Origin of the sequence: Chryseobacterium sp. JJR-5R (genome assembly GCF_034047335.1) — a bacterium.
Taxonomy (GTDB): Bacteria; Bacteroidota; Bacteroidia; order Flavobacteriales; family Weeksellaceae; genus Chryseobacterium.
The window spans coordinates 3,113,411-3,171,081 of the sequence record NZ_CP139137.1; the positions used below are offsets into that span (position 1 = coordinate 3,113,411).

At 38.6% G+C, this 57,671-nt stretch carries 52 protein-coding genes, 4 tRNA genes and 3 rRNA genes (1 of these 59 cut by a window edge); 30 read left to right on the forward strand and 29 right to left on the reverse strand.

Annotation, left to right across the window (positions count from 1 at the left end):
• The 10 genes from SD427_RS13615 to SD427_RS13660 form a co-directional block, all read left to right on the forward strand.
• Positions 1–897, forward strand: partial view of an aspartate kinase gene (locus tag SD427_RS13615; protein ID WP_320558353.1) — the 3' portion only. It extends 342 nt beyond the left edge of the window; 897 of the gene's 1,239 nt are visible here — the last part of the coding sequence; its start codon lies beyond the left edge, outside the window; it ends in the stop codon at positions 895–897.
• Positions 898–919: 22 nt separating this feature from the next.
• Positions 920–2,761 carry a lysophospholipid acyltransferase family protein gene (locus SD427_RS13620; RefSeq protein WP_320558354.1) on the forward strand — a complete coding sequence of 614 codons (1,842 nt, stop codon included), beginning with the start codon at positions 920–922 and terminating at the stop codon, positions 2,759–2,761.
• Between the two features lie 95 nt (positions 2,762–2,856).
• Positions 2,857–2,929 (forward strand) — tRNA-Phe (locus tag SD427_RS13625).
• 117 nt (positions 2,930–3,046) lie between these two features.
• Positions 3,047–3,119: transfer RNA gene (locus SD427_RS13630), tRNA-Phe, on the forward strand.
• A gap of 718 nt (positions 3,120–3,837) precedes the next feature.
• On the forward strand, positions 3,838–5,319 hold the full coding sequence (locus tag SD427_RS13635) for a hypothetical protein (RefSeq protein WP_320558355.1): 1,482 nt from the start codon (positions 3,838–3,840) through the stop codon (positions 5,317–5,319).
• Complete coding sequence (locus SD427_RS13640; protein WP_320558356.1) at positions 5,316–6,422, forward strand: hypothetical protein; 1,107 nt, start codon at positions 5,316–5,318, stop codon at positions 6,420–6,422. Before SD427_RS13635 ends, SD427_RS13640 begins: the two co-directional genes overlap by 4 nt.
• A 4-nt stretch (positions 6,423–6,426) precedes the next feature.
• Positions 6,427–7,623 (forward strand): RHS repeat-associated core domain-containing protein, encoded by a 1,197-nt coding sequence (locus tag SD427_RS13645; protein ID WP_320558357.1) that lies wholly within the window; start codon positions 6,427–6,429, stop codon positions 7,621–7,623.
• A gap of 7 nt (positions 7,624–7,630) precedes the next feature.
• Positions 7,631–8,110, forward strand: a complete 480-nt coding sequence (locus SD427_RS13650; protein ID WP_320558358.1) for a hypothetical protein — start codon at positions 7,631–7,633, stop codon at positions 8,108–8,110.
• Positions 8,111–8,391: 281 nt separating this feature from the next.
• On the forward strand, positions 8,392–8,889 hold the full coding sequence (locus SD427_RS13655) for a hypothetical protein (RefSeq protein ID WP_320558359.1): 498 nt from the start codon (positions 8,392–8,394) through the stop codon (positions 8,887–8,889).
• A gap of 282 nt (positions 8,890–9,171) precedes the next feature.
• A complete protein-coding gene (locus SD427_RS13660; RefSeq protein WP_320558360.1) occupies positions 9,172–9,915 on the forward strand; it encodes a ThiF family adenylyltransferase in 744 nt (247 codons plus the stop codon).
• Here the strand turns inward: SD427_RS13660 and SD427_RS13665 are convergent.
• Entirely contained in the window at positions 9,910–10,668 is a 759-nt protein-coding gene (locus tag SD427_RS13665) for a helix-turn-helix transcriptional regulator (RefSeq protein ID WP_320558361.1), read from the reverse strand. The genes SD427_RS13660 and SD427_RS13665 overlap by 6 nt on opposite strands.
• Before the next feature lie 113 nt (positions 10,669–10,781).
• Here SD427_RS13665 and SD427_RS13670 point away from each other — a divergent pair, with 113 nt between their 5' ends.
• The 7 genes from SD427_RS13670 to SD427_RS13700 all read left to right on the forward strand — a co-directional run bounded on the left by SD427_RS13670 (position 10,782) and on the right by SD427_RS13700 (position 17,634).
• Positions 10,782–11,438 (forward strand): hypothetical protein, encoded by a 657-nt coding sequence (locus tag SD427_RS13670; protein ID WP_320558362.1) that lies wholly within the window; start codon positions 10,782–10,784, stop codon positions 11,436–11,438.
• Between the two features lie 237 nt (positions 11,439–11,675).
• Positions 11,676–11,837 (forward strand): hypothetical protein, encoded by a 162-nt coding sequence (locus SD427_RS13675; protein ID WP_320558363.1) that lies wholly within the window; start codon positions 11,676–11,678, stop codon positions 11,835–11,837.
• 67 nt (positions 11,838–11,904) lie between these two features.
• On the forward strand, positions 11,905–13,239 hold the full coding sequence (locus SD427_RS13680; RefSeq protein ID WP_320558364.1) for a hypothetical protein: 1,335 nt from the start codon (positions 11,905–11,907) through the stop codon (positions 13,237–13,239).
• On the forward strand, positions 13,239–15,440 hold the full coding sequence (locus tag SD427_RS13685) for a peptidase domain-containing ABC transporter (protein ID WP_320558365.1): 2,202 nt from the start codon (positions 13,239–13,241) through the stop codon (positions 15,438–15,440). Before SD427_RS13680 ends, SD427_RS13685 begins: the two co-directional genes overlap by 1 nt.
• Positions 15,441–15,611: 171 nt before the next feature.
• Entirely contained in the window at positions 15,612–16,787 is a 1,176-nt protein-coding gene (locus SD427_RS13690; RefSeq protein ID WP_320558366.1) for a thioredoxin family protein, read from the forward strand.
• A gap of 3 nt (positions 16,788–16,790) precedes the next feature.
• Entirely contained in the window at positions 16,791–17,423 is a 633-nt protein-coding gene (locus tag SD427_RS13695; RefSeq protein ID WP_320558367.1) for a DUF3575 domain-containing protein, read from the forward strand.
• Positions 17,424–17,427: 4 nt separating this feature from the next.
• Positions 17,428–17,634 (forward strand): hypothetical protein, encoded by a 207-nt coding sequence (locus tag SD427_RS13700; protein ID WP_320558368.1) that lies wholly within the window; start codon positions 17,428–17,430, stop codon positions 17,632–17,634.
• A gap of 90 nt (positions 17,635–17,724) precedes the next feature.
• On the opposite strand, the gene SD427_RS13705 is transcribed toward SD427_RS13700, so the two are convergent.
• Positions 17,725–18,921, reverse strand: coding sequence for a DUF1343 domain-containing protein (locus SD427_RS13705; RefSeq protein WP_320558369.1), 1,197 nt, complete (start codon positions 18,919–18,921; stop codon positions 17,725–17,727).
• Between the two features lie 4 nt (positions 18,922–18,925).
• Between SD427_RS13705 and SD427_RS13710 the strand changes: the two genes are divergently transcribed.
• Complete coding sequence (locus tag SD427_RS13710) at positions 18,926–20,155, forward strand: ABC transporter permease (RefSeq protein ID WP_320561046.1); 1,230 nt, start codon at positions 18,926–18,928, stop codon at positions 20,153–20,155.
• Positions 20,156–20,310: 155 nt separating this feature from the next.
• Positions 20,311–21,294: a PLP-dependent cysteine synthase family protein gene (locus SD427_RS13715; protein WP_320558370.1), complete on the forward strand. Its 984-nt coding sequence runs from the start codon at positions 20,311–20,313 to the stop codon at positions 21,292–21,294.
• Positions 21,295–21,358: 64 nt separating this feature from the next.
• Here SD427_RS13715 and SD427_RS13720 read toward each other — a convergent pair whose 3' ends face one another.
• From SD427_RS13720 to SD427_RS13730, 3 genes are read right to left on the reverse strand one after another with little or no spacing between them, the layout of a single operon-like run.
• Complete coding sequence (locus SD427_RS13720; RefSeq protein WP_320558371.1) at positions 21,359–21,883, reverse strand: hypothetical protein; 525 nt, start codon at positions 21,881–21,883, stop codon at positions 21,359–21,361.
• 46 nt (positions 21,884–21,929) lie between these two features.
• Positions 21,930–22,232 (reverse strand): chaperone modulator CbpM, encoded by a 303-nt coding sequence (locus tag SD427_RS13725; RefSeq protein ID WP_320558372.1) that lies wholly within the window; start codon positions 22,230–22,232, stop codon positions 21,930–21,932.
• A gap of 3 nt (positions 22,233–22,235) precedes the next feature.
• Entirely contained in the window at positions 22,236–23,147 is a 912-nt protein-coding gene (locus SD427_RS13730; protein ID WP_320558373.1) for a J domain-containing protein, read from the reverse strand.
• Between the two features lie 92 nt (positions 23,148–23,239).
• Between SD427_RS13730 and SD427_RS13735 the strand changes: the two genes are divergently transcribed.
• A complete protein-coding gene (locus SD427_RS13735; RefSeq protein ID WP_320558374.1) occupies positions 23,240–24,439 on the forward strand; it encodes a dicarboxylate/amino acid:cation symporter in 1,200 nt (399 codons plus the stop codon).
• Positions 24,440–24,509: 70 nt separating this feature from the next.
• Positions 24,510–24,968, forward strand: a complete 459-nt coding sequence (locus SD427_RS13740) for a hypothetical protein (RefSeq protein WP_320558375.1) — start codon at positions 24,510–24,512, stop codon at positions 24,966–24,968.
• A gap of 49 nt (positions 24,969–25,017) precedes the next feature.
• On the opposite strand, the gene SD427_RS13745 is transcribed toward SD427_RS13740, so the two are convergent.
• Positions 25,018–25,407, reverse strand: a complete 390-nt coding sequence (locus SD427_RS13745) for a DUF779 domain-containing protein (RefSeq protein ID WP_320558376.1) — start codon at positions 25,405–25,407, stop codon at positions 25,018–25,020.
• 360 nt (positions 25,408–25,767) lie between these two features.
• A complete protein-coding gene (locus tag SD427_RS13750) occupies positions 25,768–27,297 on the reverse strand; it encodes an aldehyde dehydrogenase family protein (RefSeq protein WP_320558377.1) in 1,530 nt (509 codons plus the stop codon).
• A gap of 176 nt (positions 27,298–27,473) precedes the next feature.
• On the opposite strand from SD427_RS13750, the gene SD427_RS13755 reads away from it, so the two are divergent.
• Positions 27,474–28,403, forward strand: a complete 930-nt coding sequence (locus tag SD427_RS13755; protein ID WP_320558378.1) for an AraC family transcriptional regulator — start codon at positions 27,474–27,476, stop codon at positions 28,401–28,403.
• A gap of 165 nt (positions 28,404–28,568) precedes the next feature.
• Here SD427_RS13755 and SD427_RS13760 read toward each other — a convergent pair whose 3' ends face one another.
• The 11 genes from SD427_RS13760 to SD427_RS13810 form a co-directional block, all read right to left on the reverse strand.
• The gene (locus tag SD427_RS13760) at positions 28,569–29,894 is read right to left on the reverse strand and encodes a hydroxymethylglutaryl-CoA synthase family protein (RefSeq protein WP_320558379.1); all 1,326 of its coding nucleotides are present in this window, start codon (positions 29,892–29,894) and stop codon (positions 28,569–28,571) included.
• A gap of 150 nt (positions 29,895–30,044) precedes the next feature.
• Entirely contained in the window at positions 30,045–32,558 is a 2,514-nt protein-coding gene (locus SD427_RS13765) for a M1 family metallopeptidase (protein WP_320558380.1), read from the reverse strand.
• The gene (locus tag SD427_RS13770) at positions 32,559–32,798 is read right to left on the reverse strand and encodes a hypothetical protein (protein ID WP_320558381.1); all 240 of its coding nucleotides are present in this window, start codon (positions 32,796–32,798) and stop codon (positions 32,559–32,561) included.
• 3 nt (positions 32,799–32,801) lie between these two features.
• Positions 32,802–34,121: a serine hydrolase domain-containing protein gene (locus SD427_RS13775; RefSeq protein ID WP_320558382.1), complete on the reverse strand. Its 1,320-nt coding sequence runs from the start codon at positions 34,119–34,121 to the stop codon at positions 32,802–32,804.
• 77 nt (positions 34,122–34,198) lie between these two features.
• Positions 34,199–34,513, reverse strand: coding sequence for a hypothetical protein (locus SD427_RS13780; RefSeq protein ID WP_320558383.1), 315 nt, complete (start codon positions 34,511–34,513; stop codon positions 34,199–34,201).
• 281 nt (positions 34,514–34,794) lie between these two features.
• Complete coding sequence (locus SD427_RS13785; RefSeq protein ID WP_320558384.1) at positions 34,795–35,589, reverse strand: thymidylate synthase; 795 nt, start codon at positions 35,587–35,589, stop codon at positions 34,795–34,797.
• 189 nt (positions 35,590–35,778) lie between these two features.
• Positions 35,779–36,219, reverse strand: coding sequence for a hypothetical protein (locus SD427_RS13790; RefSeq protein ID WP_320558385.1), 441 nt, complete (start codon positions 36,217–36,219; stop codon positions 35,779–35,781).
• 139 nt (positions 36,220–36,358) lie between these two features.
• Complete coding sequence (locus SD427_RS13795) at positions 36,359–37,708, reverse strand: alpha-amylase family glycosyl hydrolase (protein WP_320558386.1); 1,350 nt, start codon at positions 37,706–37,708, stop codon at positions 36,359–36,361.
• A gap of 183 nt (positions 37,709–37,891) precedes the next feature.
• Positions 37,892–38,485 (reverse strand): IS1096 element passenger TnpR family protein, encoded by a 594-nt coding sequence (locus SD427_RS13800; protein ID WP_320558387.1) that lies wholly within the window; start codon positions 38,483–38,485, stop codon positions 37,892–37,894.
• A gap of 131 nt (positions 38,486–38,616) precedes the next feature.
• Positions 38,617–39,648, reverse strand: a complete 1,032-nt coding sequence (locus SD427_RS13805) for a sensor histidine kinase (protein WP_320558388.1) — start codon at positions 39,646–39,648, stop codon at positions 38,617–38,619.
• Between the two features lie 55 nt (positions 39,649–39,703).
• Positions 39,704–40,381: a response regulator gene (locus tag SD427_RS13810; protein WP_056219113.1), complete on the reverse strand. Its 678-nt coding sequence runs from the start codon at positions 40,379–40,381 to the stop codon at positions 39,704–39,706.
• 191 nt (positions 40,382–40,572) lie between these two features.
• Between SD427_RS13810 and SD427_RS13815 the strand changes: the two genes are divergently transcribed.
• From SD427_RS13815 to SD427_RS13825, 3 genes are all read left to right on the forward strand, one after another.
• On the forward strand, positions 40,573–43,209 hold the full coding sequence (locus SD427_RS13815) for a TonB-dependent receptor plug domain-containing protein (protein WP_320558389.1): 2,637 nt from the start codon (positions 40,573–40,575) through the stop codon (positions 43,207–43,209).
• 34 nt (positions 43,210–43,243) lie between these two features.
• Positions 43,244–44,464, forward strand: coding sequence for a hypothetical protein (locus tag SD427_RS13820; RefSeq protein ID WP_320558390.1), 1,221 nt, complete (start codon positions 43,244–43,246; stop codon positions 44,462–44,464).
• Positions 44,465–44,641: 177 nt separating this feature from the next.
• Positions 44,642–45,805 (forward strand): hypothetical protein, encoded by a 1,164-nt coding sequence (locus tag SD427_RS13825; RefSeq protein ID WP_320558391.1) that lies wholly within the window; start codon positions 44,642–44,644, stop codon positions 45,803–45,805.
• A 214-nt stretch (positions 45,806–46,019) separates the two neighbouring features.
• Here SD427_RS13825 and SD427_RS13830 read toward each other — a convergent pair whose 3' ends face one another.
• A complete protein-coding gene (locus SD427_RS13830) occupies positions 46,020–46,304 on the reverse strand; it encodes a hypothetical protein (protein WP_320558392.1) in 285 nt (94 codons plus the stop codon).
• 112 nt (positions 46,305–46,416) lie between these two features.
• Between SD427_RS13830 and SD427_RS13835 the strand changes: the two genes are divergently transcribed.
• The 4 genes from SD427_RS13835 (at position 46,417) to SD427_RS13850 (ending at position 49,103) form a co-directional block, all read left to right on the forward strand.
• Entirely contained in the window at positions 46,417–46,563 is a 147-nt protein-coding gene (locus SD427_RS13835; protein ID WP_320558393.1) for a hypothetical protein, read from the forward strand.
• 849 nt (positions 46,564–47,412) lie between these two features.
• Positions 47,413–47,802 carry a hypothetical protein gene (locus SD427_RS13840; protein WP_320558394.1) on the forward strand — a complete coding sequence of 130 codons (390 nt, stop codon included), beginning with the start codon at positions 47,413–47,415 and terminating at the stop codon, positions 47,800–47,802.
• A 64-nt stretch (positions 47,803–47,866) separates the two neighbouring features.
• Entirely contained in the window at positions 47,867–48,880 is a 1,014-nt protein-coding gene (locus SD427_RS13845) for an IS1595 family transposase (protein WP_320558395.1), read from the forward strand.
• Positions 48,870–49,103 (forward strand): hypothetical protein, encoded by a 234-nt coding sequence (locus SD427_RS13850; RefSeq protein WP_320558396.1) that lies wholly within the window; start codon positions 48,870–48,872, stop codon positions 49,101–49,103. The genes SD427_RS13845 and SD427_RS13850 overlap by 11 nt, the downstream gene beginning before the upstream one ends.
• Before the next feature lie 105 nt (positions 49,104–49,208).
• On the opposite strand, the gene SD427_RS13855 is transcribed toward SD427_RS13850, so the two are convergent.
• Complete coding sequence (locus SD427_RS13855; protein WP_320558397.1) at positions 49,209–49,484, reverse strand: hypothetical protein; 276 nt, start codon at positions 49,482–49,484, stop codon at positions 49,209–49,211.
• Between the two features lie 62 nt (positions 49,485–49,546).
• On the opposite strand from SD427_RS13855, the gene SD427_RS13860 reads away from it, so the two are divergent.
• Entirely contained in the window at positions 49,547–49,789 is a 243-nt protein-coding gene (locus SD427_RS13860) for a DUF2158 domain-containing protein (RefSeq protein ID WP_320558398.1), read from the forward strand.
• Between the two features lie 99 nt (positions 49,790–49,888).
• Here SD427_RS13860 and SD427_RS13865 read toward each other — a convergent pair whose 3' ends face one another.
• From SD427_RS13865 to SD427_RS13905, 9 genes are all read right to left on the reverse strand, one after another.
• Positions 49,889–50,125 carry a hypothetical protein gene (locus tag SD427_RS13865; protein WP_320558399.1) on the reverse strand — a complete coding sequence of 79 codons (237 nt, stop codon included), beginning with the start codon at positions 50,123–50,125 and terminating at the stop codon, positions 49,889–49,891.
• Between the two features lie 6 nt (positions 50,126–50,131).
• Complete coding sequence (locus SD427_RS13870) at positions 50,132–50,593, reverse strand: hypothetical protein (protein ID WP_320558400.1); 462 nt, start codon at positions 50,591–50,593, stop codon at positions 50,132–50,134.
• Positions 50,565–50,753 carry a hypothetical protein gene (locus tag SD427_RS13875; protein ID WP_320558401.1) on the reverse strand — a complete coding sequence of 63 codons (189 nt, stop codon included), beginning with the start codon at positions 50,751–50,753 and terminating at the stop codon, positions 50,565–50,567. Before SD427_RS13875 ends, SD427_RS13870 begins: the two co-directional genes overlap by 29 nt.
• Before the next feature lie 45 nt (positions 50,754–50,798).
• On the reverse strand, positions 50,799–51,236 hold the full coding sequence (locus tag SD427_RS13880; protein WP_320558402.1) for a hypothetical protein: 438 nt from the start codon (positions 51,234–51,236) through the stop codon (positions 50,799–50,801).
• A 362-nt stretch (positions 51,237–51,598) separates the two neighbouring features.
• Positions 51,599–51,706, reverse strand: a 5S ribosomal RNA gene (rrf, locus tag SD427_RS13885).
• A 160-nt stretch (positions 51,707–51,866) separates the two neighbouring features.
• Positions 51,867–54,630 (reverse strand): 23S ribosomal RNA (locus tag SD427_RS13890).
• A gap of 207 nt (positions 54,631–54,837) precedes the next feature.
• Positions 54,838–54,911, reverse strand: a tRNA-Ala gene (locus SD427_RS13895).
• 99 nt (positions 54,912–55,010) lie between these two features.
• Positions 55,011–55,084: transfer RNA gene (locus tag SD427_RS13900), tRNA-Ile, on the reverse strand.
• Positions 55,085–55,310: 226 nt separating this feature from the next.
• A 16S ribosomal RNA gene (locus SD427_RS13905) occupies positions 55,311–56,827 on the reverse strand.
• Together the 16S, 23S and 5S rRNA genes with 2 tRNA genes alongside form the textbook arrangement of a ribosomal RNA operon.
• Positions 56,828–57,671 lie beyond the last annotated feature (844 nt).

Below are 57,671 nucleotides of genomic sequence, written 5' to 3' on the forward strand. Positions count from 1 at the left end.
GTGAGCTGCGGGGAAATGATTTCAACCAAGATCGTGAGCGAGTATTTGAATGAAATCCAGTTTACAAACCAGTGGCTGGACGCCAGGGATTATGTGAAGACCGATAATTCTTACCGGGAAGGTGCGGTAGACTGGATTCGGACGGAAGAGTTCATTTCAAATCTGAATAAGGAAATCTGTTATGTTACCCAGGGATTCATCGGTTCTGATGACAATAATTTTACGGTAACGTTGGGACGGGAGGGCTCTGACTACTCCGCTGCCATTTTTGCCTATTGTTTAAATGCAGAGGCAATGACCATCTGGAAAGATGTTCCAGGCGTAATGACCGGCGATCCGAGAAAATTCAAAGACGTAAGCCTGCTTTCCGATATTTCCTATGAAGAAGCAATAGAAATGGCTTATTACGGCGCTAGCGTAATCCATCCAAAAACACTGCAGCCGCTTCAGCAGAAAAATATTCCGTTTTATGTAAAATCTTTTGTGGATCCTACAGAACCGGGAACCAAAGTAGGCGCTTCCGATAAAAATCAGGATGAAGAGGTTTACATCTTAAAGGAAAACCAGACCCTGCTTAAAATTTCGACAAGGGATTTTTCATTTATTGCGGAAGATCACATGAGCTTAATTTTCGGGTACCTTTCCAAATATAAAATTAAAGTATCACTGATGCAGAATTCTGCCATTTCGCTGGCTTTATGCCTTGAGGACAAATTCAGTATGATTGATGAGCTTAATGACGAACTGCAGAAAGTATTTAAAACTGAAGTGGTAAAAAATGTATCTTTATTTACGGTAAGAAATGCCAAGATCGGGAACATTGACCAATTTTACCAGGAAAAAAGTGTATTATTGGAGCAGATTTCGAAGAATACACTTCAAATGGTAACACAATAAAACTAATTGCGACTAAACACACATGAGTTTAATTTCGAAAAACGATTTAATTAAAGCTTCCGGTTTGAGCAGGATAGGATTTCTGAAGAATCCTGTAGCTTCAGCGATCATGAGCATTGCCAAAATAAATGAAGTAAATAAATTATACAATAAACTGAAATACAAGGAAGGGAAAGACTTCTTCGACTCATTTGTGAGGGAACGCAACCTCAGCTATATCGCTTTTGAGGAAGACCTGGCAAAAATTCCTAAGACAGGTCCGTTTATTCTTGTATCCAACCATCCCCTCGGGGCCATCGACGGAATTTTAATGTGTAAAATACTGTCGGAAGTCCGTCCGGATTTCAAAGTTATGGGCAACTTCCTGCTGGAGAAAATAGAACCGATGGAGCCCTATGTTATTTCGGTTAACCCTTTTGAAAACAGAAAAGAAGCATACAGCAGCTCATCCGGGATGCGCGAAACCCTGAAGCACCTGCAAAACGGAGGCTGTATAGGAATTTTTCCGGCCGGAGAAGTGTCCAATAAAAACAATCCTTACAACGAAATCCTGGATAAAGAATGGGAGAAACCGGCTCTTAAGCTCATCAAAATGGCAAAAGTCCCGGTAGTACCGATGTATTTCCATGCCAAAAACAGCCGGATTTTTTACCAGGTAGCCAAGCTCCATCCCAATCTGCAGACCCTGATGCTTCCGGCAGAAATGATGAATGAAAGAGAAAAGCCGATCAGGATCAGAATCGGGAGATCCATCGCCGTCAAAGCAATGGATGACATGGAGACCACGGATGAACTGGGCGAGTTCCTGAAGCGTAAGGTTTATATGATGAAATCTTACTATGAAAAGAGGAAATCCCTTGCCCAAAGCATCAACCTTAAGAACCTGTCTTTAAAATTCCCTCTGTTAAAGGAAGAAAATATCGTCCAGAACATCATTGATGAAACTCCGAAAGAGGATATCCTCAATGACATCAGCAAGCTGAAAGGTACCGATAAAATGTTCTTCAGCAACGGGAATTATGAAGTCTATTTCACTTCTTATGAAGAAATTCCGTCCATTATGAGAGAAATCGGGCGGCAGAGGGAACTTACCTTCCGTGCCGTGGGTGAAGGCAGTAACCTTCCTTTTGACCTGGATGAATATGACAAACATTACCACCATCTTTTTCTCTGGGACAGTGCAGAAGAAAAACTGGTGGGTGCCTACAGAATGGCCTTGGGCAAGGAAGTCATGAAAAAATCCGGGATCAAAGGCTTTTATACCAGCTCATTATTTGAATTTGAACAGGACATCCATCCTTTTTTTAAGAAAGTGATCGAGATGGGTCGCGCCTACATCCGCCAGGAATACCAACAGAAACCGCTTCCCCTTTTTCTTTTGTGGAGAGGGATTGTCCATGTCTGCCTGAGAAATCCGGACCATAAGTTTTTAATGGGAGGCGTAAGTATTTCCAATAAATTTTCCGAATTCTCGAAATCCCTGATGATTGAGTTTATGCGGTCCAATTATTATGATTCTGCTGTGGCCCAATACATTACCCCGAGAAATGAGTACAAGATAAAACTCCGGGAAAGAGACAAAAACCTTTTCTTTGATGAAATGGAATCTGATCTGAATAAACTGGATAAAATCATTGATGATCTCGAGCCTGAATTAAGATTGCCGGTGCTCATCAAAAAATACATTAAACAAAATGCAAAGGTAATTGCCTTTAATGTGGACCCGAATTTTAATGATGCAATTGACGGACTGATGTATATCCGGATCAGCGACCTTCCTGAAAGTACGATAAAACCTGTACTGGAGGAAATGAGTGAACAAATCAGGAGAGAGCAGGAAAATAATTCCGCTGAAAATCAATAGGTTTTAATTTTTAATGAAAAAAGTACGGTTAATACTTGCTTCATATACCAAAACTTACTACTTTTGCATCACTTTAAAACAATGAAGTAAAGAATGGTTTCTTAGCTCAGTTGGTAGAGCAATGGATTGAAAATCCATGTGTCCCTGGTTCGATTCCTGGAGAAACCACAAAAACCACCTGTAAAAAGGTGGTTTTCTTTTCCAATTGTTCTTCAGTAAAGATTGTGAAGTTTGGTAATTATCATTAATTTACATCACACCGCTTCTGAAAAGAAGTACTTAAGCGGTTTCTTAGCTCAGTTGGTAGAGCAATGGATTGAAAATCCATGTGTCCCTGGTTCGATTCCTGGAGAAACCACAGAAGTTAAACACAATTTAACTTAATCAATCAAAAAATTCCTTTTAAACAATGTTTAGAAGGAATTTTTGTTTTAATGATGTTTACTATTGTTTCATCAAATTTAGTCCTTTTTTGTCCCTTTGTTGTCTCTGAGGACAATTTAAAAAGATTTTCAACTGTATCACAGTCTAAAAATATTCAAAAAAGTGTTCAGATTTTTATACCGTCCGAAAACTTTTGTCCAACTTTCCAAAGGTGGGGGTGCTATCAAAAACTCGCCTTACCTCTCCACCCTAAGACTATAGATGGGTACTCTTCCGAGACATATAAAAAAAATAATTTTTAATACGCCGAGTTTTGTCGTATTACTAAGAGAAATTTGAACTAAAGTTCAAAAAATCATGAAATATGTTGAAAACCCCATACTATGAATAGTTTTTTTACTATACTTACGCATTTATTAACAAAATTTTGATGATTGTTTCAATCCTTGTTTTGTACACAGGTTGTGCATACTATTTCATGCTTGGTTTTAAAATCACAATCAATACGTTAAAAAAACAGTTCAAAAAAAGAAAATTGCTAAAAACTTCAAAACCTGTTTTAATACGACAGGTTTTGTCGTTAACTCAAATTATCTTTGTCAAAAGAAGACTAATTATTTCAAAAAATAGGGAAAACCCGTAATTTATTTTAATCAATTTATTATAATTGTCACCTCAAAAACACCTATGCAATGCGAAAAATTTATTTTACCGCTATCTCATTATTTATCTATCAGTTAGGATTTTCACAAATTCCTGACCTTCCGACAGTTTCCAAACCACAAACAAGTGGTTTGGGCAACTATTCAGGTAATAATTTTGGAAGCTCTGTAAGTAGTAGAAACTCCCCAAGAAACTATGCTCCCAATATTCCGAATCGTTCAAACTCCGCACAACAAAATGACTATAGCCCACAGGTAAGGTCGCAGAATAATGCTGTCATGCAAGACATAGATAGGGATATGGCAGAAGTTCAGGAAGAGCAATTTCGTGGATGGGTAGAAAACGGTAGAAATATGCCGTATGATTTACCGTCATTATCAGGAAAAGCAGGAACACAATCTTATTATGATGCTTTTAGCACTCTTTCTGCAATGGATTCCGAAAATTACTCATTAGTAGATGCCAATTTCACCGTAGAAAATGCTTTTTACGACAACAAAAGAGCCTTAAAAGGCTTCAAATCTGGAATCCAGAAAACCGCTAAACAACTTTTGCAGAAAATGAAAGAACGCAAACAGGACACTGAAAGTAATGTTTCTAAAAACCTGATGCTGTTTGAATATTTCTCTAAAGACATGAATCTCGGAGGAGCAACCCATAAAGCATTTGAATATGACTTCAAAGATTATATGGGTGAAAAAGATTACTCGAAGATGTTCGTTTCCAAATTGTTAAAAACAGGTTCAGGACAATGCCACTCTATGCCGTTACTATATTTGATTATCGCAGAAGCAATGGGCGCGGAAGCGCATTTATCATTAGCACCGAATCATTCCTATATTCGGTTTATAGATGATGAAGGACAGTACAGAAATATTGAGCTTACCAACGGGATGTTTTCAACTGACACATCATTGCTTGAATCCGGTTACATTAAATCAGAAGCCTTACAGAATAAAATCTATATGGAGAATCTATCCAAAAAGGAACTGTTGGGAATGGCTTATTTTGATCTGGCAAGAGGTTATGTCAAAAAATTTGGATATGATGAATTTGTAGGAAAAGTTATTGAAAAAGCGTTAGAACTCTATCCGAGCGGACTTGCTCCGAACATGGAAAAAGCAAATGTGAGCCAAGCACGATTTGCCTATGTAATGAAGAATTTGGGAATCAATCCCGAAAACAGACAGGATTTACAGAGAATCGGATATTTCCCAAAGGCTGTTGAACAGCTAAATGATGTTAATCAGCAATTTAACAAGATTGATGAACTCGGTTATACCGAAATGCCTGCATACGCTTACGAATCATGGTTGGCAAGTCTGAAAACAGAAAAGAATAAACAGGAAAGTGAAGTACTCGAACAAAAAATATATTTGTACCAACTTCAAAAACAGAAAAATAAACAACAGCAGGAAGCTGTGAGAAAAGCACAGGAACAAAAGAAAAAAGAATCTGATAAATCAAAAGAAAAAGCACAGTATTTCCCAATAGACCCAAATAAATTATGATGAAAAAACTATTACACATTAAACTCTTTACAATACTGTTTATCAGCAGTATTACAAGCATAAAAGCACAAAACAATCAGTTTTACAATGATTCCTACCTGACTATTGATAATATGCTTAATAATAAACAGCCGTACAGCTTCAAAGAAGCCGTTTTTAGCGTGGAAAATGCTTATTATCAGGGAAAGTTAGATATTGACAAATTAAACGGAGAAATCGGCTTTTTAAAGAACTTCGCAAACTCTATTTTAAAGAGCAGGGATTTAACTTACAAAGAATCTGATAAGGACAAAGTAAGCAAATATGCAACGGTATATTCCATAATGTGCCAGACACTTCCAATTGCATATAAAGATACAGTAATACAGTACAAACCATTTACCTATGATTTTACAGATGTGTTCGGACATAATGATATTAGCAACCTGTTCGTTTCAAAACTATTAGCAACGAAAAAAGGTAATTGTAATTCAATGCCGTATCTGTATAAAATTTTAGCCGAAGAAATCGGAGTAGATGCAAATTTGGCGTTAGCACCGAATCACGTTTACATCAAGCATAACATCAAAGCAGGAGGTTGGTTTAATACAGAGCTTACAAGCGGTATATTTCCCATTGATGCGTGGCTGACGGCTTCTGGCTACATTCATTTGGATGCCATTAAAAATGGTGTGTTTATGAAAGCCTTGAACAATAAGGAAAGTTTGGCATTATGCTTATTTGATTTAGCACAGGCATACAACCGAAGTTCCCCGAATAATGACGGAGAATTTGTTTTGAAAACGGTCAACAGAGCCTTAGAGGTTTATCCGAATTTCGCCAAAGCATTGATATTAAGAGCTGAAACTCACAAAGAACAGTTTGAAAAACTTATGGATAGGCATAACCTGAAAACAGATAATGCTGAAAACTTGAAACTCGTACAACAACAAGACCCAAAAGCCAAAGAACTGTTTGAATTGATGAGCAAAGAATACGGACATATTTATGAAATAGGTTACAGGCAGATGCCCGAAGAAATGTATTTAGATTGGCTCGTGTCACTGAAAACTGAAAGAGAAAAATTTGAAAACAAAAAATTATTAGATAACTTTACAAAATAACCAAATGAGAAAAATTTTATTAATTGTCTTTGCCATATTTGTAGGATTTTTAAAGGCACAGACAAAGAAACAGACCACCACAAAACACAAAACAGAAAGGAAATGGGTAAATCCTGTTAAACTGTCAAAAGAAGAGCGTAGCCGTCCGTACATGGATGAAGTTTTGAAAACTCGAGATTCATTAACACCGCAGGAAGCAGAAAGACGTAGAAAAAATATTGCTGTCGGAAATCCTTTTGCAAAGTATGGAGTTCATCCGAAAATTGCAACCCTTAGCAAAGGAAAATATCTGGAATTTCACGATATGGATAGTGTTGTGAGCATCGGGTCAGTACGATATAACAGAAAATCAAAATCTATTACAGAATTTAGAGAGATTGATTTGAGTAGCCCCGATTCACAGCCGTATTTAGATACAGCAGGACGTTGGATAAGTCCTGACCCATTGAGTGAAGAATTTAGCAGTTGGTCACCATATAATTATGTGTTTAATAACCCTGTAAAAAATGTAGACCCTGATGGTAGAGCGCCATTTTCTGTAGTTCCACCTGATGACCATTTTAATCAATTTGGACAGTTTTTATATACAGATAATAAAACGACAAATAATATTGTCATAGATTTTCAAAATCCTATAACTGGAAAGCTAAATACAGCTCCATGGTTGTCTACTGAATTAAAAGACTACGCTTTTAATAAAGGAAATATGCAAACATTATTAAATATTGGAAATTATTATGCTGACCAAGCTGGAGTTGATGTTAGTGGTTTAAGAAATGAATCAGTTTCTGTTGCAATGTGGAATGACAAAGTTTATTCGGGAGGCAGTCCAGATAGAGACAAAGGAGACTATAAAACATTTAATGGTGGGCAATATTGTTATGATTGTTTGATGCAAAGTAATAAGGAAGAAAAAACAATTAGTATTCAAGTAAATGAACATAAAGTAGACTCTAAATTAAATAATAAGTATAATTTTATGAGTACTATGGAACACGAAGGAAGTGCCAAAACGCCAAGTCATTTTAGTGTCAATGTAAACCCGAGAGACACTTCAACCAAAGGACAACGTAATGAGCATCTAAAAATTTATAATTATCAAACAACTAAATCATCGTTCTTCAAAAAAACTACACCTGAATTTCAAAAATTGATAAACAATAACTATAAAGATGTAAAAAATGGAGCGACAGGAAACTAATATTATTATGAAAAATAAACTTTATGCATTAATTCTATTATTACTTACAATTTGTTGTAGTAATATTAAACACGAAAATGATTACTCAATAAATATTCATTACCAATATGTTATTTTTAAAGATAATAATTTGAAATCATACAATATTTACATTGAAAATTTTCTAAATATTAGAAACAATACTAAAGACACTTTAATAATCCCACATAAAGACATTGAGAAACATTTAAAAATGATATATAAAAGTGACTCTATATCATTGAATTTCATGTCAAATAATGATATTAAAATAGTTCCATCAGATTCCATTGATTTGAATTGTGCAACAAATTTAAACCAAACCGTAAAGGAGATTCCTCTTAAAGTTAACAAAGAAAACTACAAAATATACAATGAAGCCACTAAAAGTAATTTATCATATAGTGATGACTATGAAATAATTAGAAGTACTAAGTTTGGGGTTTTCAAAGAAAAGTATTTAAAATAGTAATACTATGATAAAGAATGAAAATTTCAACAAATCAGTCACGGCTATTCATGATTTGATAATACATATTAAGATAATGACAGTGAATAATATACAACATAGAGAAATGTATAATTTCATTGATGATGTAGAATATTTACCTCAATTAATTACAAGTGAAGAGGGGCAAACTAATTTGTTTGATTAAGAATTAAGAAAAATATGCGAAAAATATAATCTTATGCCTATTTTTAATAAATACAATGGAAAATAGTAAACCATAACTATAAAAAACTAATTATATGAAAATCAACGATTATATTGACTCATTAAGAGCCAAAGAAACTGAAGAGGAACAAAAAAAGAAAAGAGAAAGTATTGAAAGAAGTATGGCTCGTCAAAAGTTTGAAGAAATACTTCCTGATGTAAGAATCAAGGTTGAAAAAGCTCTTAGGGAAATTGAATCAAGCAATCTTAATCTTTTTACATTTAAAGATACTACTGATAATTATCCTTTTCCCGAGGATAACTTTCCAACGGTTGATAACTTTAAACATCCAAATGATGAGAAAAATTCATTTAGCTTCTTAATTAAATTTCACACTAAGACAGTTAAAACCTGTAGTCTTACAGTTACAACATTTCGAGATAATGAAAGCATATATGTAGATACAGAATTATATCAGGCATCTAATGAGAGAACAGTAGATACAAAAATTTCACTGGAAAAATTCCTTGAAGATGATTTTGAAGATACATTGGTTTATCTCTTACAAAAGATTGACGAAGAAATAAAATAATAAATAATTGATAACGATTGCGTTAAGTCTGTAATTAAGCAAAGCTGTTTTTTCACAATGAACATGAAGCATGGTATTGATCATACCGGATACGACAATCACTGCACCATTAGGTCAACTAAATTAAAAAAAACAATTCGAACTGACTTATATTACAATTGTATTACTCTTTTTTAAATATATTCTCATTATGTATTCAATCTCTTTCCAATAATTTCAGATTACTCCATTTTTCACTAAAATAATTATATATTTATTTAAGAACGATAAAACTAATAAACGATGGAAGGATTGTATCAGAGAAACAGGATTTACTTAACAAATGAAGAACAAAACTTTATTAAAACATACCCTTTATTAATTGCGGGCTGTGGAATCGGAAGCAATATTGCTGAATGCGCACTGAGGTTCGGTTTTGAAAATTTAACGCTTATTGACGGCGATACGGTAGAACAATCAAATCTCAACAGACAAAATTATACTTTAAATGATCTTTCGTTTTTTAAGTCTGAAAGATTATTTAAAAGACTGAAAGAAATCAATCCGGATGCAGATATAAAATTTCACACAGGATATATTGATCACAATAATATCAGTGCTTTAATAAAAGATCATAAAATTGCTGTTAACGCTTTGGATTTCGCTTCTGATATTCCTCTGTATTTTGATCAGCTTTGCCAGGAAAAAGATATCAGTGTCCTGCACCCGTATAACCTCGGCTGGGCTGCATCAGTGGCTGTCATCACCCCTGATTCTGAAAATTTGCAGTCAGTCAGCGGTAATTTCAATGAACTGGAAATGGTAAAGTTCATCATTGGGGATTTAAAGTCTAAAGACAAAAATTATAATTGGCTGGAAAGCATACTTGACACTTACATCAGTGAAGAGGAAAAACTTTCGCCTCCCCAGCTTTCCGTAGCCTCCTGGATTTTAGGTGGAATCTGTACGCAGCTGCTGTACCTGATTGCCACACAGCGGGAGATCAGAAAATTTCCAGACTATTATATCAAGTCTGTCCTTTTATAAAAGCTTATTATTGGTTACATAAGATAAAGCCTCGGAAATATTATTTACCTGCATTTTTTCAAACAGTTTCCTTCTGTGGAATTTTATGGTATCGGGAGAAATAAAAATCTTTTCTGCAATTTCATTAATGGTATAGCCCTGCGCGTGATATCTCAGAATATCAAGCTCACGTTCGTTAAGTTTTGCCTTTTCCTCATTTCTCCAGATATCCTGTTTGACGTCATAGCTCCAGAACTCATTGGTGCCCTGTTTGAAAACCGTGATATTTCCGGAATCGGCATGGGTGGAAAGAGATACAAGACACATGGCTTTCCAGATTTTTCCGGCTTCGGTAAGGAAAATCGGGGTCAGTTTATGGTTGATTAAAATGGCTTTTTCCTTATTTAAAAGGTGAAAATCATAAGAAATGGTGTATAGCTTTCTGTCTGAAACAGGAATTTTCTCATAAAAATCAAAACCTGCCTGATTTATTTTAAGCAGGAGGTCAAGATCATCTTTTCTGACATATTTAAAATAAAAGTTGTATCCCATCTTCCTCACCTCATCCGCAGAATGTCCGCATAAAAACAGGGGATTATCTGAAACGTACTCAAAATTCCTGTTTTGGTAATCAATAATATAAACGCTCATATAGCTTACCCTGGCAAAAGCTTCCGTTACCTGTAAATAATTGTTCAGCTGATCTTTTTCCTCAGCGGAAATATTTTCAACAGTATTTTTCGAGAAAAAGAAATCATTCACATGTTCACTCATAGACTTAAGTTTGGTTATTGTTTTTTATTAAATGCCGAGTTTTATAAAACTTCTACACTTAAGTGTAGTACAGGTGTAAATCAATCCCTATAAATTTATAAAAAATAATTCCCATGGGCAAGATAAATATCCTTACATCCGATTTTGATTACAGGAAATTGGCAGAATTCATTATTAAGGAAAATTATTCCCATCACAGCCAGACCCATGTATTTTCAGATCAAAAAGTAAAGGCTGTTTATGAAGAAGAGATATATTACAGAAAAAATTCACTGGTCTTTGCCCTCAAGGATTCACAGGATACTTTAATCGGAACCATCAGGGCCCTTAAATGGAACTATTTTGATCTGCTGCCTTTAGAAAAAATATTTTCAATACATCCTTTTCAGGTAACTGAAAAAAGTTTTGAGGGTGAAATCTGGCATATCGGAAGATTTGCAATCAGAAAAAATGAAGGGCTGCTTCCTTTAAAGAAATTAATGACCCTCGCCATAGGAAGTGTATGCGGAAAAGAAAAAAATGTAGCTTTTGCAGAATGTGACACCAAACTGTTAAAAATACTATATCTGATGGGGATAGAGCCTGAAATAATCGGTCCCGCCAAATATTATTTGGGCTCTGAAACCACTCCTGTCCTGATGGTTTATGATAATCTTATCAAGTTTTACCGTAAAAATGAACATTTGATCAAGAATCAGCCAGGCAATTACATCAAGCCTGTTCTCCATCCTGCTCTTGACCCAGGCACCGTAAATTATTCTTTTATGTAAATGAAAGCTAATGAAAGAATAACTCAAAATTTTTAATTATTAAAAAAATCAATTGACCGGGTTCACCACAATTATAATTCAGATGGAAATTAAAAAATATTGCTTCTGAAAGAAAGGCCGAAACCGGGAAGAAAATTGATCGGACTACAAAATAATTTCCTGCAGGAAGAGACCAGCGAAGGAGCGAATGTCGATAAACTTTGATCCGCAAACAAATCATTTTTAAATTTTATTATCATGAAAAAAGCAAAATTCAATGCAAAAGAGTTCTTAAATGTTAAAAATCTTTCTCCACTGGAACAAAATAAAGTAAGAGGCGGATTTGGAGCACAGGAAGCAGATAACGTAGTGGTAAGACAAGTACGTGTAGTACAACAGGTCGTTGTAGTAACTGCATAATCTAAAATTAAGACAGCAGAGAATCATTTCCTCCTCTGCTGTCTTTTCTTTAATTAAAACTTTATATATGAATACAAATTTTAATAAGGAGTTTTGGGAGAATTTTATCTCTGTTAATAAAAATTTTACACAAACCTGTGTAATTAAAAATGTAATACCGGAAGAACTGATCAAAAAATTAAAGGATGCTGTTGTGGACGGACTGATCAACAGATTCAAAACGAAAGATCTTGATGGCTTCAGACTGTATTTTCCCTCTCAGGGGAAAGGCAAGGAAAATGCAGACTTCATTGATGAACTGTACAAAAACCCGCCTTTTGAAAATGAGGAGATCATAGAATACTGCAACCGGGTCTTTAAAGAAAAGTTTGGACTGATTGTCAATTTTTTAGAAAAGCACTCTAACTTTATTTCCAAAGAGTTAAGGCTGATTGCTGAACCTCTGTTAGAGATTATCGGTATTCCTGCAACCGGTGTAGACGTTACCGTATTTATCGGAAATTACGGATGGACTCCGTTGGGCATTCATCAGGACCATAAAGGTGAAAATGTATTACACTTCCATTTAGGGCCGGGTGAAAAAACGATGTATATCTGGGATCAGGAAAAATACAAGGACCTGACAGGTACAAAACATAATAATTTCGAGATTGAACCTTTACTGGAGCATGCCGAAAAATATGATTTCGGAGCAGGCGACTTGTTTTTTATGCCATGGGATAAATTTCACATCGGGAAAAGCGATGACCTTTCGGTTGGTGTAACATTCTGGTTCAATAATCCTTCAAAGATTAAATTTTTTGACAGAGTGCTCAATACATTTTATACGGACTATATTGACCTCAACAAAGATGTGATTGCTCCACAACATAATTATCTGCAGAACAATGAAACCTTCGATGAATTTATATCTCTATTGAAATTAGATGAAGATATACTGAACGGCTCTACCCGTTCATTTTTCAAACATCTTTATGATGAATATAAACATGGCCTGTTAAGCAATGCAGGATGGCAGGCTCCCCCTCAGAGCAGAGAAAAAGAAGACAAATATAATATAGATGATTATGAGTTCTTATTAGAAAAAGAAATTCATACCAACGAGCCTTTTAAAATGATTTACAAAGTAGATGAGGCTAAAGAAACATTCTATCTTTTCGTAAGAGGCTCAAAAATAGAAATGAGGTACCACCCGGAATTAAAAAATATCGTAGATAACCTTAACACGCATAAAAACTGGAAAGTTTCTGACTTACTGGAAAATCTTAAGGCAGAATGGCCTGTTGAAGCAGGGCTCTATTTTCTCTCAATGATCTATGATAAAAAAGGAATCGAGGTTGTGGGCGAATCCAAAACGGTAATACAGGAAGCTGAAAATCTTCTATTGGAAGAAGAAAACTAATGAAATTTATTCCTCAACATGATAAGATGGACTGCGGCCCTTCATGTTTGGCCATGATAACATCATATTATGGAAAAGCATATGGCTTACAGTACCTGCGTGACCATTGTTTTATCTCAAGAGAAGGCGTATCCATACTCAGTATGAATGATGCAGCTACCAAAATTGGGTTTAAAACACTGGCAACGCAGCTTTCTATTGAGAATTTAAAAGGTGACTTATTACCGTGTATTTTACACTGGAATCAAAACCATTTTGTTGTTTTAACCAAAATTTCAAAAACTTATTTTAATAAAGAAAAAATATATACTATTGCTGATCCTGCTCATGGGATTATAAGATTAACAGAAACAGAATTTAGAAAGGCATGGCTAAAAAACAATGATAAAGGTGTTGTTCTCTTATTGGAGCCTACAGACATTTTTTTTGATAATGAAAACATTCCTGATGAAAAAGTATCCTTACGGTATATCTACAATTACCTTATTCCACATAAAAAGCAATTCCTGTGGCTTTCTTTCATTCTGCTACTCGGAACGCTTACCACTTTAGCATTTCCTATTCTGACGCAAAAATTAATTGATGACGGGGTAATCAAGAAAAACTTAAGTATTATTACTTATATACTTCTTGCCCAACTTGCATTTTTCTTCGGAAATATTATATTAGGTATATTTCGTAATTGGATTATGCTTAATATAGGAAGCAGGCTTAATATAAAAATCATTTCAGATTTTCTTAAAAAGCTTATGAGTTTGCCTATATCATTCTTTGATACGAAATTCATGGGAGATTTTAATCAAAGGATACAGGATCATGAAAGAATAGAGCTTTTCCTAACTTCTCAAAGTCTGGCCACCCTTTTTTCAACAATTACCTTCTCAGTATTTTTTGTAGTGCTTTGGACTTATGATTTTAAAATTCTGTCAGTTTATTTCATACTTACCGTAATATCAGTCATCTGGTCACTATATTGGCTGAAAAAAATAAAAATTTTAGATTATTTCCGTTTTCAGGAAAAAAGTGCCAATCAGGAATCTATTTATGAAATTATAAATGGAATTTCAGAAATGAAACTCAATCAATTTGAAGATTATAAACGCAATGAATGGGAAGGAATTCAACAAAAATTATTCAAAGTCAATATCAGAATTTTAAAGTTGGATCAGGTTCAGCTTTCTGGCTTCGAATTCATTAATCAGCTAAAAAATATCATTGTTACATTTCTTGCGGCTTCTTTTGTGGTAAAAGGATCTATGACTTTAGGAGCTTTATTAAGCGTATCTTACATTATCGGACAAATGAACTCTCCTGTAAATCAGTTAGTCAATTTTTTTAAATCATTACAGGAAGCTAAATTAAGCTTATCACGTCTACAGGAAGTTCAAAATCATTTGCAGGAAGAGCAGGAAGGTGATCTTTTATTGATGAACGAAAAATATACGACTCAAAACGGCATTGAAAGAGGTATATATTTTAAAAATGTTTCATTTCAATACGAAGGCCCGCAGTCTCCGTATGTACTAAAGGATATTGATCTTTTTATTCCTGAAGGCAAAGTTACTGCCATTGTCGGTGCCAGTGGCAGCGGTAAAACTACACTATTGAAATTATTACTGAAGTTTTATACCCCGACAGAAGGAGACATTTATTTTAATCATGCAAATTTAAAAGAAATCTCTCCAAAGGATTTACGAAAAAACTGCGGTGTTGTAATGCAGGACGGATATATTTTTTCAGATTCCATTGAGAGAAATATTGCAACCGGTGAAGAAATACCTGATGATGATGTACTTAGAGAATCTTTACGCATTGCTAATATACAATCATTTGTCGATGAACTCCCTTTAGGATTAAATACCAAAATCGGAGCTTCCGGAAATGGGATATCCGGCGGGCAGAAACAGAGAATACTGATTGCAAGAGCGGTTTATAAAGACCCTCATTTTATTCTGTTTGATGAAGCAACTTCTGCCTTGGATGCAGAAAACGAAAAAGTAATCCATGATAATTTACAGGAATTTTTTAAAGGAAAAACCGTTATTATCATTGCCCATCGCCTTTCAACGGTAAAAAATGCCGACCAGATCATTGTTTTAAAACACGGGAGAATTACAGAACAGGGAAACCATCAGTCATTAGTCGAAAAAAAATCTGATTATTTCAATCTGGTTAAAAATCAGCTGGAACTCGGAGCATAATATACATTTCAAATCTTTTCAATCATTTTTTGTAATGCCGGATAATTTATCCGGCTTTTTCATTACCGGAATAAGTGATAAAATTTCGTTAATATCCTAATCTTGCATTATAAAAAAGGCCATCTGTTTCAAGGAAATAAGTATCTTCGCTTTTTAAATTTTATCTGAAAAATGAAGAAGTTTGTCTCCGGATTATTTTTATTTTCTACCCTGGCGGTATTTGCCCAGGAAGCGATTCAGTTTCAGGAACTGCCATTTAAAGAACTTGTAGCCAAAGCAAAAAAAGATAACAAAATTGTGTTTATCGATGCCTATGCTTCATGGTGCGGACCCTGTAAAATGATGGAGCGGAATGTTTTTACGAAAAAATCCGTAGGAGACTATTACAACTCCAATTTTGTCAGTGCCCGGTTTGATATGGAAAAAGGCGAAGGGCGGGAAATTGCCGCAAAATACGGCGTACGTTCCTACCCTACCTATCTGTTTTTAAACGGAGACGGCGAGCTGGTTTCACAGAACTCCGGTTACATGGAAGAGGGCATGTTCCTTACCATGGCCCAGGACATTAATTCTCCCAACAATAAAAAAGGATCCTTAAAAGAACGTTTTGCGAAAGGTGAAAAGAACCCGGAATTCCTGATCAATATTATGAAGCTTAATTCTTCATCTGATTTTGATTTTGCCAAAAAGGCTTCGGAAAGGTATTTTGAAAACGGGAAAAAAACAGAGGAATTCACCAAAGACGATGTGGGACTTTTGTTGTTTTTCGTGAAATCAACTGACGATAAGAATTATAAGATTTTCACAGAAAGGAAGGCTGAAATCATTAAATTTTTACCGGAAGAAACCTATAAGGAATTTGACAACCAGATGAAGCTGGCCAAGGTTGTGGAACAGTCTGTTGATACACAGAATAAAACCATCAACAGCGAGTATTTCATGAAAACGGCAGAACCTCTGGTCGGAAAACATGATGCTGAGGTGAAACTCAATCAGACCAAGTTAAGTTACTATGAACAGAATGCCAATTTCCCGGAATATGAAAAAGCGGCACTTGCTTATTACAGGAATACGGAAGCCTTCGAACCTAATGAGCTGTTAAAAGCAGCCTGGATATTTTCGGAACATATAAAAACACAGTCTTCACTTAAGAAAGCCGCTGAATGGGCTGAAAAGTCCGTTATGCGGGGCGAGACATCGGAAAATACCTATATCCTGGCTAAAATTTACTCGCTGACCGGTAAAAAAGATATGGCAAAAACGTATGCCGAAATGTCCAGAAACCTGGCTGCCCAGAATCAGAAAGACGCCTCGTTAGCTGAGAAACTATTACAAGAAATACAATAACAAATGCCTAAAATCAAGTTTATTACAGGCTTCCTGACCTTATTTTTACTGGGAACCCTGAATGCTCAGGAACAGTTACAGGACAGTGAGACAGGAGTTTATATTAAAGGAAATGCACTGTTAATTCCCATCGGAATCATCAATGTAGCCTTGGAACATCAGTTAAATAAAAAATTTACCGTGCAGGGAGATGTTCTGGTCTCTCCCTGGAAATCTTTTTCAGGACATGAACTGCAGTATTATTCGGTTTCTTTGGAAGGCAGGTATTATTTTAATGAAGCTTTTAAGCATTGGTATGTCGGAGCCAATATTGCAGGATCCCGTTTCATCGCGCAAAAATGGAATTACTGGAATAACAATATTGTTACAGATGAACAGACGGGCATGACCTATATCAACTCAAACCTTTATCAGAAAGGATATTCCCTTATATTCGGTATTACGGGAGGGTATCAGTTCAGGCTTTCGGACAAATTGAATATGGACATCTATGCAGGCATAGGAAGCTCCCAGGATTTTTACAAAGGATACGACCGTACAACAGGACAGCGTTATGACTCTCCCAAAGGCTATAACAAAAGCGGAGAAATCCTTCCTTACCGGGGAGGTGTCATGATTTCCTATAAATTAAAATAAAACGATGAAGTTATTCGGAAAAAACCACATTATCATCTGCATCATTACTTTTGGTATTTTATTTCTTATGAATTATCTCGGAAACGACCAGCCGGACAAAATAGAAAGGGCATTAATGATCGCAGGGGCAGGCGTTATCGGCTTATCGATCGGATTGGTCATTATGAACAGAGGGAAAAACGACAAGAATCCGCCACCGGATTTTGACTGATCCATACATAATTCTGGATATAAACAAAATATTTCGCCTGTAAATTAATTATTTACAGGCGAATTTTATTGGCTTGTCGTGTCCTGTACATCAGTTTTCGTACATCACATATTTTTTCCTGGTTTTCTCAAACATTTCCAGCCCCGGCTTCCATGAGGCCTTAATCTCAGAAACTGATTTCCCTGCCATGATCTGTTTTCTCAGCTCATCGGTCCCGGATAAGGTATCAAACCATAAATTTTTCAGGAAGAAATCCGCCTGCGGGTTTTTATAGGCTTTATAGGCTTTGATTACCCATTCTAAATTGAGCTCTCGTAAATCAGTTCTGTAGGCCGAAAGATTTTCACCATAGCACAATTGGCCGTTTAAAAAAGGGTCTTTGGCTCCGGGATTGGGCTTTGGCGTAAACCGGTAAGGCAGGCTTGTGGTCCAGGGTGAGCCGTAAATCTGGAAAGGCAGATCCGTGCCCCTCCCTACTGAAACCTGAGTGCCCTCGAAAAAGCATAAACTCGGGTATAGATTAATTGACTGGTCATTCGGAAGGTTGGGCGAAGGTTTGCCTGAAATCCCGTAACGCTGTTTTTTATGATAGTTCTTCATCGGAATAACGGTATATTTTGCCTGTATTCCGTTTTTCAGCCATTTTTCTCCGTTCACCATTTTTCCGTATTCTCCTATGGTCAGGCCATACACAACCGGTACTTCGTGCAATCCTACAAAACTCGACCATTTTTTTCTCAGAACCGGGCCGTCGGTATAGCCGTCATGCGGATTGGGGCGGTCCAGCACCAAAACCTCGACTTTATTTTCTGCTCCGGCTTCCATCAGATAGCTTAACGTTGAAATATAAGTATAGAACCTGACCCCGACATCCTGAATATCAAAGACAACAATATCAATCCCTTTTAACTGGTCAGGCTTTGGTTTTTTGTTGTTTGCATATAAAGAAACAATTGGGATTCCTGTTTTTACATCTACCCCGTCCTTTACCTTTTCGCCGGCATCCGCATCACCTCGGAAACCGTGCTCGGGAGCAAAAATAGACTGGATTTTTATTCCGTTCTTCACTAAAAAGTCAACGACATGGCTTCTGTCCTTCATCAGGCCGGTCTGATTGGTCACCACGCCGATGGTTTTCCCCTTTAACAGCGGCAGATACAACTCAGGCTGGTCTGCACCGGTTTTAAATTCCGGGTGACTGCTAACCTGCGAATAATATTGATTGAATACTCCCAAAAAAATTAGGCAAATAGGAAGTAAATTTTTAATTTTGAAATCTAAATTCATGAGCTTGAAATTTCCTTTATATTTCTCCAGAAAAATAGCGTTTTCCAAAGATAACAAAAATAACCTCTCGCGGGTGATCATCTTCATCGGAAGGCTTTCTGTTGCATTGGGAATTATCGTTTCGCTGATTACCGTCTCCACCGGATTCGGTTCTAAAAAAGCAATCAAGGAGAGACTGGCAGATTTCAGTGGGCATATTACTGTAAAATCCACAAGGTCAAACTCTTCCTACAACACTTCTGTACTTGACAATCAGGGGCTTGACATAAAAAAGATTCGGGAAATGCCGGATGTGGAATCTGTGCAGACGTATGCAACGGTAACCGGAATTATGCGGAATGAACATAATTTTGCAGGCATCATTTTTAAAGGGGTCGGAAAAGATTTTGACAGCCTGAGATTTAAAAAATTCTTAGTGTCCGGGCACACGCCACAAATTACCGGAACCGGCTACAACAACGGAGTAACCATTTCCCAAAAGACGGCCAATGACCTGCACCTGAAACTGAAGGACAGCATTGTCACCGTATTTTCAAAAACAGACCAGCAGCCGGTCTACAGGAAATTTGAAGTGGTCGGCATCTATAAAACCGATATTAAAATGATCGATGACCAGTTTGTCATCGGCGATATCAGCCACGTACGGAAAATTCAGGACATGAAGCCTGATGAAGTAGGCGGCATTGATATTTTTTTTAAAAACATCAATGACGTCGACCGTGATTTTCCGGAAGTTGAAAAACTGATCGGCTATAAAAACTATGCGGAAAAAGCAACTGAAAAATTCCCTCAGATTACCGACTGGATCAGTATTTTTGACACCAATATCGCGCTGATTATCATTATCATGCTGATTGTTGTGGTCATCAATATCATCATGGTACTCCTGATTCTTATTATTGAAAGGACAAATTCCATCGGCCTGCTGAAAACATTAGGAGCCAGCAATGGCCAGATCAGGACAACATTCATCAATTATACGCTGATTATCATGATTCCAGGGCTTTTATGCGGAAACCTGATCGGATTAAGTTTAATCCTGATCCAGAAGTTCTTCGGCATTATCAAGCTGAATCCTGAAAACTATTATGTGAGCACCGTGCCGGTAGATTTAAATCCCATTGCCATTATTTCCATTTCGGCAGGAATCCTTCTGGTTTCCGGGCTTGCCCTTATTATCCCGAGTTACCTGATCAGCAAAATTTCTCCTGTAAAGGCAATCAAATACAATTAAGCCAGCAGATTACTTTGATTATTTTTAGGTTTAAATATTATCATCCATACAATTTATGGATTGGAAATTCCTCATGTCTGAGATTTATTTCATGATTATGATCCTAAACTCAATAAAATTTAAAGCCGTATCTTTGCCATGCTTATAAAACATTTATGAAATACGCAGAAAATATTCTTGAAACGATCGGAAATACGCCACTGGTAAAACTTAACAAAGTTTTAGGCGAGGATTTTCCGGCTTTGGTCCTGGCCAAGGTAGAAACGTTCAATCCGGGCAATTCTGTAAAAGACAGGATGGCTGTGAAAATGATTGAGGATGCTGAAAAGGACGGAAGGTTAAAACCGGGAGGAACCATCATTGAAGGAACTTCCGGGAATACAGGAATGGGCCTCGCGCTTGCCGCGATCATCAAAGGGTACAAATGTATTTTTGTAACCAATTCCAAACAGTCAAAAGAAAAATGTGATATCCTTCGTGCCGTAGGTGCAGAAGTCATTGTATGCCCTACCGATGTAAAACCTACCGACCCGCGTTCTTATTATTCAGTTTCCAAAAGACTGGCAAAAGAAACGGAAAACGGATGGTATGTCAACCAATATGACAATTTGTCCAACAGAGCAGCTCATTACGAATCAACAGCGCCTGAAATCTGGGAACAGACAGACGGAAAACTGACCCATTTCGTTGTGGGAGCCGGAACGGGAGGTACCATCACGGGCTGCGGGACATTCTTCAAGGAGAGAAATCCGGACATTAAAGTAATCGGTGTAGATACATACGGCTCTATTTTAAAAGAATACCACGAAACCGGCGAGCTTCACTACGACCATGCTTACACTTATGTTACGGAAGGAATCGGTGAAGATATTATTCCTGAAAATTACGATATGGCTGTCATTGACCATTTTGAAAAAGTTACGGATAAAGACGGAGCCATTTATGCGAGAAAATTAGCCAAAGAAGAAGGAATCTTCTGCGGTTATTCTGCAGGAAGCGCCATTGCCTCTTTAATCCAGATGAAAGATCAGTTTACGGAAAATGACGTAATTGTAGTCCTACTTCACGATCACGGCTCAAGATACGTAGGGAAAATCTACAATGACGATTGGATGAAAGAAATGGGCTGGCTGGATTAACCAGTCTAGTCTCTATTTGCTATAAATAAAAACTCAGAGGCAGCGGATGCTCTGAGTTTTTTTGTTATTTGATATTTTTCTTTACGGCCTGTTTGAGTACTTCATAATCTCCCGGATTCATTGATTTTTGCGGAAACATGTAATTGTATTTTCCTTCCAGCGCAATAAACTTTTCACCGGTTTCTGCAGAAGTAAACTCTGTCCACAGGCAGGTCTCTTTTTCATTATTTATATTTACGGTAAAGATCTTCTTATTGAATTTAATCTGGTAAATTTCCGCATTTTCCAAAGTCTTCAGGTAAGCTGTGACTTCCTTTTTCCATCGTGAGACTTTATTAATCGCTACGGAAAGGAAAATTACGCAAAGCAGGAATAAAAAGCTGACAAAATATAAAATCCCGAATTTTTCTTTGCTGAAGTCATCTTTAAAGATAAACAGAATAGCCAGAATTAAACCCACAATCAACGTGGTGACCGTTTTTCCTTTTGTGGCCGATGAAAAGAACAGGCTTCCTGAAGTACCGCTGAAGTAGACTTCTTCAAAATCTTTCCTGTTGATCTGTAAATTAATGATTTTATCGTCATTCATCCTGGAATTGTTTAATGGGCTTTAACTGTTCTTCTGCAAAACTAAATTAAATATCCTCATATCTCTCACTCATTGCAGAAATTTTGTTCATCAGTTCACGGTTTTTCTGTGTGAGGCCATCCATTTTCCTGAGCATTTCATGGATCACCTCCAGGCCGGGAAGGTTAATCTCAAGGTCATAATGCCAGTTGGCAAACCTTTCAAAAGACGGTAAATCCTCATACATCAGATACCGGATTTTATTTTCCGTATGGATATTCAGCAATCCGGAATCTACCAGCTCATCAAAAAAAGTAATTTCTATATTGTATATTTTTACGAGTTCTTCCCTCGATATTCTTTCGCTCATAGCCTAGGAATTTTTAAGTTGTTCAAAGAGTTCTTTCTGCTTTTGGGTAAGATTGGCAGGCAGCTTTACTTCATAGGTCACAAATAAATCCCCATGCTGCCCGTCCTTTTTGTAAACCGGGAACCCCTTGCCCTTCAATCTTACGGTCGTGCCGTTCTGTGTGCCGGGCTTTACTTTGAGGTTGACGTTTCCGCTAAGGGTATTTACCGTGACATCTCCGCCCAATACGGCAGTATACAGGTCGATGGTTACCTTTGTTTTCAGGTCATCGCCGGATCTTTCAAAATCAGGGTCTGCAGGAATGTTGAATGTGATGTATAAATCCCCGGCCGGACCGCCGTTATGTCCCGGGCCGCCGTGGCCTTTCAGCCTGATCTGCTGGCCGTCATGTATGCCTGCCGGAATGGTAATCCTTACTTTTTTACCGTTGATTTCAAAAGTCTGAGGATGCGTAACGGCTGCGTCCCTTAAATCCAATGTCAGTTCTGCCTGCACATCCTGACCTTTGAATTTTCCTGAAGCACTTCCTCTTGCACTTCTTCCGGAACCTCCGAACATGCTCTGGAAAAAATCTGAAAAGTCTTCGCCCTCCCCGAAATCCGTTCCGGAAAACCCGCCGCCGAAGTTTCCGCCGTCATCCTGATATGACCTTTGCCTTTGCTGCTGCTGTGCTTTTTCGTATTCTTCGCCATGCTTCCAGTGTTCTCCGTATTTATCATACTTCGCACGGTTTTCCGGATTGCTGAGCACTTCATTTGCCTCGTTCAGCTCCTTGAACTGCCTTTCCGCTTCCTTATCATCAGGATTAAGATCGGGGTGTAACTTTCTTGCCTGTTTCCGGTATGCTTTTTTAACATCGTCCTGGGTTGCGTTTTTGTCTACGCCTAAAATTTTATAGTAATCTATATAAGCCATAGAAACCTTTTTACTCAAATTTAAGAATTTTAAGCCTGAAAAATATATAACGGAATGTTAAAAATAAACCTATCTTTGGGTAAAAGCGGTGTATGAAAGAGGTCATCAGAAACTACTCGGGTATTTTACTTTTGCTGTTGGGCATCATTGCCGGAAGCATACTCGGTATTGCAGCACCCGGTGTTGTTGATTATGTAAAACCTGTAGGGGATATTTTTCTTAATCTCCTTTTTGTAAGTGTGGTTCCACTGGTATTTTTCGCGGTTTCCAATTCTATTGCCTCACTGGAACAGCAGTCGAAATTCGGTAAAATTATGGTGACTATGGGATTCACTTTTCTTTTTTTCATCCTTACCGCTGCGGTTTTTACGATTGGTGCGGTCTATTTGTTTCCGGTTTCAGGTGTTTCGGGAGGTCAGGCCGTGGTTGAAGAAGCTGTAAATGACGAAAGCTGGGGAAACAGGATTGTTAGCTTTTTTACAGTCGGGGAATTTACACAGCTTTTTTCAAGGCAGAATATGCTGGCTCTCCTGATTTTTGCTTTCATGACGGGCTTTTCTGCCAGAAAAGCGGGTGAAAAAGGCCAGGCGTTTAGGATGTTTATCGCTTCAGGCTATGAAGTGATGAAAGAACTGCTTATGCTGATCATGAGCATTGCTCCCATTGGCCTGGGTGCCTATTTTGCATATCAGGTAGCTACCTTGGGGCCTCAACTCTTCGGGTTCTATGCAAAGCCTCTGGGATTGTATTATGCGGCCGGAATTGTGTATTTCCTGGTATTCTTTTCCCTTTACGCTTTCATGGCAAAAGGCCGCAATGGTGTAAAAATTTTCTGGAAAAATGCCGTTTATCCCACTTTAACCGCCCTGAGCACCTGCAGCAGTTTTGCCACAATGCCTGCAAATCTTGTGGCGGCATCTAAAATCGGGGTCCAGAACCAGATTGCCAATATTGTTATTCCTATAGGGACAACGTTGCATAAAAACGGTTCTTCGATGTCTTCAATCATTAAAATTTATGTGGCATTTCTAATTATCGGAAGGGATTTTTTCGATCCCGTCAATCTTCTGCTGGCTTTGGGAATTACGGTTTTCGTAAGCATTGTTGCCGGAGGAATCCCGAATGGCGGTTATATCGGCGAAATGCTGATGATCTCCGTTTATAAATTGCCACAAGAGGCGATTCCTGTAGTGATGATTATCGGTACCCTGGTAGATCCTTTGGCTACGGTTCTGAACGCTGTGGGACAACTGGTGGCTTCAATGTTCGTGAACCGGTTTGTGAAGGTTTAATTATGCAGGCAGAACACGTTAAATTGTATTTAAATTAACATGAATCCCTTTTATAAAATTATAGGCTTATATGACCGACCATCTGAGTTTTAATATTGAGATGAAAAAAGCTGATTTCTCTGAAAGTCTGAAAAAGATTACTTATAAGACTAATACCGCATTCATCACATTAATTCCTGATCACGGAATCCATACCAGATTTGAATATAGGGGAACCGTTAATAAAAGTGATTTTACAATTAAAAGGAGAAGTCATTTTTTTGACTTTAATATTTTTCATTTTATCATAAAGGGAAATATCTCAGAAGAAGATACCACAACATTCATCAAGACGGAATTTACTCCTTTCATTTCCCACTTTCTGGCTGCCATCTTAGCACTGCTCCTTTTCCTGATTATTTCTATAGCAGAGATTGTAAATAATAACAATTATTTTATTATTGGTTTTCCATGCATCATCGCAGTCAGCAAGTATTTTATTTTAAAAAGAAATATAAAAAGAGATAATATGATTCTGAAAGAGAAGTAAATTCTATACTTCAGGAAAATAAGTAATTCAAAAATTACAAATAATCTATTTATTCACTGCGTTTTACCGGTTCCAGATTTTCGTATTCTTCTTTGGTAAAAAGCTTATACTGCACTTTGAATGTTTTTCCCAACGGTGTCTCCAGGGAAAAGCCGCCCGGCCCGAAGCCATCAGTAACGTCCAGTGTAAAATGCGAATACTGCCAGTATTCAAACAAATCACGGTCTATCCAGAATTCATGATTGTTAATGGTTCCGATCATGGCATCGTTCATTCTCGGGAAGAACCCTCCTTTTTCGAAGCACTGCGGCTGGGTACCTTCGCAACAGCCTCCGGCCTGGTAGAACATAAGTTCACCGTATTTTTTTTCGAGTTCCCAGATAACTTCAAGGGCTTTTTCCGTAACCGATACTCTGGATATTGTGGTTTGCGTCTGCATATTATTTGATTTTTATTGATTTAAATGCGTTTTACACTGCTTTGAAAGAAATTGACGATTTGAATCAGCCATTTTTTTAATCAGTGTTGATAAAGTTAAAAAGTCCGGCCGATTAATTTCAGCCGGACCTTTGGTTTGTCATATCTGTTCACCTCAGCATTATATAAGCCACTGCAATTTCTGTTCCTTATACCGATGTGTTATACATCATATTCCGCGTGAGGGATAGGAAGGGTCCTGCTGAAAGCAGGAGTGCGGAGCGAAGCGGAGCACCGAAACGAAGTGGAGCCCTGGATAGCCCGACCGTTTTTGCCCCGGCCTGTTTAGCTGGGGCAATAAACGGGCACGCCCTAACTTTATTTAAAAGAACCCTAATTTGTTCTTATTGTATGAAATCAGCATATTTTTAGTCTGGCGGTAGTGGTCCAGCATCATTTTATGGTTCTCCCTGCCTATTCCCGACTGCTTGTACCCACCGAAAGGTGCTCCTGCAGGGTAAGAATGGTATTGGTTTACCCACACTCTTCCCGCCTGGATCTTACGCGGAACATTATACAGCTGGTGCGCATCCCTTGTCCATACGCCTGCTCCCAATCCGTAAATGGTATCGTTGGCAATTTTAATACCTTCTTCTTCATCTTTAAATGTAGTAAATGCCAGGACCGGCCCGAAAATTTCCTCCTGGAAAATCCTCATCCTGTTGTTTCCTTTAAAGATGGTCGGCTGGATATAATATCCGTTCTCAAGGTCTTCACCCATGTGGCTGACATCACCTCCTACAAGTACTTCCGCACCTTCTTCTTTTCCCAACTGGATATAAGAAAGGATTTTATCTTTCTGGATTTTGGAAGCCTGCGCACCCATCATCACCGTTTTATCCAGCGGGTTCCCTACTTTGATCGCTTTCACCCTTTCAATCACTTTTTCCATGAAAGCATCGGCGATATCTTCCTGAACCAGTAATCTGGACGGACAGGTACAGATTTCACCCTGATTCAGGGCAAACAGTACTGCTCCTTCAATCGCTTTATCCAAAAATTCGTCATCCGCATCCATTACTGAGCTGAAGAAAACATTCGGGGATTTTCCGCCTAATTCCAATGTTACCGGAATAATGTTCTCCGTAGCATACTGCATGACCAGACGGCCTGTAGCCGTAGACCCCGTAAATGCTGCTTTGTTCACTTTAGGATTGGTCACCAGTGCCCTTCCGAGTTCTGCCCCAAAACCATTGACGATGTTAACGACTCCCGGAGGAAGCAGGTCTCCGACAAGCTCCATTAATACCAGGATTGAAATCGGCGTGCTTTCTGCCGGCTTCAGCACCACGCAGTTTCCTGCTGCCAGAGCCGGAGCCAGTTTCCATACGGCCATCAGTATCGGGAAGTTCCAGGGAATGATCTGTGCAATGACACCCAGCGGCTCATGAACGATCAAAGAAACAGTATCTTTATCCAGTTCATTATGGGAACCTTCATCTGCCCTGATTACGGAAGCGAAATATCTGAAATGGTCAACAGCCAATGGTATATCCGCAGCCAGCGTTTCTCTCACGGCTTTACCGTTGTCAATAGTTTCTACCGTCGCCAGATATTCAAGGTTCTGCTCAATTCTGTCGGCTATTTTATTTAAAATAATACTTCTTTCCGTAGATGAGGTATCTTTCCAGGTCTGAAAAGCTTTTTCTGCGGCGTTAACCGCCAGTTCCAGGTCTTCTTTAGACGAGTGTGCTGCCTGGGTGAAGTTTTTTCCGTTTACCGGAGAAACCACATCGAAATACTGCCCGTTTACCGGTGCGGTGTATTTCCCGTCAATATAGTTGTCATATCTGCTTTTAAATTCAGGCCACTGTAAAACGGTCCCTGATTCCTGTTCTGTAACTGTACTCATTTTAATAATTTTAATTTTTGCTGATCCTAAGTTACCATTCCCTATATTAATTATATAGCACAATCGTACAAAAAAGCTTCAAAATCATACCTACCACGAATTTTATCATTTCATTAACAGTTGCTTACCCTGATAATCTTTATATTTGGGTAAACAGGCACCAAATCCATTCAGCAATGAACGATTCTAAATTTTTACTTCATACTCCCGAATTAAAGCGGAAAAACCAGCTGTTGCACTTGGTTGAAAACCAGACCGTATTCAATATGAGCAATTGCGAATTCAGCATTTATGAAACCCATCAGGCATCTTTTAACGTAAAACTGCATTTTGATACCATTGCTTTTACGGCCATGCTCCGCGGGAAAAAGCATATGAAGCTGGAGAATAAGACCGGCTATTTTGATTATCTTCCTGGAGAAAGTATGCTGGTAGCACCGGGGGAAACCATGGTGATTGACTTTCCTGAAGCTGACGAAACACCTTCACAGTGCATTTCCCTGAAACTGAATCCTGAATTTATTGAAGACTCACTGAATCATCTAAACTATTACAGCCCGAAAACAGACGAGATGTCCCGGTGGCATATTGAGGTGGATGAATATTTCCTTTTCAATAATCCGTCGCTGGCTTCTGCCACTAATAATATCATGCGGATTGCCATGGACGACAATTCTCAAAAAGATATTATGGCAGATTTTGCACTGAAGGAACTGCTGATCCGCCTGATGCAGACCCAGGCCAGGAGCATGGTGGAAAAAAACCGGGCTAAGCACAAATCAAGGATCAGTTTTGTGGTGGATTACATCAGGAAAAACCTTCATCAGAAGCTTTCGGTGGACAGCATTGCAAAGCTGGCGTATGTGAGCAAATCCAATTTCTTTAAAATGTTTAAGGATGAACTGGGCACTTCCCCCAATGAATTTATCCTGCAGGAAAGGATAACCAGGGCCAAAGAGCTGCTCGCAAGCCGCAACAGCATCAAGGAAACTGCTTACCAGACCGGATTTTCGGATACGAATTATTTTACGAGGGTATTTAAGCAGCTGGTAGGAACTACCCCGAAGAGTTATCAGGATCATATCCTATTTCTGAATAATAACTGATTATGATTCCGCCTGAAGATATGATCGAATATGTATTCGGTGTCAAAATCAGCAGGAAAGCAGCCTGGATTATTAATTTATCTGTATTAGTCTTTATTATATTAATGGTATTACTCATAAAAAACAAGCACTCCGGGTGAAGCGCTTACTTTTTCTATTGGGTTACTATTGATAATGATAATATCTTGCTCCTTTCAGAACCGGATTCTGCCATTCAATGTATTTTAATCCGAAACCTTTATAACCTTCGTTAACGGATTTTTTCAGCTGCTTCCGGTGCAGTTTTTCGTAGGTATCAAAATCAATGGCTGTACTGTTCTTTAAATTTTCAAACAGGTTCCATTTCCCGGCTACTTTTTTCCAGTTTTCAGAGACTTTCCCGGCAAAGACTTTTGATTTGGAGCCGCTTCCGTACCCCAGGAACCCGATTTCCTGTCCGGCCAGTTCTTCATTTTCATCAAAAGAAACCTGCAGGGCAGAAAGCAGGGCCATAAAAATGGAAGCCGTATACATATTGCCGATTTCTGACGAAGCCCTTTGAGAAGGCTCAATAGTATCACTGATGAATTGAATATACTCAGGTGATTTTGCCACCGCTTTCTGTTCTTCCGGGTTTGAGTACGGAAGTCCGTTTTCCAGGCTGTAAATTTCAGTGAAGACCCTTTTGCCGTGAAAAGCATACGGAAGGTGGAAAATCAGGTATTTCCAGCTTTCATAAGGCTTTGCTTTTCCGGTAACCTGTTTATAATGGTCGTAGGCTTCCCGGATCCTGTCCTGGTAGCACTGATTGGAGTACTGACCGTCAAAAACCGGCTCATCAGTAAAAATTTCTATTGTATCCGGAAAATTTTCCGGGGCATTAATAAGATCCTCTTTATTGAAACTCCGTCTCGGTTTGAAAAAATCAAAAACACTTTCCGTGGCAACGCCCCAGTTGTTTTCAATTTCAAGCAAATCCGGTTGTGCAGAAACCAGAACAGCTACCGCACCTCCACCCTGTGTGTACTCACCGGAAGAATCCAGTTCGTATTTGGCATAATCGCTGGCAATGACTACCGCTTTTTTATCCGGGTTGGCTCTTACGAAATCCAGTGAGTTGTGAAGCGCATCTACTGCTCCGATGCAGGCAAACGTCAAATCCACCACATCACAGTTTTTAAAACACCTTTCCCCGAATTCCTGTTCCAGTACTTTTTCAGACATCTGCATGGCATAAGAAGCCGTTGGCTTTGCCGCATCCAGTGCACTTTCCGTTCCCAGATAAATCCTGGACAGGTCTTTTGGGTTGAGACGGTAATCTTTTATTAATTTAAGCAAAGCTTCCGCTGCAAAAGTAGCTGCATCTTCGTGCACATCAGGGAGTGCCATTTTGTGCAGGCCCAATCCTTTTTCCAGCTTTGCAGGTTCAATGCCTCTTCTCTCCGCCAGGTCTTTAGTTTCCAAATATAGTGAAGGTACATAAAAGCTGGCTGCTTCAATTCCGAAAGTCATAGTGTCAAATTTTATACGAATTTAAAAAATGTAAACGTTTAACCTGTTATGATATTGAACAGATTTTTAAGAAAGTCTAGTAAATTATAACATTAAAACAAAAAAGCACCTCTTTTCAGAAGTGCTTTTCAATTTGATAAGCTGTTTTAATTATTTAAAATCTTCAATCGCCTTATTCATGACATCAATCTGTTTATTGATGCTTGCCGCATTCTGGGGATTCTGTCTCAGAAGCTCTACTTTTTTATTCAAACCGTCTTTAAGCATCTGGGAAATCATCATTTTTACCTGAGGATTGTCACCCATCTGGCCTTTTGCCTGCATTATTATTTTTGTAATGCTTTCTGTTGCTTTCAGGTTATCAGAACTCATAATCCAGTTATAGCCTTCTTCCGCAGATTTTCCCAATTCCGGATTCTGGAATTTAATAAAAGGATAAAATGCTACCAGCTGGGCAATATTGGACATCTGGGAAGTCACTTTATTTTTCACGACAATCGGCAGCATCTGGCTCATCAGAGTTTCGGATGCTCCATCAAGGTCTATCTTTTCTGCCAGCGCACTTGCTCTTGACGGATCAACAGCTATTACGGCACTTACGGAACTCCCTTTTACGGCATTTGAAACGGCATTGACTCCTTTGTCGAAAACAGGAAGGTACTTTCTGTCTTTTGTCTTTGCCAATGCTGAAATTGCTGCAGCCTGAACCAATGTTTTAGGGTCATTTGAAGCCAGTTTTTCAACATCGGAACCCAACGCCTTAAGCTGTTCCGGATTTGAAAGGTCCATTAACTGCAAAGCCTTGATCCTTGTTCTGAAATAAGGGTCTTTTAATGCTGTTGCCAGTAATTTCGTTGCTGCCGGATTTTTTCCTATCTGGTCTTTAATCCCGTTCAGAGCATTGTACCTGCTTTTAAATTCTTTGGAACCGGTAAACTGCATCAGATACTGTTCCGGTGTTTTGGTATCGGTAATTTCTGCCAGCAGAATACCGTCTGCATTGATGTTTACCAGATCTGCATTTTTAGAAACATCAAAACTGAAGGTATTTTTTGCTGCGGCATTTACCCAGACATTGTACCGCTTAGGTTTTCCGTTGTCATAAACATCGATTGCAAGAGGGAATTCAAACGGCTGTTCCTGAGTCTGGTTCAGGGTTACGGTAATCTGTTTTTTAACCGGCTCGAAGGTATACGAGTAATTAATTTTCGGATTCCCGCTTCCGAAATACCACTGATTGAAGAACCAGTTCAGGTCTTTTCCTGATACTTTTTCAAATGACAACCTCAGCTGGTGGGCTTCTGCATTCTGGTATTCATAGGTTTTCAGGTAATCCTGCATTCCTGCAAAGAAGGCATCGTCACCCAGATAATTTCTCAGCATATGAAGGATTCCTCCGCCTTTCTGATAGGTAACCAGATCAAATACATCTTCTCGGGAATCATAATCGAATCTTACCAGGTCTTTCTTAAAGTCAGAAGGGTTGTGAATGTAATTATTCACATCTTTCATCTGGTGGTAATCTGCCTGGTCTTTCCCGTACTTGTATTCGTTCCACAGGTATTCGGAATAGTTGGCAAAAGATTCGTTAACGGTAAGGTTGCTCCAGCTTTCCGCCGTTACCAGATCCCCGAACCAATGGTGGAACAATTCGTGGGCAATGGTATCTTCCCAGGTATTTTCGTCTATTAACTGTCCCGGTTTCTGTAAAATGTCGCTTCCGTGTAAGGTTGCGGTTGTATTTTCCATGGCCCCGCTTACGTAATCCCTTCCTGAAATCTGAGCGTATTTTGCCCACGGATAATCATAGCCGAGCCTTTTGGAGAAAAACTCCATCATTTCCGGGGTATTTCCGTAAATCTGTTTAGCATAGGGCTCGTATTCTTTTTCAATATAATAATCAACCGGAATATTTCTCCATTTGTCTTTCACCACTGCATATTCGCCCACGCCCATAAAGAAAAGATAGGTAGAATGCCTTTTATCCATTACCCAATGATCCGTCCTCTGCCCGTTTGCTTCTTTCTGAGACTGTTTTAAGATTCCGTTGGAAAGCGTTACATATTTATCAGGAACCGTCATGTAGATTTCCTGGGTGGTTTTCTGGTTGGATTTATCTATGGTCGGAAACCATGCAGAAGAAGATTCCGTTTCACCCTGTGTCCAGATCTGGGTAGGCTTATCTGCATCTTTTCCCTGTGCATTGATGAAATATAAACCTTTGGCATCATTGATAGCAGCACTTCCCTGCTGTTTCACTTCATTCGGGCGGGCCGTATACTTGATATATACCGTATAATCCTGATTTTTCTGATAGGTCTTGTCTAAAGTAATTTTTAAGACATCATCTTTATAATCATATTTTAAAGATGATTTTTTACCATTATTATCCAGAGCCACTTCCTGGATCAGCATTCCTTTAGCATCAAGGATCAGTTCGCTGTTCGGATAAAAGTAAGGTGCAGCGGTAAGCCATTCTTCCCCGTTCATCTGCTCTTTCTGATAATCGAAATTTACTTTCAGCTTGGTATGCTTCAGTTCTGTTACTTTGGTGTGGGTAGCCCTGTAGACTTTTTCCCTTCCTGAAGTTTCGGTTTGCGCTGCTGTAGTTCCGGAAAACAAAATCCCTCCGAGGACAGCAATCGCTAAAACGGCTTTTTTCATTTATGTATTACTTGTTTTAGAATTGTTTTTAGTTAAAATGTCGAAAATATCATTTACCACCGTCTCATAATCTCCTTTTTTAAACTGCTCTTTGGTTTTATGAAATGCTTTTTTCAGTTCGCTTTCCGGATTTTCTTCATCGATAATGTCTACAGACTCTACTCCTTTCATCTGAAGGATGGCATTTTTCAATGCGTCAAGATCGGCGGCCTGTTCAGTATTGATTTTTAAATATTTCATTGTTTATTCTTTTATGAACGTTGTTTTTATTCCTCCCTGAATGATGTCAAACTGTTTTTTCTCCGGATGAAAATTGATTACAATTCCTGCCATGTCAAATTTAAAACTGGTTTCAGAAGTGGCATCTAACGGAAAAGCACTCTGACCGGTGGCCTGAGCCATCAGCTTTTTATCCTGGATGAAGATATTGATTTTCAAAGGAACGCCCGGACTCAAATAATTCCCAACCAATTTCTGCAACTGAGCCTCCGGGATTTCAATCGTTTTGAAGCTTGGCATCTCAAAATCTTTTCCCGTTGCCGTTAACATCATTTTATCAAAAATTTCATCGGTATCCATATCAGATTGATTAACGATATAGCTTACCACTACTTTCTGATCAGGAAAATAGAACAGTGCAGACCTGAAACCGTCAATTCCTCCGTTGTGCCCGAACCCTGAAGTTTTACCGTAAGGGAACTTGACCAGTCCGTAACCGTAATCATCAATAAAATCTTTCATTTTATTAAGATTTTCCTTTTTAACGAGTTTTCCCTGTTCCAGTCCGAGCATGAATCTGATAAGTTCGGTGGGCGTCGAAATAATATTTCCTGCACCGATCGGAATACTCATATCCGTTTCTGAGGAAAGCTGATACTTTCCGTTGAAATACTGATATGACTGTGCATGGTTTTTTGAAGTATCAATTTTTCCTCCGACTTCTGTCAATGTCAGTTTCAGGGGTTTTGCAATTTTATCCCTAATTAATTCCGCATAAGGCTTTTTATATGCTTTTTCCAGGATAAAACCGAGCAGAATATAGTTGGAGTTGCTATAGCTATGCTTTGATCCCGGCTCAAAATCGCTTTTATATTTTTTAATGATATTGACTAAATCAGTTTCCGTCTGAGGCCTGGTATAATATTGACCGTATTCCGCCTCATCCGTTAAATTATGGATCCCGCTTCTGTGCTGTAATAATTGTCCGATACTTATTTTATCTGCATTGGGTATTTCAGGATAGAAATCAGAAAGTTTTTTGTCTAAAGAAAGCTTTTTATCTTCCACGGCTTTCATGATCAGCACTGCCGTAAAGGTCTTACTGATCGATCCGATACGGTATTGGGTATTCATATTGGCTTTCCGCTGCTTTTCCACATCGGAAAAACCGACTACTTTCAGAAAATTGGTCTGATTTTTATCGGTAAGGGCAAAACTTCCCATGACTTTATGATGCACAAACAGGGAATCAAGATAGTTTCCCAGTTTTTCCTTTACGTTATTCTGGGAAAAAGCAATCCCTGAAATGCTGATTGCCGAAAGAAAAAGTAACTTTTTTAACATGCATTGAGATTTAATCAATAGGTTGGAAAAATTCGGTGAATGTTACAAAAAAAGTGAAGTTTTATGCTTCACCTTTTTTAAATTCTATTTATAAACAGTCTCTTAATATTCTCCGGATTGCCTTTGAAAGGAAGAAATAATAAAATTTCTATATCACTTGTTTTAACATCGAAAATACACTTTAACCTGTTTTTTTCCCAACATGCAAACCGTAATTCGCTATCTGAATCTATAGTAGGATACGAGACTATTCCGTCTTGAAATGATTCAATTAATTTATCTAAATCCCTTTTAAATAATTTAATTTCCTTTTTAGTCCAGTGCTCACTTAAAAATTCAGTGATTTCCCTAAGACTTTTAATCGTAATGTCAGAAAATATTATTTTCATCATTTCTTAAAAATGGAATCCATTAATTCTTTGGAATATTCCTGATATTCTCCATTTTTAATTTGACTGCGACTTCTTTTAATTATTTTTTTAAACTCATCAGAATTTTAAGTTTCCTCCCATGAATCAACTTTATCATTTTCAGAAACTTCAATACTGTTAACCCCCTTTTATCTGGGATAAAAGTTTTTTGATGAAAGGAACATCTGCGTATTCGTCTAAACTGATTTTAATTTCCAGACTTTCTGAATCTGAATTAAAGTTAATGAAATTACTCCTAAAAATTAAATCGCAACAGGCGCTTTGATCCCCGGATGCGGATCGTAGTTTTCCAGCGTAAAATCCTCAAAATCAAAGCTGAAGATATCTTTAATCTCAGGATTCAGTCTCATGGTCGGAAGCGGCTTGGTTTCTCTTGACAGCTGCCTGTTTACCTGCTCAAAATGATTGTTGTAAATGTGCACGTCCCCGAAACTGTGGACATAATCCCCCACTTCCAGACCGCACACCTGCGCCACCATCATTAACAGCAGTGCGTAGCTGGCAATATTGAATGGCACTCCCAGGAAAACATCCGCGCTTCTCTGGTACAGCTGAAGGGATAATTTTCCGTCTGCTACATAAAACTGAAACAACGCATGGCAGGGAGCCAGGGCCATATTGGGAATTTCAGCAACATTCCAGGCAGAAACGATCAGCCTTCTGGAATCCGGATTTTTCTTGATCTGATCAATTACTTCCGTAATCTGGTCGACCACTTTTCCGTCTGCCCCGTTCCAGCTTCTCCACTGGGCACCATAAACAGGGCCCAAGTCTCCGTTTTCGTCTGCCCATTCATCCCAGATCGAAACACCGTTGTCTTTTAAATATTTAATATTGGTATCGCCTTTTAAAAACCAGAGCAGTTCGTAGATAATGGATTTCAAATGCACTTTTTTAGTGGTCACCAACGGAAAACCTTCAGACAGGTCATACCTCAGCTGATACCCGAAAACACTTCTGGTTCCGGTTCCGGTTCTGTCTGTTTTGTCTGTTCCGTGGTCTGTGATATGCTGTAAAAGGTCTAAATAATTCTGCATTCTGAAAAGCTGTTTTATGGTTCAAATTTAAAGAATCTAAATCAAAAGACCGAATAAAAACCATTCATTCTGCCAATATACTGTACTGCTGTATTCTACCTGATCAACTTACTCTCAATGTAAAAAGCAAATCATTATCAATTAAATTATTCAGGCTGATTAAGCCTCATCGGCTTTTCTGATACCGGTTTACCAGATCTCTTCAATGGTCTGGCTGACTGTATTAATAAAGAAATTCTGTCCTTTACCCAATCCTGCCATGGCTTTTACTAATGGAGATTCTGCGGACACGGTCATTATCTTCCGGTTGTCCAGTATGATTTCTCCAACCGAAGCGGCAATATAAAAAAGTCCTTTATCGGTTTTTACCAAAGCGCCGTTCTGTACTTTTGATGAGGGTTCGGATGATATTTTCTGGATTAACAATTGTTGGTTCAGCGTTTCATTCAGCTGTCTCTGGAGGTTATTGATCTCCTGCTGAAGCATCTCCCGGCCGGTTTCATATTTGTCGCCCATTGAGCTTTTGGTGTCATTGCTTGAGGCTCTGGTTTCTGCGATCAGATTTTCAAAGTTCTGAATTTTCCCGGTGATTTTATTTCTGACGATTTCTGCTATTTTCGATTTATCCATGCGGTTCTGTTCATTTGGCAAACATCCAAATGTATCAAATAAATCTGATGTTAGAAATATTTTGAAGATCATATGCAAAAAAAAGACAGGCCGCCATTGATTCTGGCAGCCTGTTGTCTGTTTATTTAAAACTCAGTTTTTATTTTTCAAAAACAGCGAAATCCGAAACCTTGAAATTAAAATTTTTCCCTTCATCAAAACTCTTTTTCTTTTTTTCGAAAATATTGGTAAAGGTTCCGGATACCTTCTCATCTTCAATACTGAAGGTTACAGGTTCTTTTGACATGTTTAAGACGACCAGCACTTCATCTTTCCCGTTTTTCCTCAGGTAAGCCAAAATCCTGTCATTGGCCGTTGTGTTCAGGAAATATGTCGTTACCTGTGGGTCCCCTCCTCTTAAGGCCGGATTTGAAGATTTCAGGTTGAATAACGTTTTATAGAAATCTGCAGAAGCATACGTCCCGGTCCAAGCAATGGGGTCTTTTTCAAAGAATTCCAGCCTTTTCATATTGGGAAGCTCCTGGCCGGAATACAGCAGAGGAATCCCGTTCCAGGTAGCGGAAAGTACGGCCATCGGTTTGGTAATATCCCCGTATTTTTCGTATTCCGTCCCGTTCCAGGAATTTTCGTCGTGGTTGGTGGTAAACCATGCCCTCATAGAGCCGTCGCCGATTTTTGAATATTGCGTCAGAAGATCTTTAAGCTCCTGAAGCGGTTGGTTTTTCTTGTAATAATCTTCGGATTTATGCATCCACTTCCAGGAATAGCTGGCATCGAAAACCTTTCCATAATCCGGGTTTTCGAGTTCATCATATTCACCGATCCAGAACAGCGGCTTTATTTTTTCAACTTCTGGGCGGGCCTGCTGCCAGAAATCCACTTCTACCCATGAGGCCAGGTCACACCTGAAGCCGTCGATACCGGTTTCCCTGATCCAGAATTTCATGGCATCGATCATGGCGAGGCGCATTTCCTTATTTTTATAATCCAGTTCAATAATATCATCCATTCCTGAAGCAACGTGGAATTTCCCGTCCGGATCCTTTAGATAAAATTCAGGATGCGTTTGGGTCCAGACATGGTCCCAGCCGGTATGGTTGGCCACCCAGTCGATAATTACCTTGAATCCTAACCGGTGCGCTTCATTCACCATGCGCTTAAAATCTTCCATGGTCCCGAATTCCGGATTAACGGACGTATAATCCGCAGCGGCATACTGGCTTCCGAGGCTGCCTTTTTTGTTCTGCTGTGCTATGGGCGTAACCGGCATGAACCAAAGGGTTTTTACGCCCATGGCTTTCAGCCTGGGCATTTCTTTCGCAAAGGCATTGAAAGTTCCTTCTTTGGTATACTGTCTTACATTGACTTCGTAAATATTGGTTGTATGTTTCCAGTCTTTCGGCAAATCTGTCATATCCTTTTTTATATTTTGAGTGGTGCATGAAGCCATTCCCAGGCTTACAGCGGCTATTAAAATTAACTTTTTCATTCAGTCCCTTTTAACAAAAATAACAATTGTAGCTGAAAAAAGCCATCATAAGGCGTGAATTTTATATAAAGGGAAATATTATAGCAGAAGGCATCATTACTTAAGATCAAAGTAATATTTACTTGATTGCCACCAGAAAAAAACCCGGATGAAAAATCCGGGTTCTATTATTTTTATATTTGTTTATCTTTCGTCTTCGTTGTCTTCTTCATCAAAAACATCATCGTTATAGTCATCTTCTTCCTCATCATCAAAGTTATCGTCATCTTCGTCTTCAAAGTTTCCGCTTGCCACCAGATCATCGTCAAATCCGAAGTCATCATCCAGCAACGGCATAGCCGATTTCTTTTTGGATCCTGCTGCAGCACTTTTGATCGGGGCTTTCATTGGAACATTACCGAATCTGTATACGGTAATCGGATAATTAACGCCTTTGGTTTCATCAATAATTTCCACCAGTTCACAGAAGAATTCCCAAAGGTCCAGAAGACCGTACTGGAACTGCGCTTTATTCCCTGTACTTTCAAAAGCCTCGTCAATGTACACATCCGACATAATTTCGCCGTCGCCGTCGTCACTCATATCTTCCAGCGGGACACTTTTTATGATTGTCCCGTCTTCTTCCAGCAGATTAAATGTAGAAAGCTCTTCTCCCTGCAGGCTGAACGCGCTTTTAATACCTAAATGTAAGTTCCATAGCGTCTGTTTCCCTTTAACTTCGATATCCCGGAAAATATCTTCTTTTGCATCTAATATTACGCGGATTTTATAAACCATCAGTTTTTAAATTACTTTTTTGCCTTTATTATTATGATAAATCTCTATTGCAAATATAAAATAAATGAGATGGGACAAAAAAATATTTATTGATTTTTTAAAACATTTTTTTTCCTTACATTTTACCGGAGTTATTTGCTTTTTTCAAGCATAAAGCTGAATTTTGTTCCTTCGAGATACACACTTTCTGCCGTTATGTTTTCATTATGGGCTTCAAGAATATGCTTTACGATGGCAAGGCCGAGGCCTGAACCGCCTTCCCGCCTGCTGCGGCTGGTCTCTACACGGTAAAACCTTTCAAAAATCCTGGGCAGGCTTTCTGATTTGATCCCCATTCCGTTGTCTATCACCTCTATCAATACCTTATTTTTAAGGATGCTTGTTTTAACCACCACTTTTGCTTCCTGCCGGTTGACATAATGTATAGCATTGGATATCAGATTGATAAAAACCTGAGAAATTTTCTGCTTGTCAGCTTCCACTAAAATCTGCGGATGCAGGGTCTGGATCTGTAAGGTAGCATTGTGCTTTTCCGCTTCCAGGTCCAGAAGGTCGAAAATTTCTTTAATCAGCAGATTAACATCAAATTTTGAAACGGTCAGGTTGATTTCTCCTGCTTCCAGGCGGTTGATCATATCAAGGTCGGTAACAATCGCGATCAGCCGTTCTACGGATTTATCAATCCGCTCAAGATATTTATCCCGGATCACCAGATTATCAACACCACCGTCCCGCAGGGTTTCCACATATCCCTGAATGGAAAACAAAGGGGTTTTAAGCTCATGGGAAACATTGCCGATGTATTCTTTACGGTAGCTTTCCATTTCCTTCATCATATCAAGCTCGGTAACTTTCTGCTGGTTGAGGTCTGAAAACCGCTCACCCAGTTCTTTGATGGTAATATTTTCATTGTCATGGGTAACAATTTCCTGCGGCAGGATCCTTGAAAGCCCGCGCACCTGTTTTTTACCGTAATAGGTAAAGAGGAGCTCAAGTACGATATAATTGATGATAAAAATAAATACGAGACAGATGAACAGCCCGATTTTGAAGAAAGGGGTACTGTAATAAATATCCTTCAGTGAATCAAAAATGATTACTAACAGGAACATCACCAGTGTCAGGAGACAGGAGGCGACCAGGGTAAGTCTGTAAAATTTCAATTTTACATTGTTTTAAGGTTGATATGTAAAGGTAAGAATTGAAACTGAGTATTTATTAAACAATAAGTTTATACCCAATTCCTTTTAATGTCTGAATCGTATTGATCCCCAGTTTTTCCCTTAATCTTCTGATGTGCACATCAATGGTCCTTTCGCCAACAATAACATCATTGCCCCAGACTTTTTCCAGGATTTCTTCTCGTTTGAAGACTTTTTCGGTGTTTGATGCCAGTAAATAAAGAAGATCAAACTCTTTTTTCGGAAGGAGGAACTGCTGCCCGCTTTTGGAAACCCTGAAATTGTCTTTGTCTATAATAAGGTCACCGATTTCAATAAGTTTGGCATTGTCTGAGACCTGTGAGGTCAGCTGAAGCAAAGCATTCACTTTGGAAATCAGGATTTTCGGTTTGATCAGTTTAACGATATAGTCGTTGGCACCTGCCTGAAATCCCGCCAATTGCGAAAACTCTTCGCTTCTTGCCGAAAGAAATACAATTAATGTTTTCTGAAGCTCTTTGATCCTGCGAAGTTCCTGACAGGTTTCGATTCCATCTTTTTCCGGCATCATTACATCCAACAGGATCAGATCAGGAACAATTTCTTTTGCCTTGTCAATACCTTCGTTACCGTTGGTGGCTGTATAGATATCATAGCCTTCCTTTTCCAGATTGTAAGACAGGATTTCTAAAATATCCAGTTCATCGTCAATCAGGAGGATTTTCTTTTGGTTCATTTTTGATTTTTACGAGTCAAAGTTAATCATATTTTAATCATAGTGTAACAAAACGGACATCGTTCACATAAAGTTAACAATAATAATCTTTTCTTAATATTCAGTTAAGAAAAAATTAAATTTCGCTAAACCATTTACCCCGTTAATCTTTCATTCCTTTGCAGCGAAAGAATATAGTAAGAAGAAAAGAAATGAATTTTAGAAAACTGAGTATCGCTGTTTTGTTTTTAACAACATCCGGAACTGTACTTTACGCTCAAGAAACCCAAAGCGACACCATCAAGAAAGAAAAGAGAATTGAAGGTGTCGTGATTCAGGGAAGCAGTAACAGGAAAACGGAAACTGCAGTTCTGGTAGAACAAAAGAAAGCCATCATTCAAAAACAGGCTGTAAGTGCTGAGGAAATTTCCAGAAAAGGGATTTCCAATGTTGAGCAGGGTCTTACGAAAGTAACCGGCATTACCACTGTGGAAGGAAGAGGGCTTTTTGTACGGGGTCTGGAAGAAAGATACAACTATCTTTTAATCAACGGCCTCGGATCTCCCTCCAACAACCCGTTCCAGAAAATCATTGCTTTAAAGCAATTCCCGACAGACGTTGTGGGCAAGCTTAATATCTATAAAACATTCAACTCTAATCTTTACGGCGATTTTGCCGGTGCGACTTTCGATATCGAAACGCTGACTATTGACAAGGCTTTTTCCAAGATTGAATTTGGCGTAGGTGTAAATACATTGAGTAATTTCAGAAAAGGATTTAAAGTTTCCGAAAATGCCGATGGATTTAAAGGCTATTCAGGATTGAATTCTGATGACAAGCAATTACCATCTTCCATTGAAAATTCAAGACCAAGCAACTACAGATTTTCCGCAAACGAATCTTTATCACAGTTTAAAGATACCTGGAATGTAGATGAAGTAAGGTCTTTGCCCAATACAAGCATTGGATTCACTACTGTTCAGAAAATTAAGGCTGGTGAAACCGGCACCTTAGGTATCTTATTTTCATTAAATCAGAGTTCAGAATATTCTTATAAGGAAGGAGCTAAAAATCAGTTCAAAGATTTTGGAGGTGTTATTAATCTTAATAATGATCTTCAGAGAAAACAATATAATTACGAACTTGAATCTTCTGCTTTATTAGGTTTCGGGTATAAAAATAAGGGAACAGCCATTAATTTAAATGCTATGTTCCTGCAAAACGCAAATAATATCATTGAAGATTACTACGGGTACAAGAACAACCAGGTACAAAACAGGGATATTGGATTCTTCCGTACTAACCAGCAGGATTTGTCGAGATTCCTTAATATTCAGTTGACAGGTTCCCAGAAATTAGGAGAAAGACAGCAATTAAAAGCAGGGGGAAGTTATGTAATCAATAACTACAGCCAGCCGGACAGAAAAATTTTAGAAGGCAGCAGACAAGACCTGAATGGAAATATTTTACCTGATAATCAATTGCTGTTAGCTTATGGAGGTAATAATATTATCCGTCAGTATCTTGATGTAAATTCAAGATTTTACGGATCAGCATATGGTGAATATTCTGTTTTCTTGGGAGAGAAAGGTGATAAAAAAGAATACCCTATGCAATTATCAGTAGGTTACAATGGATTTGCCGATCTTAGGAAAACATCTTACCGTTTCCTTTTTGGAAAACCTAATGGCACCGCAGGACAAAGTTTCTTAATTGACAAGAATTCTCCTCAGGAAAAATTTAACCAGGATTTAGCCAATAACTTATTCTTCTTTCAGGAAGAAACAGATCCGTCCCTTTTCTTCACCAGCATGTATCAGTTCGTAAATGCAGGATACATCAACTTCAACTATAAACCTTCTGAAAGTTGGGATATTTTACTTGGAGGCAGATATGAAAATGATATGACCTTAATCCGTTTTTCTGAGCAGGGTGCAGCCCAGAAAACAAATTTAGATAAAGAAAGAAATTTATTTTTACCGTCAATTTCCATTAAGAATGCGCTTAATAACAAGAATAACTTAAGGTTCTCTTTTAGCAAGACTGTTACACGTCCTGTCCTAATTGAAACGATGGAAATCACTTATATCAATCCGGATAACGAAAGTATTAAAGGTAACCCGAATATTCAGATCAGTGATAACTACAATTTGGATTTGAAATGGGAGTACTTTCCTACCAGTAAGGAAATGTTTGCTGTGAATTTATTCGCCAAAAGAATTAATAATGCTATAGAAAGGTCATTTGTTTCTTCAGGAGATGCTAACGGTGTAACAGTTACTTACTATAATGCCAAAAAAGCAGATTTAGCGGGCGTTGAATTAGAGGGTATCATCAGTTTAGGACGCCTTTCTGAATCACTTGATAAATTTTCTCTTGGAGCCAATGCTACCTTCATGTATACAGATGTTGAAAGAAGTGAAGAACAGCTGCAACTGGAAAAACCTAATCCTGAATATTATAAAGGGGATTTACACAAGAGAGGTCTTCAGGGAGCATCTCCATACACCATCAATGCCGATTTGAAATATGAAATGAAAACAAGAAATAATCTCAGCAGAACTTTTTCCTTGGTGTATAATGTTTCTGGATCAAAAATATATGCTGTAGGTACCTCAGGGTCTGATAATTATTATGAAAAGCCTTTTAGTCAGTTAGATTTTATTTATCAGGAACAAATTACCAAAAACTGGAATGTAAAGGCAGGTGTTCAGAATATCCTAAACAACAGATACAAGATCTTACTGGGAGACAATAGCTATTATGATGTTCAGACAAACGGAAATGATATATACACAGACTACTTCAGAGGAATAAATTTCAATCTAACAGTAGGATACACATTCTAATTAATTCTTATAAAAATAAATAAATATCCATAAAATGAAAAGAAGATTTTTACCATTAGTATCGTTAACTTTTGCGTTAACACTAGCCTTAAACTCATGTACTATTGAAGTTAATGACGGTTTAGGAGAAGGTACAGTAACTACGCCAGGTACTACGGAAAGCGTGTTAAGCGGAAGCGGAACATTATCAGGAACTATTTCAAAAGACCTTTTGATTAAAAAAGGAAATTATATATTAAAAGGTATTGTAAAAATTACAGGCAATGCTACGCTTACTATTGAAGCTGGTGCCAATTTTACTGTTGATACTTCTACCAACAGCAGTTTAGTAATTTTGCAGGATGGGAAAATCAATGCAGTAGGTACAGCTTCAGAACCTATTGTATTTACTACAACTACTAAAACGCCTGGAGACTGGGGTGGAATAACACTTTACGGATCAGCTCCGATTAAAGCGATCAACGGTACTTCAACAGCTCTTTCTGAAGATGGCAACAATGTATATTATGGTGGCAATGATGCAAACTCCAACTCCGGGACAATGAAATTTGTACGTGTAGAATATGCAGGTAAAAAAATCGGTGACGGTACTTCTGAAACCAATTCTATGACGTTTTATGCTGTAGGAGCAGGTACTACTCTAGAGAATTTAGTTTCTTATAAAGGTACAGATGACGGATATGAATTCTTCGGTGGTACTGTAAGTGCTAAAAATATTATTTCTTACGGAAATTATGATGATTCTTTTGACTGGCAGGATGCATGGAGCGGACAAAACAATACCAACTGGTATGCATTCCAGACTGGCGTGGGTAACTTCGGGATGGAAATTGAATCCTCAAGTAATATTGATAATGTAGCTCCGAAAATTTCAAATATTACATTAATCAGAAATGCTAATACCAACCCTGAAACAGCAAACTCTCCTGAGATTTCAGCAATTCAGTTCAAAAAACAGGGAACCGGTATTTTCTCAAATGTTTATATCAGCGGTTATAAAAACATCGGAACTCAAAAAGCATATGCTGTGCTTATCCAGGATGCAGCTACTGAAACCAGCCAGGTAAATACCAACAAAGTAAAAGTTGAGCCTCTTACCTATCTGAATTCTGATAATGCAGGAGTCTGGGGATATGCTTATACCCCGAACGGTGCAAAGACTTTCACAAATACGGCTACAGTGACCAAAGTAACTTTAACGCCGGGAGCATGGGCTACCGTAGACGGGGTTAACCTTTTGGCAGGATTACAATAGTCAGTAATTAGTTTCTTCATATTAAATTCAAAACAGCACCGGAAATTATTTTCCGGTGCTGTTTGATTATAGAGAAAACATACCTTTTGGATTGGGGAATATAAAGAAAAGGTGTAATTTGGCTTTTTAAAATACATATGCCCGGAGCATTCCGCAAAAAATAAAATTAACCTTATTATGAAGAAAAACTACATCCCATTAATAATATCACTAATGATGATCAGTACATCAATTATTATACATTCCTGCAATGAAGAAGAGAACACCGCAACTATTGCTGTTGTAGGCATCGCACAGGATCCGGGAAACTTTAAGGGCGATGTAACCAGCGGACAGATCGTAACACTGGATGCGACAAAAGTATACGTACTTAACGGAGCGGTCAGCGTAAAAGACGGCGGTAAGCTTATTATTCCCGCAGGTACAAGAATTGTTGCTACAGCAGGCTCATCTTCTTATATTCTGGTAGAACAGGGCGGACAAATATATGCCAACGGGACCACTTTATCTCCCGTATCATTTTCATCTTCTGCAGCTACGCCGGGAAGCTGGGGCGGCCTTGTAATCTGCGGAAAAGCTCCGGTGAATACAGGAAGTACCAATTCTTCTGAAATCGGCAATTCAGCATATGGAGGAACTTTAACGGCTGATAATTCAGGATCTTTGGCCTATGTAAGAATTGAAAATGCAGGCGCTGATTTTGCTACCGGTAAAAAATTCAACGGATTTTCTTTATTTGGGGTGGGAAGTGATACAAAAATAGAAAATATTGCCGTGTTAAACGGTGCGGAAGACGGGATTGAGCTTTACGGGGGAACTGTAAATCTTTCCAATATCATTTCTATAGGAAATGAAGATGATGCATTCAGCTGGAAAGACGGCTGGACCGGAACCGCTTCCAATATGTACACAAAAAGAAAACCGGACGGGAAGGGAAATACGGGAATCAAAGGGATCAATAATGTCACCAATGCTGATGCTTCACCAAGATCCAATCCCACGATTAAAAATGTAACGCTGTTGGGTAGCACTACAGGAGAATCCAACGCCATAAGACTGTATTCAGGAACCTATACCACCCTGGATAATATCATCATTTCCAACTGGAAAACAGGTATTAGTATAGAAAGTGATCCAACAGTAACCCGCTTCAACGGTAAAAAGAAGATTACCAATTCTTTCTTTGACACGAATGTGACGACAGAAGTTTCTTTAAAATCCACGGCAGGAACTAATGTAGCCATTATTGATACTACATTTACTGTGAAAAATGATGCCATAGGTGCCGGAAACGGTATGGCAAGTCCGGCGTGGGCGGTGGGATGGTCTGGTTTACAGTAAGAAGAATCCGCTTATGAAATAAGGCCGTTTACAACTCGTGAAGACGGCCTTTTTTATGAAATTTTTCTGTATATATACATGAGAAGGGTTTTCGTAGAAACGATTTTCATCCCACATTATTTAGTTATGACACATATCCGTTTATGATCATATAATGTCTATCAACATAGCAGAATTCCATGATATTGCACATTAGAATTTATTATTTCAGTCACTAGTCTAACCATTTCAAATGAGAAACTCGCTGTTCTGCATATTTTTCAGCTTCGTCTAAAGATAAAAAAGGTATTGAAATACTTCCTGAGACTATATTTCCATATTCATTATAGCTATAATCACCAAAATGAATAAAATATACCAATCCTGAATCATTCAGATAGGGGTCCCCTTCACTGTATCCTTCTTCAAAAAGTTCATCCCAATCCTGCTCAACTATAATTACTTTTTCTAAAGATCCATTTGAATAATCCCATGTTCCTTTTTTAACAATTTTTTGCATAAGTAATTTATTTTAGGTAACTATACGTTAATTTACACAAACATAAAAAACAAAAGACCAACTACGACAGTTGGTCTTATTTATTAATTAAAATAATTTAAAATTTCATGTTATGAAAAAAGACATTACAAGTAAAGAAGCATTTGATAAAGACATCGAAGAAATTGTAAATCTCTTGAAAGGAAGACCTTACAATGATGTTAAACTTTTACTCGAAATTGCATTACAAAGATTCGGTGGAGTTGCCACTTGTAAGTAAGTTGTAAAACTCATCTATACCCATTGGAATATATAGTACATGTTCATCAGTTAAAGTTACAATAAGATAATCTATACCTTCTTTCGAGTGTTCATGAACTGATGAAACTGATGATGTATTAACAATGTGCTTCTTTCCTGATAATCCCTTTAGGAGAATGAATTTTGGTTCCATAATTTTATGATTTTAGTTGGTCCAATATACATATAAATCCTTGATATTTTGTATATTTGTAGAAATATTTATCGAAAAAAGGAAGCGTTAGCTTTTATTCTGTTAATCTGAAATCTGGAAAATTTCTTTAATACAATGCAGAATAAACAGTCAACACTTGCACCATATGGTGTGGGGTTGTCTTGTTTATATTGTATTGGCAATCCAGAGCCACAGATTAATAAACAAGAGTTACAAACCCACACTTTCTTGTTTTATAATCAAAAATTTCTACATTGGGTTTGGGTAGGTTTACAAAATCTATCTTATGAAAAAGGCTTTTTTATCAGTAACTTTTATGTGTATTTCTTTGTACGGATACTCTCAGTACAGGCAGCCAATACAGTATCGTTCTCCGCAACAATTGGATATTTCTAATTTGGGAAACGCAATGACGACAAAACAAAACAGGTATAATAATAATGTTGCGAGAATTCAAAACACCGTAAACAAAATTTCAGACTATTTAAGAAACTTGGAAATATCTGACGAAAGAAAGTCTATACTTTTCAGTTCGTTTGAGGAGAAGTGTTTAAAACAAATGCCCAATATTAGTTATAGTTCAGATTTACAAACTGATCAGCTAGTTAACTTTCTATACGATTGTGTAAATGCTCAATTGAAAAACAACTAGATATGAAAAGCTTATTTGTAATTCTCCTACTTACCGTATCTGCAATCTGTTTCGGGCAAAAATCCCAGATGAAAACAGAGTATGCGAAATACAGACAGAACAAAGGCGGATATTGGACTGAGTGGAGCGGATTAAAGAAAACATCCGTTACAGTAACCATAAATGCAGATGAACAAAGAATCATAGTACATTCAAGTCCGCAGGAAACATATAAAATTCTTGATTTCAAGCCAACACAATATATTGATGATAGTTTAGTACAAGATTACTATTGTGTTGATTCAAGCGGAAAAAAATGTACAGTAACATTTGTAATTAGTAAAAATGAAAATGCTATAATCAATCTCAGATATAATAATTGGGAATATATTTATAGCGGGTCTTTGCTGTAAAAGCATTAATCAAAAAATCAATGCTTTTTGTTATCAGAAATAACCTTAATAACTTTGTAGTAGTATGATAAGCATAAATATAAAATCGGTTTTTGAACTTACTCAGATATTTGCAACAGAACAGGATTGCATTGAATATTATGAGGATTTGAGATGGAATGGTATTGTTGTAAGTCCTTTTGACCCTACATCAACTATTTACAAATGCAAAAACAATCAATATAGATGTAAGAATACAGGAAAGTATTTCAATGTGAAGACAGGAACAATGTTTGAGAACTCGAAAGTCAGCCTTCGCAAATGGTTCTTAGCTATCTGGCTTATTACTTCACACAAAAAAGGAATAAGTTCTATACAGCTGGGAAAAGATATTGGAGTAAGGCAAGCAACCGCATGGTTTATGCTTCAAAGAATTCGTGCCTGTTTCGGTATTGAAAATAGTAATGAACTTGATGGCATTGTCGAATGCGATGAAACGTTTATCGGCGGTAAAAACAAAAACCGCCACAAAGATAAAAAGGTTCCACACTCACAAGGACGTTCGTTCAAAGACAAAGTTCCTGTAATGGGAATGCTTCAACGCGGGGAAAGTCAAATTGTAGAAAGACCTCATAAAGTTATACCAAACAAAACAGTCAAAGAGAAAATTGTATATAAGACAAGTAAAATGAATGCTTACGTAGTAGAAAACACAAAAAGAAAAAGCATTCAGCCTTTGATATATAAGTATGTAGAAAAAGATACAAAATTAATGACTGATGAATGGTGGGCTTATAAAGGTTTGAATAAAGATTACGATCATAAGAACATAGATCATTCTAAAAAAGAGTATGTAAGTTTGCAGGATAATTCTATACATACAAACAATATCGAAGGAAGTTGGAATATACTGAAAAGAAGCGTTTCAGGAATGTATAATCATGTTTCAAAAAAGCACCTTCAAAAATATGTTGATGAATTTGTATATAGATTTAATCTGAGGAAGGTCACAGACCAAGAAAAATTCAGATATTTGTTAGTAAATTCAAATGTCAGAACAACGTATCAAGAATTAACAGCAGAACCAAATGTTAGATAAAGAAATAATTGACAGAAAAATACGATATATCGCAATCAATGATATATTATATTTTGATGTTAGAGACATAAAAGAAAAAACAACTGATATTTTGGTCAAAGGAACCAGAGTGAAAAATATCGATGGGATTCCATATATTTTATCAAAAGATCTTCGGATGAAAACCGAGTTTGATTATATGATGGAGAAAACGTTAAAATTTGATTCGGATAAAGAACTTTAATCCACAACAATTTTAAAAATATACATATGGGTGAACAACATTACGCAAATCAAATAGCATTATTAAATGTCCTGAAAGATTTTGCAAACGGTGATAAAGAAAAACTTAAAGAGCTTTATATTGAATTTGTAATGTTTCTTTATAGTAACGAACGGCATTATCCATAACGTCTAAAACTTTTGGTTTGTTTAGTTTTGAATCAAACAGTAGAGGATTTAAGAGTTGTGATAATCGTGTTTCAAAAATATTATCAGTGAATATTTCTCTTAAAGCTTGTATGAAGCACATTAATTGATTAACCAATTCCTCCTTATCATTGGTATTTTCAAATCTATTTTTACAGTTTTCTAAAAATTGTATTTGTTCACTTGTAAAACTCATTGTAGATATTTTGATAAATATAATAAAAGTTTATATTTGTACGATAATAAAAACAAATAATTATGGCAAAAACAAATTTTCAAGTGGGAGATATTGTAACTCTTAAATCTGGGAGTCCTAGAATGACTATTAGTCAAATAATGACAAGAGAACAATACTTTGGGGGAGGCTCAGGGGAATTAGAATTTAATAAAATCAAAGTAAATTGGTTTGTAGGTACTGAAGTAAAATCTGGTGAATTTATAGAACCTCAATTAGAAAAATATGACAATTCAAATGAACCAGGTTTTTCTAAAAATAATTAATAAAAATTTAAGAGAGCTATTATTGCTCTCTTATTTTTTTTAACCAGCTAGTGTAAACTAGCGTATAATTACCTTATTTTATTTGTTTTAAGTGACTGCCTATAATTCTCTGTAATTTTGTATGAGGACCTTTAAAGACTCCACCACCAATTTTACGGCAGCCTTTATTATTTTTCCATCAGTAAATACACTTCTTCTAGTATTCTTTGAATTTCCCTCCATTGCTCTTACATTAACATTACCATGTTTAGTCGGCACCTGATATATGGTGCTATTTTCAGCAGTTTCTGTTGCTGATTTCTTGTTAAAACCCGCATTTTCAAAACCATCAATCATTTTGCTTTAACTTGTAGAAACGGTTTCACCAACTTCATCTACAACGAAAACCCCTGTACCTTTTACTTCTTTTATTACAATTTTTTTCGCTAATTCTTTCGCAGCATCCTTCGCAGCCAGTTCTAATCCTCCTTTTACCAGTTCTGTACCGATGGCTTTTACACCACCTTTTATAATAGAATCGGTACCAAAAGTGACAACATCCAATGCCAGACCGCCGATACCAATGCCAAACTGTACACAATTCCCATCCCTTACGCCTTCATAAATATCCAATCCGCTTCCAACAACTGGTATAAAACCGACAGCAATTCTTCCTGCATCCCCCAAACTAAACCCATTTGAGTTATCATTTTTGGCAGCATTCTGATTATTCTTATTACCCTGTATAACAATTTCTTGAATAGCTCCCCCATAACCGGTAACAACAGGTTGCTCATTAACCAAATTCAAGAGTTGCACCATCATGACTTGCTACATAATCCTGCGCTTGCTGTATACTCTGAAATTCCAGCCCTTCTAACTCTACACCATCAGTAACCCTGTTTTCCGAGAAATTATAATGCGACTGATAAGCATAGACTTCGCTTAAAGGATCAATATTAAAGAACCTTGCCAAATCAGGCATATAATTCCTCCATTTAAAGCTGTAGAATCCTGTTTCCTGGAGTTCCTATTCCTGGTACTTATAATTTTTATAAGTCGCTGCCCCAAATATCGCATTCCCGGTCTTCAGGTGGTTCATTCCGAAAGGATAATAATCATTCTGATCGACAATTTCCATGAGCCCGGTGCCGGGATTCCTTCCGTAACTCAATCTTATATTTCCTATCTGATCCTGATAATGGTAAATATATTGATTTTTCTTATAATCATAGAATCCTTCTGCGGTTGGGAAAAACTGAAGGTCAGGATTTTGTAAAGCAAGAGGTTCTAAAACAACCGGATCTGAAGGAGAATATCTGCTGAAAGCCTGTCTCTCCAGAGCGTGTGATGTCTCCGAATTGGCCATTAAAGATTCAGAGCCCCCACCTCCCGGATTTCCGGGAAAGACAGGATTACCAATCAATTCTGTTTTAAAGTACTGGAAACCATCCAGGTAATCCGTCATGCTTTTTATTGTTGTAAATCCCGCAAACCCCGTAATAACGGTTATATTTAAATAATGAGAAGCAATTTTAAATGATTATTTTCACTTCATTTTGTAAGGCTTATGATAATTTCATCAAAAAATATTTAAGAGATAGATAGATCAAGTATAGGATGGTATCTGTATTAGCAGATTAGGCTCAGCTATAAGAATATATGGTGCTTTGGTATTTGTATTTTGCTTTTTCGCTGAAACCAGTTTGTGTGCTTGATGTTATGTATTAGAGTATAGTTAGCACTTAATGAGTATTCAACAGGGAACAGGGTATATAAACGCAAAAACTCCTTCATCGGATGATGAAGGAGTTTTATAAAATAAAAAAAGACTGGCGGCGACCTACTCTCCCGCTTTCGCAGTACCATCGGCGCTGGTGGGCTTAACTTCTGTGTTCGGAATGGGAACAGGTGAGCCCCACCGCTAAAACCACCCTAAAGGTTGTATATAGCTGTAGGCAGTAGGCTATAAGCTTTAGGCTTACAGCGTAAAGCATACTGCTTTTTATCGGTAAATATCATCACAAAGGCAAAACCATTTTGGCACTTATAAGGCTTGGCTTATCGCATGAAGCTATAAGCTTACAGTATCCTGATAGGCAATAAATCTACGGGTAATTAGTACTACTCGGCTATGCTGTTACCAACTTTACACCTGTAGCCTATCAACGTGGTCATCTCCCACGACCCTTAAAAGATGTCTCATCTTGAGGCGAGTTTCACACTTATATGCTTTCAGTGTTTATCTCTTCCAAACGTAGCTACTCAGCGGTGCACCTGGCGGTACAACTGATACACCAGAGGTTTGTTCAATTCGGTCCTCTCGTACTAGAATCAAGCCCTCTCAAACATCTAACGCCCGCAATAGATAGAGACCGAACTGTCTCACGACGTTCTGAACCCAGCTCGCGTGCCACTTTAATGGGCGAACAGCCCAACCCTTGGGACCTTCTCCAGCCCCAGGATGTGACGAGCCGACATCGAGGTGCCGAACCTCCCCGTCGATGTGAGCTCTTGGGGGAGACTAGCCTGTTATCCCCGGAGTACCTTTTATCCTATGAGCGATGGCCCTTCCATACGGAACCACCGGATCACTATGTCCTGCTTTCGCACCTGATCGACTTGTAGGTCTCACAGTCAAGCACCCTTATGCCATTACACTCTACGCACGGTTACCAAGCGTGCTGAGGGTACCTTTGAAAGCCTCCGTTACTCTTTTGGAGGCGACCACCCCAGTCAAACTACCCACCACGCAATGTCCTTCCATACAGAAGTTAGGCTCCAAGTAAGTAAAGGGTGGTATTTCAACGTTGGCTCCACAGACACTAGCGTGCCCGCTTCATAGCCTCCCACCTATCCTACACATTACTTACTCAAAGTCAATACGAAGTTATAGTAAAGGTTCACAGGGTCTTTTCGTCCCATTGCGGGTAATCGGCATCTTCACCGATACTACAATTTCACCGAGCTCGTGGCTGAGACAGTGCCCAGATCGTTACACCATTCGTGCAGGTCGGAACTTACCCGACAAGGAATTTCGCTACCTTAGGACCGTTATAGTTACGGCCGCCGTTTACTGGGGCTTCAGTCAAACGCTTCGCATTGCTGCTAACGCCCTTCCTTAACCTTCCAGCACCGGGCAGGTGTCAGACCCTATACAGCATCTTTCGATTTAGCAGAGTCCTGTGTTTTTGATAAACAGTCGCCTGGGCCTCTTCACTGCGGCCAGCATTGCTGCTGGCGTCTCTTCTTCCGAAGTTACGAGACTATTTTGCCTAGTTCCTTAGCCACGACTCACTCGAGCACCTTAGGATTCTCTCCTCGACCACCTGTGTCGGTTTTGGTACGGGTTGCTTCACTTCGGCTTTTCTTGGAATCTATTTCCTTACAGCAGCTTCGCCCGAAGGCTAGGCCTTGACTATTCCGTCAGTCTCCAGTAAGTACGTAAATCCGTCCCCTTTTTAGTGTGAGCAAGTATGGGAGTATTAACCCATTGTCCATCCACTACCCCTTTCGGGTTCGCGTTAGGTCCCGACTAACCCTCAGCTGATTAGCATAGCTGAGGAAGCCTTAGTCTTTCGGTGAGGGGGTTTCTCGCCCCCTTTATCGTTACTTATGCCTACATTTTCTTTTCTGTCCGCTCCACAATACCTCACGGTACTGCTTCGGTGCAAACAGAATGCTCTCCTACCAGATATAATAAATTATAAATCCATAGCTTCGGTAATATGCTTATGCCCGATTATTATCCATGCCGGACCGCTCGACTAGTGAGCTGTTACGCACTCTTTAAATGAATGGCTGCTTCCAAGCCAACATCCTAGCTGTCAATGCAGTCCAACCGCGTTGCTTCAACTTAGCATATATTTGGGGACCTTAGCTGTTGGTCTGGGTTCTTTCCCTCTCGGACATGGACCTTAGCACCCATGCCCTCACTGCCGCAGAACATTTATTAGCATTCGGAGTTTGTCAGGAATTGGTAGGCGATGAAACCCCCGCATCCAATCAGTAGCTCTACCTCTAATAAACTTTATTGCGACGCTGCACCTAAATGCATTTCGGAGAGTACGAGCTATCTCCCAGTTTGATTGGCCTTTCACCCCTACCCACAGGTCATCCGAAGACTTTTCAACGTCAACCGGTTCGGTCCTCCACTCTGTGTTACCAGAGCTTCAACCTGCCCATGGGTAGATCACAAGGTTTCGCGTCTAATCCTACTAACTATGCGCCCTATTCAGACTCGCTTTCGCTCCGGCTCCGGACCTGAAGTCCTTAACCTCGCTAGTAAAATTAACTCGTAGGCTCATTATGCAAAAGGCACGCCGTCACCCAACTTGTGGGCTCCGACCGCTTGTAGGCGTACGGTTTCAGGTTCTATTTCACCCTTCTATTCGAAGTGCTTTTCACCTTTCCTTCACAGTACTTGTTCACTATCGGTCTTTCAGGAGTATTTAGCCTTGGAGGATGGTCCCCCCATATTCAGACAGGATTTCACGTGTCCCGCCCTACTCATTTATCACTCAAATATGCCTTTCATGTACGGGGCTATCACCCTCTACGGCTGTTCTTTCCAGAACATTCTATTAAACATATAAAAGCTTTTGGGCTAATCCGCGTTCGCTCGCCACTACTTACGGAATCTCTTCGATTTCTTTTCCTCCGGGTACTTAGATGTTTCAGTTCTCCGGGTTTGCTCTCTAAATAAATTTAGAGTGACTGGTCTTCAACCAGACGGGTTGCCCCATTCGGACATCTCGGGATCAATTCGTGTGTGCCGATCCCCCGAGCTTTTCGCAGCTTACCACGTCCTTCTTCGCCTCTGAAAGCCTAGGCATCCGCCATACGCCCTTAACGATTTCTTTCCTATTTTTTAGGTTACTCAAGCACTTATAAGTGCTCGGTTTTCTCTTTGTGATGTCTTTACCGTTAATGTCAATGATCTTTGTTCTTGTACTTAAGCAATCAAGTGAAGCATACTAATGACGGCTCCGTCATTATGTAGAATATACACTTTCTTTTATTACCCTCATACATCATACCCTATTACCTAAGTAATTAAGTACAATCCGTGGAGAATAAGGGAGTCGAACCCTTGACCTCCTGCGTGCAAGGCAGGCGCTCTAGCCAGCTGAGCTAATTCCCCCTCTAGTCAGACTTAAAAGACTCAAGATCCTAGAGACAAGACTTTCTAATTGACAGTCTTGGTTCATGGCTCTCTACTCTTCCCGTCTTTTGCAATTAGTAGTCTCGGGCAGGCTCGAACTGCCGACCTCTACATTATCAGTGTAGCGCTCTAACCAGCTGAGCTACGAGACTGTCTTTTAGACTAACAGATCCCAGATGCTAGATACAAGACTTTTACATTGGTCTTGGTTCTTGGCTCTCCGCTCCTGTATCTCTATCCCTATACTAATTCCTAGTGGGTTTGTATTGTATTTTATGTAAGATAGCAACCAATAAAAAAACTAAAGCTCTAACTTTAAGTAAGTACTTGGTACAGTTAAGTACCTAATTTTGTTTATACTCGCTTAACGAGTCTCTAAAATGAGATGTTCCAGCCGCACCTTCCGGTACGGCTACCTTGTTACGACTTAGCCCTAGTTACCTGTTTTACCCTAGGCAGCTCCTGTTACGGTCACCGACTTCAGGTACCCCAGACTTCCATGGCTTGACGGGCGGTGTGTACAAGGCCCGGGAACGTATTCACCGCGCCATGGCTGATGCGCGATTACTAGCGATTCCAGCTTCATAGAGTCGAGTTGCAGACTCCAATCCGAACTGAGACCGGCTTTCGAGATTCGCATCTTATCGCTAAGTAGCTGCCCTCTGTACCGGCCATTGTATTACGTGTGTGGCCCAAGGCGTAAGGGCCGTGATGATTTGACGTCATCCCCACCTTCCTCTCTACTTGCGTAGGCAGTCTTACTAGAGTCCTCAACTTAATGGTAGCAACTAGTAACAGGGGTTGCGCTCGTTGCAGGACTTAACCTAACACCTCACGGCACGAGCTGACGACAACCATGCAGCACCTTGAAAATTGCCCGAAGGACGGTCTATTTCTAAACCCATCAATTCCCATTTAAGCCTTGGTAAGGTTCCTCGCGTATCATCGAATTAAACCACATAATCCACCGCTTGTGCGGGCCCCCGTCAATTCCTTTGAGTTTCATTCTTGCGAACGTACTCCCCAGGTGGCTAACTTATCACTTTCGCTTAGTCTCTGAACCCAAAAGCCCAAAAACGAGTTAGCATCGTTTACGGCGTGGACTACCAGGGTATCTAATCCTGTTCGCTCCCCACGCTTTCGTCCATCAGCGTCAGTTAAGACATAGTGACCTGCCTTCGCAATTGGTGTTCTAAGTAATATCTATGCATTTCACCGCTACACTACTTATTCCAGCCACTTCTACCTTACTCAAGACCCGCAGTATCAATGGCAGTTTCACAGTTGAGCTGTGAGATTTCACCACTGACTTACGAGTCCGCCTACGGACCCTTTAAACCCAATAAATCCGGATAACGCTTGCACCCTCCGTATTACCGCGGCTGCTGGCACGGAGTTAGCCGGTGCTTATTCGTACAGTACCTTCAGCTACTCTCACGAGAGTAGGTTTATCCCTGTACAAAAGAAGTTTACAACCCATAGGGCCGTCGTCCTTCACGCGGGATGGCTGGATCAGGCGCTAACCCATTGTCCAATATTCCTCACTGCTGCCTCCCGTAGGAGTCTGGTCCGTGTCTCAGTACCAGTGTGGGGGATCACCCTCTCAGGCCCCCTAAAGATCATCGACTTGGTGAGCCGTTACCTCACCAACTATCTAATCTTGCGCGTGCCCATCTCTATCCACCTCAGTTTTCAATAAAAAACGATGCCGTCTCTTATATTATGGGGTATTAATCTTCCTTTCGAAAGGCTATCCCCCTGATAAAGGCAGGTTGCACACGTGTTCCGCACCCGTACGCCGCTCTCTCTGTCCCGAAAGACAAATACCGCTCGGCTTGCATGTGTTAGGCCTCCCGCTAGCGTTCATCCTGAGCCAGGATCAAACTCTCCATTGTATGTTTGTCTGACTCACTCAAAGTTATTTTACGCTTTAGTTTTTCCTTATTCTTGGTTGTATATCTGTTTTTCAATGATCTCTCTTCTTCCGCTCCCACGGCCACCCTTTTCTGTCGTTGGGCTTTGCCGTATTTGCGTGTGCAAAAGTAAAACTTTATTTCTAATCCGCCAAATGTTTTTAAGGAAAATTTTAAAGTTTTTTTCTCTAACCTTAACCCCTCTCAACATCCAACCCCTCTACTCCTGCGCTCCCGTTTTACCGGACTGCAAAGATACAAATCTTTTCCAACCATCCAAATTTTATTTATCTAAAATCCTAAAAAGTTTTTCCCGATCCGTATCCTACACAACTGCCTGAAGCAATCCTGTAAGGTAGATGATTAGTTATTTTATTCCGGCTTACCTAAAAGCCTCTTCTGCGCTGCTGATCTACTCTCGTTTTTCAGTGGGGCAAAGATAGAAACTCATCCCTTATCTTCCAAATATACGTAACATTATGTTCATCTTAAAACACAATTTGTGGGAAAGTAAATCCTTATCCAACTGACTGCATAACGTTTACAGACAATTCAGAGTTATCCACAAGATTCAAATACCATGGGTATGGGTTAAAAAACTTAAGGTCATATAAAGTGGTTTCGCCGGTAAATGGAGACCAAAAGGACCTGAAAACAGATTTTAAATCAGTGGCGAAGGTTATAAATCCTACCGGTTGCTGACAAAGATTCTGATTTTTTATAACACAGTTCTCATATAATATATAAGAAGAAGTAACGAAATAAGTAAATTATGCCGGGATGGGTTTATCAAAGTGATTCCTGACAATACAATGATTGTTGAACT

Bases quoted from the DNA above. Each gene is read 5' to 3' on its own strand.
- SD427_RS13770 (WP_320558381.1), bottom strand. From the start codon at position 32,798: ATGAAATATTTAAAAATCAATACTGAACAGGCCGCCGATCTTGACGCA.
- SD427_RS13775 (WP_320558382.1), bottom strand. From the start codon at position 34,121: ATGTTAAAAAAGTTACTTTTTCTTTCGGCAATCAGCATTTCAGGGATT.
- SD427_RS13790 (WP_320558385.1), bottom strand. From the start codon at position 36,219: ATGGATAAATCGAAAATAGCAGAAATCGTCAGAAATAAAATCACCGGG.
- SD427_RS13650 (WP_320558358.1), top strand. From the start codon at position 7,631: ATGAAAAATAAACTTTATGCATTAATTCTATTATTACTTACAATTTGT.
- SD427_RS13765 (WP_320558380.1), bottom strand. From the start codon at position 32,558: ATGAAAAAAGCCGTTTTAGCGATTGCTGTCCTCGGAGGGATTTTGTTT.
- SD427_RS13635 (WP_320558355.1), top strand. From the start codon at position 3,838: ATGCGAAAAATTTATTTTACCGCTATCTCATTATTTATCTATCAGTTA.
- SD427_RS13725 (WP_320558372.1), bottom strand. From the start codon at position 22,232: ATGAGCGAAAGAATATCGAGGGAAGAACTCGTAAAAATATACAATATA.
- SD427_RS13655 (WP_320558359.1), top strand. From the start codon at position 8,392: ATGAAAATCAACGATTATATTGACTCATTAAGAGCCAAAGAAACTGAA.
- SD427_RS13780 (WP_320558383.1), bottom strand. From the start codon at position 34,513: ATGATGAAAATAATATTTTCTGACATTACGATTAAAAGTCTTAGGGAA.
- SD427_RS13820 (WP_320558390.1), top strand. From the start codon at position 43,244: ATGAAAAGAAGATTTTTACCATTAGTATCGTTAACTTTTGCGTTAACA.
- SD427_RS13855 (WP_320558397.1), bottom strand. From the start codon at position 49,484: ATGAGTTTTACAAGTGAACAAATACAATTTTTAGAAAACTGTAAAAAT.
- SD427_RS13665 (WP_320558361.1), bottom strand. From the start codon at position 10,668: ATGAGTGAACATGTGAATGATTTCTTTTTCTCGAAAAATACTGTTGAA.
- SD427_RS13825 (WP_320558391.1), top strand. From the start codon at position 44,642: ATGAAGAAAAACTACATCCCATTAATAATATCACTAATGATGATCAGT.
- SD427_RS13815 (WP_320558389.1), top strand. From the start codon at position 40,573: ATGAATTTTAGAAAACTGAGTATCGCTGTTTTGTTTTTAACAACATCC.
- SD427_RS13685 (WP_320558365.1), top strand. From the start codon at position 13,239: ATGAAATTTATTCCTCAACATGATAAGATGGACTGCGGCCCTTCATGT.
- SD427_RS13845 (WP_320558395.1), top strand. From the start codon at position 47,867: ATGATAAGCATAAATATAAAATCGGTTTTTGAACTTACTCAGATATTT.
- SD427_RS13735 (WP_320558374.1), top strand. From the start codon at position 23,240: ATGAAAGAGGTCATCAGAAACTACTCGGGTATTTTACTTTTGCTGTTG.
- SD427_RS13865 (WP_320558399.1), bottom strand. From the start codon at position 50,125: ATGATTGATGGTTTTGAAAATGCGGGTTTTAACAAGAAATCAGCAACA.
- SD427_RS13810 (WP_056219113.1), bottom strand. From the start codon at position 40,381: ATGAACCAAAAGAAAATCCTCCTGATTGACGATGAACTGGATATTTTA.
- SD427_RS13835 (WP_320558393.1), top strand. From the start codon at position 46,417: ATGAAAAAAGACATTACAAGTAAAGAAGCATTTGATAAAGACATCGAA.
- SD427_RS13755 (WP_320558378.1), top strand. From the start codon at position 27,474: ATGAACGATTCTAAATTTTTACTTCATACTCCCGAATTAAAGCGGAAA.
- SD427_RS13830 (WP_320558392.1), bottom strand. From the start codon at position 46,304: ATGCAAAAAATTGTTAAAAAAGGAACATGGGATTATTCAAATGGATCT.
- SD427_RS13740 (WP_320558375.1), top strand. From the start codon at position 24,510: ATGACCGACCATCTGAGTTTTAATATTGAGATGAAAAAAGCTGATTTC.
- SD427_RS13760 (WP_320558379.1), bottom strand. From the start codon at position 29,894: ATGACTTTCGGAATTGAAGCAGCCAGCTTTTATGTACCTTCACTATAT.
- SD427_RS13620 (WP_320558354.1), top strand. From the start codon at position 920: ATGAGTTTAATTTCGAAAAACGATTTAATTAAAGCTTCCGGTTTGAGC.
- SD427_RS13880 (WP_320558402.1), bottom strand. From the start codon at position 51,236: ATGACGGATTACCTGGATGGTTTCCAGTACTTTAAAACAGAATTGATT.
- SD427_RS13730 (WP_320558373.1), bottom strand. From the start codon at position 23,147: ATGGCTTATATAGATTACTATAAAATTTTAGGCGTAGACAAAAACGCA.
- SD427_RS13675 (WP_320558363.1), top strand. From the start codon at position 11,676: ATGAAAAAAGCAAAATTCAATGCAAAAGAGTTCTTAAATGTTAAAAAT.
- SD427_RS13800 (WP_320558387.1), bottom strand. From the start codon at position 38,485: ATGGTTTATAAAATCCGCGTAATATTAGATGCAAAAGAAGATATTTTC.
- SD427_RS13705 (WP_320558369.1), bottom strand. From the start codon at position 18,921: ATGAATTTAGATTTCAAAATTAAAAATTTACTTCCTATTTGCCTAATT.
- SD427_RS13700 (WP_320558368.1), top strand. From the start codon at position 17,428: ATGAAGTTATTCGGAAAAAACCACATTATCATCTGCATCATTACTTTT.
- SD427_RS13875 (WP_320558401.1), bottom strand. From the start codon at position 50,753: ATGCCTGATTTGGCAAGGTTCTTTAATATTGATCCTTTAAGCGAAGTC.
- SD427_RS13670 (WP_320558362.1), top strand. From the start codon at position 10,782: ATGGGCAAGATAAATATCCTTACATCCGATTTTGATTACAGGAAATTG.
- SD427_RS13680 (WP_320558364.1), top strand. From the start codon at position 11,905: ATGAATACAAATTTTAATAAGGAGTTTTGGGAGAATTTTATCTCTGTT.
- SD427_RS13795 (WP_320558386.1), bottom strand. From the start codon at position 37,708: ATGAAAAAGTTAATTTTAATAGCCGCTGTAAGCCTGGGAATGGCTTCA.
- SD427_RS13660 (WP_320558360.1), top strand. From the start codon at position 9,172: ATGGAAGGATTGTATCAGAGAAACAGGATTTACTTAACAAATGAAGAA.
- SD427_RS13840 (WP_320558394.1), top strand. From the start codon at position 47,413: ATGAAAAGCTTATTTGTAATTCTCCTACTTACCGTATCTGCAATCTGT.
- SD427_RS13750 (WP_320558377.1), bottom strand. From the start codon at position 27,297: ATGAGTACAGTTACAGAACAGGAATCAGGGACCGTTTTACAGTGGCCT.
- SD427_RS13695 (WP_320558367.1), top strand. From the start codon at position 16,791: ATGCCTAAAATCAAGTTTATTACAGGCTTCCTGACCTTATTTTTACTG.
- SD427_RS13640 (WP_320558356.1), top strand. From the start codon at position 5,316: ATGATGAAAAAACTATTACACATTAAACTCTTTACAATACTGTTTATC.
- SD427_RS13690 (WP_320558366.1), top strand. From the start codon at position 15,612: ATGAAGAAGTTTGTCTCCGGATTATTTTTATTTTCTACCCTGGCGGTA.
- SD427_RS13870 (WP_320558400.1), bottom strand. From the start codon at position 50,593: ATGATGGTGCAACTCTTGAATTTGGTTAATGAGCAACCTGTTGTTACC.
- SD427_RS13850 (WP_320558396.1), top strand. From the start codon at position 48,870: ATGTTAGATAAAGAAATAATTGACAGAAAAATACGATATATCGCAATC.
- SD427_RS13720 (WP_320558371.1), bottom strand. From the start codon at position 21,883: ATGAATGACGATAAAATCATTAATTTACAGATCAACAGGAAAGATTTT.
- SD427_RS13715 (WP_320558370.1), top strand. From the start codon at position 20,311: ATGAAATACGCAGAAAATATTCTTGAAACGATCGGAAATACGCCACTG.
- SD427_RS13645 (WP_320558357.1), top strand. From the start codon at position 6,427: ATGAGAAAAATTTTATTAATTGTCTTTGCCATATTTGTAGGATTTTTA.
- SD427_RS13860 (WP_320558398.1), top strand. From the start codon at position 49,547: ATGGCAAAAACAAATTTTCAAGTGGGAGATATTGTAACTCTTAAATCT.
- SD427_RS13745 (WP_320558376.1), bottom strand. From the start codon at position 25,407: ATGCAGACGCAAACCACAATATCCAGAGTATCGGTTACGGAAAAAGCC.
- SD427_RS13785 (WP_320558384.1), bottom strand. From the start codon at position 35,589: ATGCAGAATTATTTAGACCTTTTACAGCATATCACAGACCACGGAACA.